60 protein-coding genes, 1 other RNA gene and 1 pseudogene (2 of these 62 only partly in view) are annotated in these 54,831 nt (G+C 63.8%); 24 read left to right on the top strand and 38 right to left on the bottom strand.

Translation table 11 applies throughout. The annotated features are described in order from the left end of the window. A protein-coding gene (locus CK215_RS11415; protein ID WP_067001819.1) for an outer membrane protein crosses the window boundary here: on the bottom strand, positions 1 to 420 show its 5' portion. 396 nt of this gene lie to the left of the window's left edge; only the first 420 of its 816 coding nucleotides appear in the window; the start codon lies at positions 418 to 420; the stop codon falls past the left edge of the window. A 218-nt stretch (positions 421 to 638) separates the two neighbouring features. Then, positions 639 to 1,991 (bottom strand): phosphoglucosamine mutase, encoded by a 1,353-nt coding sequence (gene glmM, locus CK215_RS11410; RefSeq protein WP_067001816.1) that lies wholly within the window; start codon positions 1,989 to 1,991, stop codon positions 639 to 641. A 364-nt stretch (positions 1,992 to 2,355) separates the two neighbouring features. Here glmM and CK215_RS11405 point away from each other — a divergent pair, with 364 nt between their 5' ends. Beyond that, complete coding sequence (locus tag CK215_RS11405) at positions 2,356 to 3,201, top strand: hypothetical protein (RefSeq protein WP_095830987.1); 846 nt, start codon at positions 2,356 to 2,358, stop codon at positions 3,199 to 3,201. Between the two features lie 386 nt (positions 3,202 to 3,587). Here the strand turns inward: CK215_RS11405 and ftsH are convergent, their stop codons facing one another. The 16 genes from ftsH to CK215_RS11325 all read right to left on the bottom strand — a co-directional run bounded on the left by ftsH (position 3,588) and on the right by CK215_RS11325 (position 18,748). Next, entirely contained in the window at positions 3,588 to 5,522 is a 1,935-nt protein-coding gene (ftsH, locus tag CK215_RS11400) for an ATP-dependent zinc metalloprotease FtsH (protein WP_067001810.1), read from the bottom strand. Between the two features lie 106 nt (positions 5,523 to 5,628). Further along, on the bottom strand, positions 5,629 to 7,020 hold the full coding sequence (gene tilS, locus CK215_RS11395) for a tRNA lysidine(34) synthetase TilS (RefSeq protein ID WP_095830986.1): 1,392 nt from the start codon (positions 7,018 to 7,020) through the stop codon (positions 5,629 to 5,631). A 51-nt stretch (positions 7,021 to 7,071) separates the two neighbouring features. Continuing rightward, entirely contained in the window at positions 7,072 to 8,217 is a 1,146-nt protein-coding gene (gene ybgF / locus CK215_RS11390) for a tol-pal system protein YbgF (RefSeq protein WP_095830985.1), read from the bottom strand. Between the two features lie 270 nt (positions 8,218 to 8,487). Further along, a complete protein-coding gene (gene pal, locus CK215_RS11385; RefSeq protein WP_067001802.1) occupies positions 8,488 to 8,994 on the bottom strand; it encodes a peptidoglycan-associated lipoprotein Pal in 507 nt (168 codons plus the stop codon). A 317-nt stretch (positions 8,995 to 9,311) separates the two neighbouring features. Further along, complete coding sequence (gene tolB, locus CK215_RS11380) at positions 9,312 to 10,592, bottom strand: Tol-Pal system beta propeller repeat protein TolB (RefSeq protein ID WP_245418673.1); 1,281 nt, start codon at positions 10,590 to 10,592, stop codon at positions 9,312 to 9,314. A 79-nt stretch (positions 10,593 to 10,671) separates the two neighbouring features. Continuing rightward, on the bottom strand, positions 10,672 to 11,826 hold the full coding sequence (locus CK215_RS11375) for an energy transducer TonB (protein WP_095830983.1): 1,155 nt from the start codon (positions 11,824 to 11,826) through the stop codon (positions 10,672 to 10,674). Positions 11,827 to 11,833: 7 nt separating this feature from the next. Next, positions 11,834 to 12,295, bottom strand: coding sequence for a protein TolR (gene tolR, locus CK215_RS11370; protein WP_095782570.1), 462 nt, complete (start codon positions 12,293 to 12,295; stop codon positions 11,834 to 11,836). A 9-nt stretch (positions 12,296 to 12,304) separates the two neighbouring features. Next, positions 12,305 to 13,015: a protein TolQ gene (tolQ, locus tag CK215_RS11365; RefSeq protein WP_067001789.1), complete on the bottom strand. Its 711-nt coding sequence runs from the start codon at positions 13,013 to 13,015 to the stop codon at positions 12,305 to 12,307. A 394-nt stretch (positions 13,016 to 13,409) separates the two neighbouring features. Beyond that, positions 13,410 to 13,883 (bottom strand): tol-pal system-associated acyl-CoA thioesterase, encoded by a 474-nt coding sequence (gene ybgC / locus CK215_RS11360; RefSeq protein WP_095830982.1) that lies wholly within the window; start codon positions 13,881 to 13,883, stop codon positions 13,410 to 13,412. 145 nt (positions 13,884 to 14,028) lie between these two features. Next, positions 14,029 to 14,931 (bottom strand): metallophosphoesterase, encoded by a 903-nt coding sequence (locus CK215_RS11355; RefSeq protein ID WP_095830981.1) that lies wholly within the window; start codon positions 14,929 to 14,931, stop codon positions 14,029 to 14,031. A 128-nt stretch (positions 14,932 to 15,059) separates the two neighbouring features. Next, positions 15,060 to 16,097, bottom strand: a complete 1,038-nt coding sequence (ruvB, locus tag CK215_RS11350) for a Holliday junction branch migration DNA helicase RuvB (protein ID WP_067002199.1) — start codon at positions 16,095 to 16,097, stop codon at positions 15,060 to 15,062. Between the two features lie 43 nt (positions 16,098 to 16,140). Next, positions 16,141 to 16,761: a Holliday junction branch migration protein RuvA gene (gene ruvA, locus CK215_RS11345; RefSeq protein ID WP_067319464.1), complete on the bottom strand. Its 621-nt coding sequence runs from the start codon at positions 16,759 to 16,761 to the stop codon at positions 16,141 to 16,143. Between the two features lie 10 nt (positions 16,762 to 16,771). After that, entirely contained in the window at positions 16,772 to 17,191 is a 420-nt protein-coding gene (locus tag CK215_RS11340) for a type II toxin-antitoxin system VapC family toxin (RefSeq protein WP_082980671.1), read from the bottom strand. Next, on the bottom strand, positions 17,169 to 17,438 hold the full coding sequence (locus CK215_RS11335) for an AbrB/MazE/SpoVT family DNA-binding domain-containing protein (protein WP_067001773.1): 270 nt from the start codon (positions 17,436 to 17,438) through the stop codon (positions 17,169 to 17,171). Before CK215_RS11335 ends, CK215_RS11340 begins: the two co-directional genes overlap by 23 nt. A 53-nt stretch (positions 17,439 to 17,491) precedes the next feature. Beyond that, complete coding sequence (ruvC, locus tag CK215_RS11330) at positions 17,492 to 18,004, bottom strand: crossover junction endodeoxyribonuclease RuvC (RefSeq protein WP_095778093.1); 513 nt, start codon at positions 18,002 to 18,004, stop codon at positions 17,492 to 17,494. A 213-nt stretch (positions 18,005 to 18,217) separates the two neighbouring features. Continuing rightward, complete coding sequence (locus CK215_RS11325; protein WP_095830980.1) at positions 18,218 to 18,748, bottom strand: DUF1465 family protein; 531 nt, start codon at positions 18,746 to 18,748, stop codon at positions 18,218 to 18,220. Between the two features lie 518 nt (positions 18,749 to 19,266). Between CK215_RS11325 and CK215_RS11320 the strand changes: the two genes are divergently transcribed. After that, the gene (locus CK215_RS11320; RefSeq protein ID WP_095799969.1) at positions 19,267 to 19,818 is read left to right on the top strand and encodes a DUF2269 family protein; all 552 of its coding nucleotides are present in this window, start codon (positions 19,267 to 19,269) and stop codon (positions 19,816 to 19,818) included. A gap of 40 nt (positions 19,819 to 19,858) precedes the next feature. Here the strand turns inward: CK215_RS11320 and CK215_RS11315 are convergent, their stop codons facing one another. Continuing rightward, the gene (locus CK215_RS11315) at positions 19,859 to 20,629 is read right to left on the bottom strand and encodes a sulfite exporter TauE/SafE family protein (protein WP_095830979.1); all 771 of its coding nucleotides are present in this window, start codon (positions 20,627 to 20,629) and stop codon (positions 19,859 to 19,861) included. 190 nt (positions 20,630 to 20,819) lie between these two features. On the opposite strand from CK215_RS11315, the gene CK215_RS11310 reads away from it, so the two are divergent. After that, the gene (locus CK215_RS11310) at positions 20,820 to 21,278 is read left to right on the top strand and encodes a GNAT family N-acetyltransferase (RefSeq protein WP_095782575.1); all 459 of its coding nucleotides are present in this window, start codon (positions 20,820 to 20,822) and stop codon (positions 21,276 to 21,278) included. Positions 21,279 to 21,308: 30 nt separating this feature from the next. Here the strand turns inward: CK215_RS11310 and CK215_RS11305 are convergent, their stop codons facing one another. Then, positions 21,309 to 22,037 carry a class I SAM-dependent methyltransferase gene (locus CK215_RS11305; RefSeq protein WP_095830978.1) on the bottom strand — a complete coding sequence of 243 codons (729 nt, stop codon included), beginning with the start codon at positions 22,035 to 22,037 and terminating at the stop codon, positions 21,309 to 21,311. Positions 22,038 to 22,263: 226 nt separating this feature from the next. On the opposite strand from CK215_RS11305, the gene CK215_RS11300 reads away from it, so the two are divergent. From CK215_RS11300 to CK215_RS11265, 8 genes are all read left to right on the top strand, one after another. Then, a complete protein-coding gene (locus CK215_RS11300; protein ID WP_095830977.1) occupies positions 22,264 to 22,911 on the top strand; it encodes a thiamine phosphate synthase in 648 nt (215 codons plus the stop codon). Positions 22,912 to 23,113: 202 nt separating this feature from the next. Beyond that, positions 23,114 to 24,088, top strand: coding sequence for a tetratricopeptide repeat protein (locus CK215_RS11295; RefSeq protein WP_245418672.1), 975 nt, complete (start codon positions 23,114 to 23,116; stop codon positions 24,086 to 24,088). A gap of 132 nt (positions 24,089 to 24,220) precedes the next feature. After that, positions 24,221 to 24,787 carry an elongation factor P gene (gene efp / locus CK215_RS11290; RefSeq protein ID WP_067001754.1) on the top strand — a complete coding sequence of 189 codons (567 nt, stop codon included), beginning with the start codon at positions 24,221 to 24,223 and terminating at the stop codon, positions 24,785 to 24,787. Positions 24,788 to 24,812: 25 nt separating this feature from the next. Then, the gene (locus tag CK215_RS11285) at positions 24,813 to 25,613 is read left to right on the top strand and encodes an inositol monophosphatase family protein (protein ID WP_067319472.1); all 801 of its coding nucleotides are present in this window, start codon (positions 24,813 to 24,815) and stop codon (positions 25,611 to 25,613) included. 192 nt (positions 25,614 to 25,805) lie between these two features. Next, positions 25,806 to 26,498 carry a hemolysin III family protein gene (locus CK215_RS11280; RefSeq protein WP_170950278.1) on the top strand — a complete coding sequence of 231 codons (693 nt, stop codon included), beginning with the start codon at positions 25,806 to 25,808 and terminating at the stop codon, positions 26,496 to 26,498. 105 nt (positions 26,499 to 26,603) lie between these two features. Further along, positions 26,604 to 27,623: a MotA/TolQ/ExbB proton channel family protein gene (locus tag CK215_RS11275; RefSeq protein ID WP_095830976.1), complete on the top strand. Its 1,020-nt coding sequence runs from the start codon at positions 26,604 to 26,606 to the stop codon at positions 27,621 to 27,623. Position 27,624: 1 nt separating this feature from the next. Next, a complete protein-coding gene (locus CK215_RS11270) occupies positions 27,625 to 28,653 on the top strand; it encodes a peptidoglycan -binding protein (RefSeq protein ID WP_067319478.1) in 1,029 nt (342 codons plus the stop codon). 248 nt (positions 28,654 to 28,901) lie between these two features. Continuing rightward, positions 28,902 to 29,327, top strand: coding sequence for a hypothetical protein (locus CK215_RS11265; protein WP_095830975.1), 426 nt, complete (start codon positions 28,902 to 28,904; stop codon positions 29,325 to 29,327). 88 nt (positions 29,328 to 29,415) lie between these two features. Here CK215_RS11265 and CK215_RS11260 read toward each other — a convergent pair whose 3' ends face one another. Next, the gene (locus CK215_RS11260; RefSeq protein WP_067001740.1) at positions 29,416 to 29,769 is read right to left on the bottom strand and encodes a DUF1304 domain-containing protein; all 354 of its coding nucleotides are present in this window, start codon (positions 29,767 to 29,769) and stop codon (positions 29,416 to 29,418) included. 148 nt (positions 29,770 to 29,917) lie between these two features. On the opposite strand from CK215_RS11260, the gene CK215_RS11255 reads away from it, so the two are divergent. Both CK215_RS11255 and CK215_RS11250 read left to right on the top strand, forming a co-directional pair. Next, positions 29,918 to 31,402 (top strand): carboxypeptidase M32, encoded by a 1,485-nt coding sequence (locus CK215_RS11255; protein WP_095830974.1) that lies wholly within the window; start codon positions 29,918 to 29,920, stop codon positions 31,400 to 31,402. A 115-nt stretch (positions 31,403 to 31,517) separates the two neighbouring features. Then, on the top strand, positions 31,518 to 33,605 hold the full coding sequence (locus tag CK215_RS11250; RefSeq protein ID WP_170950277.1) for a DUF3857 domain-containing transglutaminase family protein: 2,088 nt from the start codon (positions 31,518 to 31,520) through the stop codon (positions 33,603 to 33,605). Positions 33,606 to 33,637: 32 nt separating this feature from the next. Here the strand turns inward: CK215_RS11250 and CK215_RS11245 are convergent, their stop codons facing one another. Next, positions 33,638 to 35,440, bottom strand: a complete 1,803-nt coding sequence (locus tag CK215_RS11245) for an ABC transporter transmembrane domain-containing protein (protein WP_095831120.1) — start codon at positions 35,438 to 35,440, stop codon at positions 33,638 to 33,640. 205 nt (positions 35,441 to 35,645) lie between these two features. Here CK215_RS11245 and rpmE point away from each other — a divergent pair, with 205 nt between their 5' ends. Next, positions 35,646 to 35,867 carry a 50S ribosomal protein L31 gene (gene rpmE, locus CK215_RS11240; protein ID WP_040974396.1) on the top strand — a complete coding sequence of 74 codons (222 nt, stop codon included), beginning with the start codon at positions 35,646 to 35,648 and terminating at the stop codon, positions 35,865 to 35,867. A gap of 91 nt (positions 35,868 to 35,958) precedes the next feature. Here rpmE and CK215_RS11235 read toward each other — a convergent pair whose 3' ends face one another. Beyond that, positions 35,959 to 36,597: a TetR/AcrR family transcriptional regulator gene (locus CK215_RS11235; RefSeq protein ID WP_095830972.1), complete on the bottom strand. Its 639-nt coding sequence runs from the start codon at positions 36,595 to 36,597 to the stop codon at positions 35,959 to 35,961. 111 nt (positions 36,598 to 36,708) lie between these two features. Between CK215_RS11235 and CK215_RS11230 the strand changes: the two genes are divergently transcribed. Beyond that, complete coding sequence (locus CK215_RS11230) at positions 36,709 to 37,542, top strand: NAD(P)H-binding protein (RefSeq protein ID WP_095830971.1); 834 nt, start codon at positions 36,709 to 36,711, stop codon at positions 37,540 to 37,542. A gap of 1 nt (position 37,543) precedes the next feature. Further along, positions 37,544 to 38,019 (top strand): annotated as a pseudogene (locus tag CK215_RS11225) (DUF1772 domain-containing protein). A 29-nt stretch (positions 38,020 to 38,048) separates the two neighbouring features. Here CK215_RS11225 and CK215_RS11220 read toward each other — a convergent pair. The 3 genes from CK215_RS11220 to CK215_RS11210 all read right to left on the bottom strand — a co-directional run bounded on the left by CK215_RS11220 (position 38,049) and on the right by CK215_RS11210 (position 39,690). Beyond that, a complete protein-coding gene (locus CK215_RS11220; RefSeq protein WP_095830970.1) occupies positions 38,049 to 38,360 on the bottom strand; it encodes a SelT/SelW/SelH family protein in 312 nt (103 codons plus the stop codon). Positions 38,361 to 38,393: 33 nt separating this feature from the next. Continuing rightward, entirely contained in the window at positions 38,394 to 39,143 is a 750-nt protein-coding gene (locus tag CK215_RS11215; protein WP_067001721.1) for a YebC/PmpR family DNA-binding transcriptional regulator, read from the bottom strand. 223 nt (positions 39,144 to 39,366) lie between these two features. Next, positions 39,367 to 39,690, bottom strand: coding sequence for a helix-turn-helix domain-containing protein (locus CK215_RS11210; protein ID WP_095827532.1), 324 nt, complete (start codon positions 39,688 to 39,690; stop codon positions 39,367 to 39,369). 51 nt (positions 39,691 to 39,741) lie between these two features. On the opposite strand from CK215_RS11210, the gene CK215_RS11205 reads away from it, so the two are divergent. Beyond that, on the top strand, positions 39,742 to 40,224 hold the full coding sequence (locus CK215_RS11205; protein ID WP_095830969.1) for an SRPBCC domain-containing protein: 483 nt from the start codon (positions 39,742 to 39,744) through the stop codon (positions 40,222 to 40,224). A gap of 26 nt (positions 40,225 to 40,250) precedes the next feature. Beyond that, positions 40,251 to 40,640, top strand: a complete 390-nt coding sequence (locus CK215_RS11200) for a VOC family protein (RefSeq protein ID WP_280953075.1) — start codon at positions 40,251 to 40,253, stop codon at positions 40,638 to 40,640. A gap of 1 nt (position 40,641) precedes the next feature. Here the strand turns inward: CK215_RS11200 and CK215_RS11195 are convergent, their stop codons facing one another. From CK215_RS11195 to ssrS, 5 genes are all read right to left on the bottom strand, one after another. Next, complete coding sequence (locus tag CK215_RS11195) at positions 40,642 to 41,409, bottom strand: TerC family protein (protein WP_067001713.1); 768 nt, start codon at positions 41,407 to 41,409, stop codon at positions 40,642 to 40,644. Positions 41,410 to 41,489: 80 nt separating this feature from the next. After that, positions 41,490 to 42,314 (bottom strand): YmdB family metallophosphoesterase, encoded by an 825-nt coding sequence (locus tag CK215_RS11190; protein WP_067319494.1) that lies wholly within the window; start codon positions 42,312 to 42,314, stop codon positions 41,490 to 41,492. A gap of 190 nt (positions 42,315 to 42,504) precedes the next feature. Next, positions 42,505 to 42,930 (bottom strand): DUF3592 domain-containing protein, encoded by a 426-nt coding sequence (locus tag CK215_RS11185; protein ID WP_095830968.1) that lies wholly within the window; start codon positions 42,928 to 42,930, stop codon positions 42,505 to 42,507. Between the two features lie 93 nt (positions 42,931 to 43,023). Then, positions 43,024 to 43,608, bottom strand: coding sequence for a 5-formyltetrahydrofolate cyclo-ligase (locus CK215_RS11180; protein ID WP_095830967.1), 585 nt, complete (start codon positions 43,606 to 43,608; stop codon positions 43,024 to 43,026). 82 nt (positions 43,609 to 43,690) lie between these two features. Further along, positions 43,691 to 43,846: non-coding RNA, 6S RNA (gene ssrS / locus CK215_RS11175), on the bottom strand. A 150-nt stretch (positions 43,847 to 43,996) separates the two neighbouring features. Here ssrS and CK215_RS11170 point away from each other — a divergent pair. The 6 genes from CK215_RS11170 to msrB all read left to right on the top strand — a co-directional run bounded on the left by CK215_RS11170 (position 43,997) and on the right by msrB (position 47,776). Next, positions 43,997 to 44,836: a MoxR family ATPase gene (locus tag CK215_RS11170; protein ID WP_095782590.1), complete on the top strand. Its 840-nt coding sequence runs from the start codon at positions 43,997 to 43,999 to the stop codon at positions 44,834 to 44,836. Between the two features lie 90 nt (positions 44,837 to 44,926). Beyond that, positions 44,927 to 45,373: a GNAT family N-acetyltransferase gene (locus tag CK215_RS11165; RefSeq protein WP_095831119.1), complete on the top strand. Its 447-nt coding sequence runs from the start codon at positions 44,927 to 44,929 to the stop codon at positions 45,371 to 45,373. Positions 45,374 to 45,455: 82 nt separating this feature from the next. Further along, the gene (locus tag CK215_RS11160; protein WP_082953653.1) at positions 45,456 to 45,620 is read left to right on the top strand and encodes a type II toxin-antitoxin system HicA family toxin; all 165 of its coding nucleotides are present in this window, start codon (positions 45,456 to 45,458) and stop codon (positions 45,618 to 45,620) included. Between the two features lie 11 nt (positions 45,621 to 45,631). Next, positions 45,632 to 46,036 (top strand): type II toxin-antitoxin system HicB family antitoxin, encoded by a 405-nt coding sequence (locus CK215_RS11155; protein WP_067002185.1) that lies wholly within the window; start codon positions 45,632 to 45,634, stop codon positions 46,034 to 46,036. Positions 46,037 to 46,046: 10 nt separating this feature from the next. After that, complete coding sequence (locus tag CK215_RS11150; RefSeq protein ID WP_095830966.1) at positions 46,047 to 47,237, top strand: VWA domain-containing protein; 1,191 nt, start codon at positions 46,047 to 46,049, stop codon at positions 47,235 to 47,237. A 134-nt stretch (positions 47,238 to 47,371) separates the two neighbouring features. Further along, entirely contained in the window at positions 47,372 to 47,776 is a 405-nt protein-coding gene (gene msrB / locus CK215_RS11145) for a peptide-methionine (R)-S-oxide reductase MsrB (RefSeq protein ID WP_095830965.1), read from the top strand. A 52-nt stretch (positions 47,777 to 47,828) separates the two neighbouring features. On the opposite strand, the gene CK215_RS11140 is transcribed toward msrB, so the two are convergent. The 7 genes from CK215_RS11140 to CK215_RS11110 all read right to left on the bottom strand — a co-directional run. After that, on the bottom strand, positions 47,829 to 48,128 hold the full coding sequence (locus CK215_RS11140; protein WP_082980670.1) for a hypothetical protein: 300 nt from the start codon (positions 48,126 to 48,128) through the stop codon (positions 47,829 to 47,831). Positions 48,129 to 48,135: 7 nt separating this feature from the next. Continuing rightward, on the bottom strand, positions 48,136 to 48,576 hold the full coding sequence (locus tag CK215_RS11135) for a hypothetical protein (protein ID WP_067001692.1): 441 nt from the start codon (positions 48,574 to 48,576) through the stop codon (positions 48,136 to 48,138). A 121-nt stretch (positions 48,577 to 48,697) separates the two neighbouring features. Continuing rightward, on the bottom strand, positions 48,698 to 48,958 hold the full coding sequence (locus CK215_RS11130) for a DUF2312 domain-containing protein (RefSeq protein WP_067001689.1): 261 nt from the start codon (positions 48,956 to 48,958) through the stop codon (positions 48,698 to 48,700). A 355-nt stretch (positions 48,959 to 49,313) separates the two neighbouring features. After that, the gene (gene pyc / locus CK215_RS11125; protein ID WP_095830964.1) at positions 49,314 to 52,772 is read right to left on the bottom strand and encodes a pyruvate carboxylase; all 3,459 of its coding nucleotides are present in this window, start codon (positions 52,770 to 52,772) and stop codon (positions 49,314 to 49,316) included. Between the two features lie 262 nt (positions 52,773 to 53,034). Beyond that, complete coding sequence (locus CK215_RS11120) at positions 53,035 to 54,153, bottom strand: branched-chain amino acid ABC transporter substrate-binding protein (protein WP_067001684.1); 1,119 nt, start codon at positions 54,151 to 54,153, stop codon at positions 53,035 to 53,037. 139 nt (positions 54,154 to 54,292) lie between these two features. Further along, the gene (locus CK215_RS11115) at positions 54,293 to 54,640 is read right to left on the bottom strand and encodes a DUF6867 family protein (RefSeq protein WP_067001681.1); all 348 of its coding nucleotides are present in this window, start codon (positions 54,638 to 54,640) and stop codon (positions 54,293 to 54,295) included. 17 nt (positions 54,641 to 54,657) lie between these two features. Further along, on the bottom strand, positions 54,658 to 54,831 hold the 3' portion of the coding sequence (locus CK215_RS11110; RefSeq protein ID WP_067001678.1) for an ABC transporter ATP-binding protein. It continues 555 nt past the right edge of the window; 174 of the gene's 729 nt are visible here — the last part of the coding sequence; its start codon lies off the right edge, out of view — the gene reads right to left on this strand; the stop codon is at positions 54,658 to 54,660.

Here is a 54,831-nt window from a genome sequence, read left to right as displayed (position 1 = left end):
CAACAGCAGCAGCGCGCTCATCCTCGACACCTCGGTGGATGTCGTTACGAGGTCCGAGGTCTGGCCGTTGAAGTCCGACTTGAACCAATAGTCGGCCGTCAGATCGGTTCGGAAGTAATCGTTGATCTTGTAGCCGACGCCGCCGCCGAGCGAGAAGCCGCCCTTCAGCTTGCCGAAATCGAAATCGTTAGTGCCGGGCGGTGGCCCGTATGTAATGTAGTCGATGCCGCGCAAGGTCGACTTGTGGTAGTCGATGTCGCCGCGAATATACCAGCCGCCGACGTCGATCGGCTGAGCCTCGACCACCGGCGGCGGAGCTTCCTCCACCGGCGGTGGTTCCCCCAGGTCGGCGGCGAGGGCCGGTCCGGCCACTCCCGCCAACAGCGCGGCAAACAGTGCCATTCTTGCGGTATCGAACATGCTGTCACCCCTAAGAAGCCTCGGGACGACATCGCCCGAAGATGAACCTCGGCGTGGATAATGAATTGCAAAGGTTAAAAGCCGTTTAACCGTACCGATTAACCACGAATCCCTACAATTTTAGAGGGTATTCCCGTTGTCCGGGGGTGTTGTGCGCGCGCGAAAAAGCCCGCCTGGCGGCGGGCTTGCAGATGCGATCGTCCGCTTTGCGGCGGCGATCAGGCGGCGCTGCGGGTATCCGAGATGATGCCGACGATCTCGTTGACGACGGCCTCGACCAGCTGCGGATCGTCGCCTTCGGCCATGACGCGGATGAGCGGCTCGGTGCCGGACGGTCGGATAACGAGGCGGCCGGCCTTGCCCAGGCGGTTGCGCCCTTCCTCGATGGCTGCCTTGACCGGCGCCTCCTCCAGCGGCTTGCCGCCGGAGATGCGGACGTTCTTCAGAAGCTGAGGCACCGGCTCGAACTTTTTCGACAGCTCGCTGACCGGCCGGTTCTGCCGCTTGATGCAGGCCAGCACCTGCAGCGCCGAAACCAGGCCGTCGCCGGTGGTCGAGAAATCGGACAGCACGATATGGCCGGACTGCTCCCCGCCGACATTGAGGCCGTGCGCGCGCATGTGCTCGACGACATAGCGGTCGCCGACCTTGGTGCGGTGCAGCTGCAGCTTCATGTCGCCAAGGAAACGCTCGAGACCGAGATTGGACATCACCGTCGAGACGACGCCGCCGCCGGCCAGCCGCCCGCTCTGGTGCCAGGACTCGGCGATCAGCGCCATGATCTGGTCGCCGTCGACGATGGCGCCGTTCTCGTCGACGATGACCACACGGTCGGCGTCGCCGTCGAGCGCGATGCCGATATCGGCGCGCACCTCGTGCACCTTCTTCTGCAGGCCGGCCGGATGGGTCGAGCCGCACTCCTTGTTGATGTTGAAGCCGTTCGGCTCGACATTGATGGCGACTACCTCGGCGCCGAGCTCCCACAGCGCCTCCGGCGCCACCTTGTAGGAGGCGCCGTTCGCGCAATCGACGACGATCCGAAGCCCGGAAAGCGACATCGAGCGCGGCAGCGTGCGCTTGGCGAATTCGATATAGCGGTCGTGGACGCCGTCGACGCGCTTGGCGCGCCCCAGCCCGTCGGAATCGGCAAGCGACAACTCGATGTCCTTGTCGAGCATGCCTTCGATGCGCTCCTCGATCTCGTCGGAGAGCTTATAGCCGTCGGGGCCGAACAGCTTGATGCCGTTGTCGTAATAAGGGTTATGCGAGGCCGAGATCATCACCCCGATGTCGGCGCGCAGCGAGCGCACCAGCATGGCGACCGCCGGTGTCGGAATCGGCCCGAGCAGGAACACGTCCATGCCGGCGGCGCACAGGCCTGACACCATCGCGTTCTCGATCATGTAGCCGGAAAGCCGCGTGTCCTTGCCGAGCACGACGCGGTGCCGATGGTTGCCCCGCTGGAAAGAGAGGCCGGCGGCCATACCCACCCGCATGGCCACCTCGGCCGTCATGGGAAACTTGTTGGCGCGTCCGCGAATGCCGTCGGTGCCGAAATACTGCCCTGCCATACCTGCCAAAGTCCCCGTCGGTTTCAGCCGTCCGTATTGCCACAATTGGGCCGCATCCGATCATCACGTTTCGTGATTATATATTACCATTCCTTAGAAAATCATTGTCGCGGACGGGTCAAGTGATTCGGCGGCCTGCCACGACCTCTCGTTGTAACGGGAATATAATAGCCCGAATAGCTTTTCCGCCCGACATGGTTGGAAAAACCTTATTTGCTCGAACCGAGCGCCAGCAATTTAGCACCCTGTCGGCAGGAACACACTTTGTGAGGGCATCCGCGCGGGAAGCATCTGGCGCAGCCCGAAGTTGAGAGCTATTGATTTGGTATAGAGACCATTTGGCGCAGCAAGGGAGAAAAACGCCATGCTTATTCATAGACTTGCAACATTGACGGGCATCGCCGTCGCAACCCTGTTCCTGGCGGCGCCGGCCAACGCCCTGACCATGGCCGAGTGCAGCACCAAGTACAACGCAGCCAAGGACGCCGGAACGCTCAACGGCCAGACCTGGAACCAGTTCCGCAAGGCCCAGTGCGGCAGCGACGCTTCCGCCGCGACCGACACCAAGGCGGCGACCGAGACCAAGTCTGCGACCGAGACCAAGGCTGACACCAAGAAGGCAAAGTCGGCAGCTGCCTCGGACGACACAGCCAAGGGCCTGACCGCAAAGGAATGCAGCACCAAGTATCAGGCCGCGAAGGCGGCCGGCACGCTGAACGGCATGAAGTGGAACGATTTCCGCAAGGCTGAATGCGGCCCCGGCGCCACTGCCGCGGCGGCCGCCAAACCTGCCGCCAGCAAGACTTCCACCGCTGCCGCTGACGGTGGTTCGGCCAAGGGTCTGACCATGGCCGAATGCAGCAGCAAGTACCAGGCTGCCAAGACCGCCAACAAGCTCAACGGCATGAAGTGGAACGACTTCCGCAAGACCGAATGCGGCGCCGGCGACGACGACGACACCGTGCCGGCTCCGACCGAGGCGACTTTCACCAAGGAACCGGCAAAGCCCAGCGTGGCTGCGCCGAAGGGCGTGACCTTCCCGACCGCCATCTCGCCGAAATTCGCCAACGAGACGCCGGCCAAGGCCCGCATGCACACCTGCCTCGAGCAGTACTATGCCAACAAGGACGCCAACACGCTGAACGGCCTGCGGTGGATCCAGAAGGGCGGCGGCTTCTACAGCCTCTGCAACGCCAAGCTGAAGAGCTGATCGCTCAGCGCTTACCTCCAAGACAAAAGCCCGCGCATCGCGAGATGCGCGGGCTTTTTCGTTGGACGCGCTTAAAGAGGCATATCGGCGCCGCAAAAGAACTCCCGCCGGCGAAGCTACCAATCTCCCCCTATATGGACTGAGGACATCGCGAACAGGTGTGCGAAGGCATCGCGAACAGTTTCGTGCGTTTTGCGCCGGAGGTTTGGGGTGCCATGCGAGGCCAGAAGCGTGATGAGCCAGAAGGAAGATTGGCGCTTGCGCCGGACGCCGATCTTGCAGGTGCGGTCCGCGAGCGACTCGCCAATCGTCTGTGACCTCCCAAACAAAAACGCCGCGGTCTGAGCCGCGGCGTCGTTTTTTTATGTTTCGTTTTCGATCGAGCCTTAGCCCTGCGGCTGCGGCTCCATGCCGCCTTCGGGCTCGGGGCCCTTCTTGCGACGGCCGCCGGTGCCGGCTTTCGGCACAGCCGAGCCGCGGCTGGGCGGCGTGTCGTCGCCAAGGTCGCGGGCGGGCTTGTGGCCGGCGATCAGCTGCTTGATCTCCTCGCCGGTCAGGGTCTCGTATTCGAGCAGCCCTTCGGCCAGCGCGATCCAGTCCTTCTTCTTCTTGGTCAGCACGGTCTTGGCGGTGGAATAGGCATCGTCGATCAGCCGGCGCACCTCGGCGTCGATGATCTGCGCGGTCTCTTCCGAGATGTTCTGCTGGCGCGCCACCGAATGGCCGAGGAAGACCTCTTCCTGGTTGTCGCCATAGGCGACATGGCCGAGCTTATCGGAGAAGCCCCAGCGCGTGACCATGGCGCGCGCCAGCTTGGTCGCCTGCTCGATGTCGGAGGAGGCGCCGGAGGTGATGTTCTCCTTGCCGAACTTGAACTCCTCGGCGACGCGGCCGCCCATCATGATCGCCAGCCTCGAGATCATGTATTTGTAGCTCATCGAATAGCGGTCGCCTTCCGGCAGCTGCATGACCATGCCGAGCGCGCGGCCGCGCGGGATGATGGTCGCCTTGTGCAGCGGATCGGCCGTCGGCACGTTGAGCGCCAGGATGGCGTGGCCTGCCTCGTGATAGGCGGTCAGCTCCTTCTCGGCCTGCGTCATCGCCGACGAGCGGCGCTCGGCGCCCATCATGATCTTGTCCTTGGCGTCCTCGAACTCGGCCATGGTGACGAGCCGCTTGTTGCGACGCGCCGCCATCAGCGCGGATTCGTTGACCAGGTTCATCAGGTCGGCGCCGGAGAAGCCGGGCGTGCCGCGCGCGATGACCTTGAGGTCGACATTGGGCGCCAGCGGCACGTTGCGCACATGCACCTTGAGGATCTTCTCGCGGCCGACGATGTCGGGGTTCGGCACCACCACCTGGCGGTCGAAGCGGCCCGGCCTTAGCAGCGCCGGGTCGAGCACGTCGGGCCGGTTGGTGGCGGCGATCAGGATGATGCTTTCGTTCGACTCGAAGCCGTCCATCTCGACCAGCAGCTGGTTCAGCGTCTGCTCGCGCTCGTCATTGCCGCCGCCGAGGCCGGCGCCGCGATGGCGGCCGACGGCGTCGATTTCGTCGATGAAGATGATGCAGGGGGCGTTCTTCTTGGCCTGGTCGAACATGTCGCGCACCCGGCTTGCGCCGACGCCGACGAACATCTCGACGAAATCCGAGCCGGAGATGGTGAAGAACGGCACATTGGCCTCGCCTGCGACGGAGCGGGCGAGCAGCGTCTTGCCGGTTCCGGGAGGGCCGACCAGCAGCACGCCGCGCGGGATCTTGCCGCCGAGCCGCTGGAACTTCTGCGGATCGCGCAGGAACTCGACGATCTCCTCCAGGTCCTCCTTGGCCTCGTCGACGCCGGCGACGTCCTGGAAGGTGACGCGGCCATGCGCCTCGGTGAGCAACTTCGCCTTCGACTTGCCGAAGCCCATGGCGCGGCCGGAGCCGGACTGCATCTGGCGCATGAAGAATATCCACACGCCGAGGATCAGGATCATCGGCAGCCACGAGATCAGATAGCCGAACAGCGAGTTCGAACCGTCGCTTTCAGGCCGCGCGTTGATGGTGACGTTCTTGTCCTGCAGCCTGGAGACCAGCGACGGATCGCCCGGCGAATAGGTCTGGAAGCCGTTGGCGTTGTCCGTGTAGTTGCCCGAGATACGGGCGCCGGCGATCGTCACGCTCTTGACCCGGCCGGAAGAGACATCCTGCAGGAACTGCGAATAGGCAATCTCGCTCGAAGCGCCGCGCGTCTGCGGCGTCTGGAAAAGATTGAACAAGGCGATGAGCAGGACCGCTATGATCGCCCAGAGCGCGAGGTTGCGATAGTTCGGATTCATCTATTGTCCTGTTGGCGTCCGCGCGCGGACCCACGATGGTGATTGGAGGCTTGGGCCTAACATAGGGAGAGCGTCTCCCCTTGCCAAGCAGAACAGCATGCCTCGGTTAAGCTTTCGCCCATGCTCCGCCGCGATCATGGCCGCGAAAAGGCGAGGGCGGCAGCGGCGGCGCGCCGATCAGCGCGGCGACGGCGGCAGCGGGCCGGAGATCGAAGGACGGCAGGAAGCGGGTGAAGGGCGACACCGCAGGAACGATCGCCGTCGCCGGCGGCGCGGCTTCACCGCCAGCCAAATCAAGGCGTTCGCCGCCGCGCCACAGCGCGGGCTCGGCGGCCAGCGCCTTGCGCAGCAAGCTCGCCGGAACGTCGCCTTCCGGGGTAAATCGCTTGGCGGCGCCGGGACCTGCTGGCGCGATCACCAACCCGCTCGGCCTGTCGCTCAATGTGATCCTCCGCCGACCGTCCCATAGGGCCTGCTCAGCAGCCGGAACCGCGGGCAGATTGCGGGCCTCGCGGTGGAGGAAGATGCCGGTGCGGCGCGCGTCGACCACCGTCCGCGACAATGTGGCGCAAAGCGTCCCCGACCGCAGATGCTCGAACAGCGCCCGGCAACGCGCCTCGTCGACAAGGAACGTGACGCCGCCGACCGTGGCGAGCAGGATGCGAAATGCATAGACGGCGGCTTCGCTATCCTCACCACTTGCGAAATCGCGATCGAGGCGGATGAGCCCCGGAGCCGGCTGGCTAGCGAAGGCGCCGATCAGCGCCGCCGCACGCTGGCCGAGCTTCTCGCGCTCGGCGGCTGCCTGTCCGGCCTTCGCGATTGCTTCCTTGAAACGCGCCTCGCCGTCTCTGCCTGCAAGCGAGATGCGGAGGCGCGGCCGCTCGAAGCGCCGGTCGACATTGGTCGGATCCTCGGTCCAGCCGATGCCGCGACGCTCCAGCATCTCGCGCAATGCCGCGCGGCGCGTGGCGAGCAGCGGGCGGGCGATCCAGACCCGCCAATCGTAGAGCGTGGCGGGCGCCATGCCGGCGAGCCCGCGGCCGTCGCGTGGATCCTCGTCGCGGGCCTCCTCTTCACGAACTTGCCGCATCAGCACGGTCTCGGCCTGGTCGTCGGCGGTATGTCCGGTCACCACCGTGCGGATGCCTTCCCCTTCGGCTGCCTCGGCCAGCAGCCGGTAGCGCGCCTCGCGCGCGGCGGCCGGCAAGCCGGTCGATGGCTTGCGGCCGGACCAGACGAGCGTGCGATGCGCGATGCCGTGCTCGGCGCAAAGCCGGGCGACAGCTTGCGCTTCGGCTGCCGAGCTTGGTCTGAGGTCATGATCGATCGTCACCGCAAGCAGCCTTGCCGCGGGCAGGGTACGGTCGAGGTGGTGCTTGAGCAGATGGAGAAGGGCGGTCGAGTCGCTGCCGCCGGACACGGCCGCAACGGCGCCGTGGGAGAAGTCGAAGTCTTGGAAAAGGCGATCCGAAAGGTCAGTCTCGGTATCGAACATCACTGCGCGTCGTCCAAAAGCGGTCCCGATTCTGGGACAACGACACGCAAGCTAGCACGAGGCCAGCGCCTTTTCCTGCTTGATGCGTTCCTTCAGCGTGCCGGAAACATCCGAGTAGCGCTTGCCGATCTCGTTGAAAGTGGCGCAGGCCACGTCGTTCTGCTTGAGGCCGACCAGCGATACGCCGAGCTTGAGCAGCATGTCGGGCGCCTTCTTGGCCTTCGGATAATCCTTGCTGGCGGCCAGGAAAACCTCCGCCGCGTCGCGATATTTCTGCTGGCCAAGCAGGGATTCGCCCAGCCAGTAATGCGCGTCCGCCGCCTTGGCGTCCTTGGGAAAGCGCGAGATATGGTCACGGAAACCCTGCTCGGCGGTGGGATAGTCGCCCGACAGGATGAACTGGTAGGAGTTGCGGTAGAGCTCGTCCGGATTGTTGGTCGAGGGCAGCGAGGCCATGACCGTGCCGCCGGACTTGCTTTTGCCAGGCTTGCCGCCGGTCTCGGCGGCAGGCGCGTTTGCCGTAGCCGCGGGAGCTTCCGTCTGCGAGCCCGCCTGCGGGGCGGGGTCGGCATTGACGACATTGCCGTTCTTGTCGACGGTAATGGTGCCGAAGGTCTTCGGCGGCGCGCCGGTGATCAACTTGCCCGGGTCGCCGGTCTGAGACTCGACGATGACGTCGCCGACGCTCTTGCCGCCGCCGTCCTGCGGAGCCGTGCCGGGCGCAGCTTGCGTCGCCGGAGCCGTTGCGACGTTGGTGTCGGTGCCGCTGTCGCCGGCGCCAGCATCGCCCATATTCGTGTTGCCGCTGCTGCCGTCCTGCGGCGCGGTCTCCGACTTCTTCTGGCCCGTTGGCTTCGCGCCCTGCGAGCCGCCTTCGAGCTGCTGGAAGCGGAACTCGTTGTCCTCCTGCTGCTTGCGCATCTGCTCCTGCATTTGCAGGATCTGGAAATTGAGTTCCTCAAGCTTGCCGTTCATCTGGCGGATCTGATCCTCCAGACCGGTCATGCCGGCGCCGTCCTGCTGGGCGACTTGCGCCTGCTCGGTCTTCTTTTTGTCGCCGAAAATGCCCAACGTCGGCAGATGGAAAGTAAACCCGCTGTCCGAGGATTGCCCGCTGTCCGCCGGTGCGGCGATACCTGCGATGCTTGATACGAGCAGCAGCGCAAGCGTGCCGCTCAGGACCGTTCTGAAATGCATTATGTCTCTCGCCGTGAAATCTGTTGGCCCGATGCGCCTTTCCAAATCGGAGGGGGATAAAGCGCCCTCGCGCTCTTAGCAGGACGCGAGACTTCGGCCAAATTTTGTTTCAAGCTGTCGCATATGAAAAAGGCGGCTCGGAGGCCGCCTTTTCGTTCCGCGATGTTGTATTTTTGCCGCCCACAGCGCCGCGCGTCGTCAGACGCGCCAAGGACGCTGTGGCGCTCATGATCGTTTCCGAAAATCGATATCGATTTCCGGCGCGGCGCGTCAGGACCCGGCGCCCGAGAGCGTGGTGACGGCGCGGCGGTTCTGCGACCAGCACGAGATGTCGTCGCAGACGGCGACCGGGCGTTCCTTGCCGTAGGAGATCGTCTTCAGGCGGTTGGCTGCGACGCCCTTCGAAACCAGGAAGTCGCGGGTGGCAGCGGCGCGGCGGGCGCCCAGCGCCAGATTGTACTCGCGCGTGCCGCGCTCGTCGGCATGGCCTTCGATGACGATGGCATACTGCCTGTACTGGTTGAGCCACTGCGCCTGGCGCGACAGCGTCGTCTGCGCGTCGGCGCGGATCGACGAGGAGTCGGTGTCGAAGAAGATGCGGTCGCCGATGTTGACGGTGAAGTCCTGCGCCGAGCCGGGCGTGGCAGAGCCGGCGCCGTTGAGGCCGAGATCGGCGGCGCTGTTCGGGGTCTTCTTCGAGGCGCAGCCGGTGATGGCCAGAGCCGCCACCAGCGCGATCATCGCCGGATTTCTGGTAAGTGCTGCGATACGGCCCATGCCGCCTCTCCTTCGCATTCGAGTGATTTCGTTGATCACCCAGTAACCACGTTTGGGTTAACCGGCATTCAAGAAACACGGTTAATTTTTCGTTTCGAGCCGCCGTCCTCGGCCGATTTAGCTAGGCTCACAATGCGCGGCGACCGTAGGCGGAAATGCGGCCAAAACATGAAAAAAGGGGGAATTGAGGAACTGAAGAACTGAGGAATTGGAAGAAGAAATTAGGCCAGCTTCTCTCTGAGATTTACAAGCGCCCCGGGTCCTCCATTTTCCTCAGTTCTTCAGTTCCCCGTTCTTGAATTCTTCCGTTCCTCTGCCTACTCCAGCAGCGGCGACCAGGCCGGATCCGAGGCGAAGTTCGAGGTCGGGATCTGCTGCTCGTTGCGGCCGGTAAGATCGACCGTGACCAGCTTCGGCCCGCCGGCGGAGTCGCGGAAGAACATCAGTACGCGACCGTTCGGCGCCCAGGTCGGCCCCTCCTGCTGGAAGCCGGAGGACAGGATGCGCTCGCCCGAACCGTCGGTCTTCATGACGCCGATCTGGAACTCGCCGCCCGACTGCTTGGTGAAGGCGATGAGGTCGCCCCGCGGCGACCACACCGGCGTGGAATAGACGCCGTCGCCGAACGAGATGCGGTGCGGGTTGGAGCCGTCCGCGCCCATGACGTAGATCTGCGAGCGGCCGCTGCCGCCGCCGCGGTCGGAGGTGAAGACGATCTGCGAGCCGTCGGGCGAATAGGAGGGCGAGGTGTCGATGGCGGTCGAGTCGGTGAGCCGCGTAGTCGAACGGCTTCTCAGATCCATGGCGAAGATGTTGGAGTTGCCGTCATCGCGCAGCAGGCTCATGATCACCTTCTGGCCATCGGGCGAAAAGCGCGGCGCGAACGTCATGCCGGGGAAATTGCCGACCAGCTCGCGCTGTCCGGTCTCGATCTGCAGCAGATACACCTTCGGCTGTCCGCTCTCATAGGACATGTAGGTGATTTCCTGCCGGTTCGGCGAGAAGCGCGGCGTGAGCACGATCGAACGGCCGTCCGACAGGTAGCGGACGTTGGCGCCGTCCTGGTCCATGATGGCAAGACGCTTCTTGCGCGCGTTCTTGGCGCCGGATTCGTCGACGAAGACGACGCGCGTATCGAAGTAACCCTTCTCGCCGGTCAGCCGCTCGTAGATCGCATCGGCGATGATATGGGCGACGCGCCTGGTATTGGCGTCATTGGCGAAGAACTGCTCCCCGGCCATCTGCTGGCCGGCAAAGGTGTCCCATAGCCGGTACTGGGCGCGGATGCGGCCGTCGGCTTCCTTGCCGACGCTGCCGGTGACCAGCGCCTGCGCATTGATCACCTTCCAGTCGTCGAACCGCGGCGTGGCGTCCGGGCCGGAGATCTTATCGATGAAAGCGCTCTTGTCGATCGGCGCGAACAGGCCGGAGCGCTTGAGGTCGGCCGTGACGATCTCCGTGATCTGGGCGCCGAGCTCACCATTGGACTGGAAGTCAGTGATGGCGATCGGCAGCGGCTCGACATTGCCCTTGTTGACGTTGAGCTCGACGAGCGCCCAGGCCGGCAAGGTGGCGGCGGTCGTCATGCCCAGCGCCATGGCTGCAATCGTCAGGAGCGGCTTGAGGAAAGATCTCATGTCTTCTCGCTTCTCTTCTTGGATGGTTCGGACGCAAGGCTTATAGGCCAAGCATCTCCCTTGGGTCGAAGGTGACCCGGATGTCGTTCCAAATGTCCTGCTTGCCGGCGGGAACCTGCAGGCCGGCCACGTCGCATTTTTGAACCGCGCGCACGGCGCTTTCGTCGAACTGCCGGTTGCCGCTCGACTGCTCGACCGACGGCCGGCCGTCGAGCTTGCCGTTGGTATCGAGATTGAACCGGACCACGACGACGAAGTTCTCCGAACCTTCCAGTCCAACGGGCAGGGTCCAGCAGCCGCCGAGCTGAGCTTCGAGCGCGCCTTGCTCGGACTTGGACAGCTTCTGGCCCTGATCCTTCTCGCCGCCGAGCGACGACTGCTGCGTCGAACGCTTGGCGCCGCCACCCGACGGCTTCTGCTTGTCCAGAAGTGCTGAAATCTCGTCGGCGTTGAACTGCTTTTCATCCGACTTCGGCTTCGAGGAAGCTTCCTTCACCGGCTTTTCCGCGTCCTTGCGCTCCGGCGCCTTGGCGCTTTCGGCGGGAGCGGGCTGCGGCTTCGGCCGCGCTGCAGGGGCGGGTGCCGAGTCCGGAAGCTTTGCCTCCTCGGTCGGCTGCTCCTTGGCGATCGCCTCGGCGACGGCGTCCGGCTTGACCTCTTCCTTCTGGATGGCGGCGGTCGTGTCCTTCGGCGGCGCTGGCGTCGGCTCCTTGGCGGGTGTCGGCTTCGGCTCCGTCTGCTTGACCGGCTCGGGCTTGACCTCTTCCTTAGGTGTCGGCGTCGGCGCGACTTCGGTCGCCGGGGTCGGCTTCGGCTTTTCCTGCGACTTCGGCACGTCCTCGACCGCCGGCTTCTCGGTCGGCGTCGGCGCCGGGGGCGGCGCGGATGTCTTCTCGACCGGCTTCGGCTTGGCCTCGTCGGTTACCGGCTTGTCGGTGTCGACGCTGTTCTCGCCGACCTTCTGCGCGTCGGGGACGATATCCGGGCGCTTGGTCGGCAGCGGCGCCGGCTTGTCATGCATGACCGCTTTCTTGTCGCCCTGCAGCGTCTGCGCGATCGCTTCCATTGGCACGATGTCGACCGCCACCGACTCCACGTCGGAAGCCGGCATGGCGGGCGGCGAGGACAGCGTGAACAGCCCGAAGGCCAGCGCCACCGCATGCAAGATCACCGATGAGGTGAGGCCGGTCCGCATTTGGCGTCTACTGATCCTGTTCTTGCAGCGAAACCAGGCCGATGTTCTTGTAGCCGGCCGCCGAAATGCGGGCCATGACCTTCATGGCAGTGCCATAATCCGTCGACTTGTCGCCGCGAATGAAGATGCGCTCGTCATAGCCGGTCTTCGAGATTGCCTGCAGCTTCGCTACCAGCTCATCGATCGGGATCTCGGTTTCCTGCAGATAGATCTGGCCGGCGGCGTTGATCGACACCGTGATCGGCTGCGTGTCGACATTCATCGCCTTGGCTTTCGTGTCGGGCAGGTCGATCGGAACGCCGACGGTGAGCAACGGCGCCGCGACCATGAAGATGATCAGCAGCACCAGCATCACGTCGACCATCGGCGTGACGTTGATTTCCGACATCAGGCCATGATGACGACCGCGCCGCCGGTGGCCGCGTCCGCCTCGCCCTATGCCACCTGCGCTAGCAGCAGACATACCCATGATCGTACCTCAGGCCTTCTGCGCGACTTTTTCATCGATTTGGCGCGAGAGTATGGCGGAGAACTCATCCGCAAACCCTTCCATGCGCACGGCGAGCTTGTTCGCATCCGACGACAGCTTGTTGTAGGCGATGACGGCCGGAATGGCCGCGAGCAGGCCGATGGCCGTCGCCAGCAGCGCCTCCGCGATGCCGGGCGCCACGACCGACAGGCTGGTGTTCTTCGAGGCGGCGATCGCCTGGAAGGAGGTCATGATGCCGATGACGGTGCCGAACAAGCCGATGAATGGCGCGGCCGAACCCGTGGTGGCGAGGAAGCCGAGCCGACCCTCCAGCCTTTCCATCTCGCGGGTCAGCGCGAGATCCATCGCCTTGTCGATGCGGGTCTGCAATGCCAGCGCCGATTTGGCGCCCTTCTCGAAGCTCTTCTTCCATTCGCGCATGGCGGCGACGAAGATCGCGCCCATGCCGGTGGTCTTGCGGTCGGCGAGCGTGCGGTAGAGCTCCTCGAGGGACTGTCCCGACCAGAACACCTGCTCGAAGCGGTTGAGCGCCATCCGCATGCGGCTATAGGCGACAAGCTTGTCGATGATGATTGCCCAGGTCCAGATCGAGGCGCAGAGCAAGCCGATCATGACCAATTTGACCACCCAGCCGGCCTGCATGAACAAGGCCCATATCGACAAATGCGCGCCCGGGTCGGCGAGTGCGATGTTTTCCATGACTACGTCCTTAAGATTTTTCCGGGCATCGCTGGCGGCTGGCCCATGGCATCCCTTTGCTCCGATCGCGCGAAGCCTGAAGCTCGCGGGACAAGCCCCGAATGCACCGTTTCGCGGCGTTTTCGGGGCAAATCTTGGTGAAAGGAAGGCACACGAATTGCGCCAATCTTCACCAATTCCTTCATGAACCGTTATGGTTAAGGATGGGTTAGGATATGAAGCGTGGCGCATTGCCGCGCCCACCGGGCCGGCGCCATGCTGGACGCGGCCGATCAGTGCACATCGCGCTGAAGCAGGTCCAGGCGACGCGCTTTAGGTGTTTTGGTGCATGTCGTTGTCCCAGAACGGGCAACTCCTGCGTGACAGGGATTCGGCCGAAGCCGGTTCGCGGTGATCAGTCGCTCGCCCTCGGCATAAAGGCCGCGATCCATTCCTTCGGAAATCTGCGCGGCCGGCCGTTCTCGCCGATGATCGCCGCCTCGACCTTCGCTTCGACCAGCACCTCGCCGCCACGCTTCAACTGCTGCGCCATGAAGATGCGGGCGCCCGAAATGTCCTCGGTGCGCGTGTCGATGGTGAGGATGTCGTCCATGCGGGCCGGCGAACGGAAGTCGATCTCCATGCGCCGCACCACCCAGACGATGCGCTCGCCATGCTTGCCATCGGCAAGCTCGGTGTGATGGACGCCGGCGAGCCTGAGATAGTCCGAGCGCCCACGTTCGAAGAATTCGAGATAGCGCGCATGGTAGACGACGCCGGAGAAATCGGTGTCGGCATAGTAGACGCGGGCCATCAGGCGATGGCCGGATTGCGTCAGCGCCCCCGAGAGCCCGGCGCTGAGCGCTGCGGATTCACCATGATCGTCCATCGCGCTTTCCTTATTCAGGCCCGAACAGGCAGGTGTTTGGCGCGAGAACCGGATGGCACTGTTGGGCGCGATGATCAAGCCTTGATGGCGGGGGTTCTGGCGCTTGGCGCCTGCGCGGTTTTCCGTCCGCGTGAAAATACCGGAGCTACCCGAGGTCGATCTGCAGGATCTCTGGTGGCATGCCGAACCGGACCGGCATGATGCTGAAGCCGAGCCCGCCGGAAACGATCAGGTTACGATCGTTCTCGACGACATGGCCATAGGCGTAGCGGTTGCCGAAGTCGGACGGCACGACCGGCGAATAGCCGAACAGCCGCACCTGCCCACCATGGGTGTGGCCCGAAAGCGTCAGCGAAACTCGCCAAGGCACTTTCGGAAAGATGTCCGGCTCATGCGCGAGCAGGATGATCGGCTCGTCGCCTTGCACCTTGGCAAGCGTCCCGCCGAGGTCGTCCAGGCCCTTGAAGCCGTGGCGGCCCAGGGCTTTGCTCGGCCGGATTGCCAGTTGGTCCGCGAGTCCAGCGATCCAGAAGCCCTGCCCGTCCTTCTCCAGCCGCATCACGTCGTTTTCCAGCACCGGGATGCCGACGCTCTCCAGTGCCTTGCGCGCGGCCGTTGGCCCGGCCATGGCCAGTTGCACCGCATGATCGTGCCACCAGTCGTGATTGCCGAGGATCGAGAGCACGCCGAGCGGCGCCTTCAGCCCTGACAAAGCGGCGGCCCACTCCGGTGCAGACACTTCGGCCGTGACCAGCCGCATTCCATCGACATAGTCGCCAAGCAGCACGATCAGGTCTGGCTGCAGGGCATTCGTCCTTTCGACGAGCGAGGCGATCCGCTCCGACGTCATCCAGGGATGGCAGGCATGAATGTCGGCCAGTGCTGCGACGCGCAGCTTGAGGCCCGCGGGCCAGTGCGGCGGCGTCAGCGAATAGCGTTTCACATGGGCGAGCAGCATCGGCTCAATGCCGACCGCATAGGCACTCAACGACACCATGGACAGGAACGATCCGCCGATGAGGCGCAGAAAGCCACGTCTGGTGATCATCGGTCAGCCCCGCCCCCTGGAAATGCGTCAAGCTGCCTTAGAGGCTGCAATTGTGCCTTCAGCTTGGCGGAGCTGGGGAGATTTCGCGCAGGAAGCCCTTCAAGGCGCGTCCGACGAACAAATGTCCGTTACTCTTCCTGGAACAGGCTGATCTGCTGCTGCGCGAGGTCTTTCGGTGCTTCAAGGCCGAGATGCCGCCAGGCATTGGCGGTCAGCACGCGGCCGCGCGGCGTGCGCTGGATGAAGCCCTGCTGGATCAGATAGGGCTCGATGATGTCCTCGATGGCGTCGCGCGGTTCCGACAGCCCAGCCGCGATCGTCTCGATGCCGACCGGTCCGCCGCCGAAGTTGCGGGCGATCATCGAGAGATACCGGCGGTCGAGCGCGTCGAGGCCGAGCCCGTCGACTTCCAGCCTGGTCAGCGCCTCGTCGGCAATGCGTTTATCGACATGGCCGTTTCCGGCGACGGAGGCGAAGTCTCGCACCCGGCGCAACAGACGTCCGGCAATGCGCGGCGTGCCGCGAGCGCGGCGCGCGATCTCCAGCGCGCCGTCGTCACCGAGCGGCATCGAGAGGATGCGGGCGCCGCGGCGCACGATCTGCTCCAGCTCCTCGACCGTGTAGAAATTGAGCCTGACCGGGATGCCGAAACGGTCGCGCAGAGGATTCGTCAAAAGTCCGAGCCGGGTTGTCGCCGCAACCAGCGTGAAGCGGGCGAGATCGATTTTGACCGAACGCGCCGCCGGCCCCTCGCCGATGATGAGATCAAGCTGGAAATCCTCCATCGCCGGGTAGAGGATTTCTTCCACCGCCGGATTGAGCCGGTGGATTTCGTCGATGAAGAGCACGTCGCGCTCCTCGAGATTGGTGAGCAGCGCCGCAAGGTCGCCGGCCTTGGCGATAACCGGCCCCGACGTAGAGCGGAAATTAACGCCGAGCTCACGCGCCATGATCTGCGCCAGCGTCGTCTTGCCGAGCCCCGGCGGGCCTACGAACAGCACATGGTCGAGCGCCTCGCCGCGGCTCTTGGCGGCATCGACGAAGACCTTGAGATTGGCACGCGCCGCAGCCTGGCCGACGAACTCGTCAAGCGACTGCGGCCGCAAGCTCTGGTCGGCATCCTCGCCGCGCTTGTCGGGGGCAATGAGACGGGGCGAAAGGCTCATGCGGTCTTCCTTGCATACGGCAAGGACCGGGACAAGCGCCACCTCACCGCGCCAGTTCCTTCAGGCCGAAGCGGATCAGCTTCGAGGCGTCCGCCCCTTCGCCGGCCGACTTTAGGGCCGCGGCCACCGCATTGGCGGCGATGTCGCGCGAATAGCCGAGATTGACCAGCGCCGAGACCGCGTCGGTGATGGGTGCTGCCGCCACGCCTTCGCCAAGCTCCTGCTTGAGGCTGATCGTGCCGGTGGCGGCGCCCGCATAGGCCGGCGCCTTGGTGCGCAATTCGGTGACGATGCGCTCGGCCACCTTCTTGCCGACGCCCGGTGCGCGCGACACCATGGCGATGTCGCGCAACGCGATCGCATTGGCGAGGTCGGGCGGCGCCAGCGTCGACAGCACGGCCAGCGCCACCTTGGCGCCGACGCCCTGCACATTGTTCATCAAAAGGCGGAACCACTCGCGCTCGAGCGGGGTCTGAAAGCCGTATAGCCGGATCATGTCCTCGCGCACATAGGTCTCGATGAACAGCACCACCGCCTCGCCGGGGGACGGCAGCGATGCCAATGTGCGAGCCGAGCAATGGGCGACATAGCCGACGCCGTGCACGTCCACGATGCAGGAATCCTCGTCGATCTCATCCAGCGTGCCCTTCAGCTTGCCGATCATGTCCTGGCCTTCATGGATGCGTTTCCGGAGAGACGATTTCGAGGTCGGGGAAATAGCTGCGATAGCGAGGAGCGTCGCGCGTCAATAGGCGGTGACCAGCAACGGCCGCATGAGCGCCAATGAAAAAATCCGGCAAGGTCCGCTCTCGAACACCGCCGGCCCGCCGATAACGGGAATGTGCCACCCCAGCCAAGAATGCGGCTTCCCAGGGCAAAAACTCGCGATCCATTTCAAGCCTCTCGGCTGCTTTCCTCAGCATTGCTTCGGAAGCAACCAGGGGAGCAAGCTCGGACCAGACGATGCTGTTGATGACCAACGCGCCATCGCGTCGGCAGGAGATAATCGCGGACGAAGACCATTCCGTCAGCGGCCCAGCCGGACCCCAGACGTCAATGAGCACGTTTGTGTCAATCAACGTCGAGATTTTCACGTGGTCCCCTCAACCACTCCATGTACTCGTCCGTCGTCATGCCGCCCAAATCCAGCGTCCCCTCCATCTTGCCGAGGACCTCTTTGAATTTGCGGGCAGCTTCCTCCTTCGAAATGTTTTCGTTGACGGCGACAAGCCGGGCGCCCTCGTCCGTAGCCACGAACTGGACCTCCGAACCCGGGCCTATGCCCAGGTGGTCCCTTATTTGTTTGGGGATCGTGACTTGCCCTTTGGTGGTCACACGCATGGTAATACTCCGAAGGTATTACTTACTGCGCAAATGAGAACAAGTCAAGAACACTACCCGGCCAGCGCCGCCATTCGGTAGGCGACGCTTTGACGGTGATGCGCATGACATACGGCGATGGCCAGGGCATCGGCGGCATCGTCGGTCTCGAACACGGCTTTCGGCATCAGCACTTTCACCATCATATGGATCTGCTTCTTCTCGCCGTGGCCGACGCCGATCACCGCCTTCTTGACCGCGTTGGGCGCGTATTCCGCGACCGCCAGCCCGGCGCGCGCCGGCACCAGCATGGCGATGCCGCGCGCCTGGCCGAGCTTCAGCGTCGCTGTGGCATCCTTGTTGACGAAGGTCTGCTCGATCGCCGCCTCATGCGGCATGGCCTGGTGCAGCACTTCGGCGAGCCCATCATGCAATTGGCAGAGCCTCGTTGCGAGCGGCGCCTTGTCGTCGGAACGCACGGTGCCGGAGGCGACGAAGCGCAGCGAATTGCCGAGGCTCTCGACGATGCCCCAGCCGGTGCGCCTCAGGCCCGGATCGATGCCGATGATGCGAATCGCTTCCCCCATGCGCCAAGTCTAACCGCGGCGCAGGGCGATACCAGCGAATTGTGAACAAACCAGAAACGGCCTGTGCCGGGATGGGCTGCTTCAGAATTCGGTCCGATGAGTCCGTATGGCGGCGTTTTCAAGAACCGGTGCGGAACTGACTTTAGTACACGAGCACCGGAAGCGCAGAAAACGGCGCCAGATAGCGATCAGAGCGAATTGTGGGGCAGCCTGTTAGCCGCGGGCGAAGGCCGTGTTCAGCAGGCTGATCTGATCGGAGACCGGGTTGGCACGGCGGCCGGCGGCCGGCGTGTCGTTCATGGCGCCGCCGTAGATCTCCTCGTCCATGCGCTTCACCAGCGCCTGCAGGCGCAGCGACCGGCTCACCAGTTCCAGGAAGTCCTTTGGCAATTCGCTCCAGCCCAGCGCCTCGTCATGCGCGGAGGCGGTATCGAGCCGCACCTTGGATTTTTCCGAGGCGACCTGGTCGCGGGTCATCTCGCCGGAATTGGCCGCGCGCTGCAAAAGCAGCCAGGAGGCGACCTGCATCAGCCTCGTGGTAAGACGCATCGATTCGGCCGCATAGAGCGTCGCCGCCGTGCGCGACAGCTTCTTGGCTTCGAGCCTGCCCTTGCCGTCAAGATATTCGGCCGCCTGTTCGACCAGGCCCATGCCCTCCTGGTAAAGCGGCTTGAAGGATTGGGAGAAAACCCGGCGCTCCGCGAGCTTTATGGTTTTCGCGCTGCCCTTCGAAGGCTCGTTCATCGATACGCCCCTGCACTGCCGCAAGCCGATTCGGCATCCTTGCCGATACGGCCTGCACCCTTAAACGAATGAGGCTTGAAAATGCGCTTCGATGCCCATGAAGGCAAGCGCATGTTTAACAAACGGTTAACGCCGAGGCGCGCTGCCCGCCGGCGGCCAACGGGCAAAAAAAGAGCCGCGGATAAGGCGGCTCTCAGGAGTTTAACAGGGAGGCGTCAAACAAAGTGGCTCCAACCACTCGGTAAGAATCCAGACAAACTGGATGGTCCTAGTAAACGCCTGTAAAGCTTAATGAAGCCTTAACGCCGCGCGGAATTTTCAAGCGAACGGACTTTTCCTGTGCCGGAACGGGACGGCCCGGCTCCCTCCCGCCATCCAGCCCTGGATGCATATGGTGGCGCCGAAACATCGGCCCCGCCGCCGCGACATCGTTTCGAAACACGCTCTGCGCTAAACGCCCGCTCCTCTGGGCTGGCGCAGTCGACGCCGTCACCGATCAAGAAATGCAGGAGCACACCATGGACTGGTATTCGATCGTCAAATTCCTTCACGTCGTCTCGGCCATCCTCTGGGTCGGCGGCGGCTTCGTCCTGTTCCTGCTCGGCGTGCTCGCCGAGCGCGCCGGCAACATCCAGGACAAGCTGCAAGCGATGCGGGCGAGCGGCGAGCTCGGCGGCCGCTTCTTCGCGCCGATGTCGATGCTCACCCTGATTTTCGGCCTGATCATGTGCGGCTTCTGGGTCGGCTTTTCCGACCTGTGGATCATCATCGGCCTTGTCGGCTACGCCACGACCTTCTCGATCGGCATGCTCGTTTTCAAGCCGACCGGCGAGCGGATGGGCGCCATGGTCGCCAAGGAAGGCGTGACGCCGGCGGTTCTCGCCATCGGCCAGCGCATGATGCGCTGGGCGCGTTTCGACTACGCGGTGATGCTGGTGATCATCGCCGACATGGTGCTGAAGCCTACGCTTCACGACATCGGCATTCTCGCCGGCATGGTGCTGGTGATCGCATCCGGCGCAGCGCTTGCGCTTGGCGGCGGCCGCCAGCTGGTGCCGAGCGCCGCTTGATCCTTCTGTAGCGGGCGGCGCCGGTGCGCCGCCCTGCCCATCACATCAGGCCCGCAATACCGTCCCAGAGCAGCTTGAGCGCCACCACCGCCACCGTCGCGTATGTGAACGGATAAAACACCTCCGGCCGCATGCGGCGCACCAGCCAGGCGCCGGCGATGGTGGAAAGCGGCGCCAGCGGCATCAGCGCAAACGATGCGGTGAGATTGGCGCTGTCGAACTGGCCAAGCGCGAAATAGGGAATAAGCTTCATCGCGTTGGTAGCGGCGAAGAAGATCGCCGCCGTCCCTGACAGCACCTTCGGGTCGAGCCGGATCGGCAGCGCGTAGACCTGGAAGGGCGGGCCGCCGACATGGGCGACGAAGCTGGTGAAGCCCGCAACGATGCCCCAGAACGCCGCAGCGATGCGGTTCGGCTCCACCTCGTGGTCGGCGCCGTGGCGGAACTGCAGATAGATCCAGCGCAGGACGAAGACCAGCGCGACCGCGCCGACGATCAGCCGCACCATTTCCTCCGTCACCAGGGCCGCCGTCAGCCAGCCGAGGCCGATGCCGATGATGGCGCCGGGCATCATGTCGACCAGCATCTTGCGGTCATAGACGCCCCACCACGTCCACACCGAAACGATGTCCATCAGGCAAAGGATCGGCAGCAGGATGGCCGCCGCCTGCACCGGCGGGATGGCCAGCGCCATCAGCGGCACGCCGACGAAGCCGACGGCGCCGCCGAAGCCGCCCTTCGACAGGCCGACGAGGATGACCGCCGGAATGGCGGCGGCATAGAACCAGGGATCGCTGAGCAGGCCTGACATGGGAGAACGGCGACAAGAAACGGCTGGAGGATGGCGGGAGACTTGCAATAGACCAGAAAGCGAAAGACCGCGATAGCCGAAGCGCCCCGCCAGCCGGTCGGCGCGATCAACTGTCCGTAATCCGGCCTGCCGAGTTTGCGGCTGGCGGCGGGCCATGCATAAGGTCACCCGCCCAGCATGAGGTTTGACGATGAGCGAAGTCCTGATCCGCCGCGCGGACAAAGCCGATCTTGCGGCGATCGTCGCGATGCTTGCAGATGACGCGCTTGGCCGCGCCCGCGAGAATGCAAGCGTGCCTTTGGCGCAAGCCTATCAGGACGCCTTCGCGGCCATAGACGGCAACCCGAACCATTTCCTGGCGGTGATGGCGGACGGCGCCGAAGTCATCGGCACCTTGCAGATCAGTTTTATCCCAGGCCTGTCGTTGCAGGGCGCCTGGCGCGGCCAGATCGAGGCGGTGCGCGTCGCGGCGAGCCGGCGCGGAGACGGGCTGGGGCAGCGCCTGCTGGAATGGGCGATCGAAAGATGCCGGGAGCGCGGCTGCAGGGTGGTGCAGCTGACGACCAACAAGAGCCGGCTCGACGCGCACCGCTTCTACGAACGGCTCGGCTTCAAGGCGAGCCACATCGGCTACAAGCTGGATATTTGACGCACCCGCGCCGGCGATGCCGCCGACCTCTCATCGTCGCGCCTGAACCAGAAGAAACATCGGCCGCTCGACCTCTTTGGCCAGTTCAGGCCTGGCAGCGATCTGCGCTTCAGTTGGACAGAATTCCTCCACGCGGCCGATGGTGAACCCGGCCTGGATCAGATTGTTGAGCGTGGTGCCGAGTGTGCGGTGGTGCTTCACCACGCCCTTGGTGAACCAGTCGGTCGAGCGCGGTCCTTCCACCAGATACCGATCGACGGGCCAGACGTTCCTTCCTGAGGCATCCACGGACCAGCCCGGATTGCTTGGAGCCATGAAGATCGGATGCTCCGTCGAGAAGACGAAGAACCCGCCGGGAACCAGGGCTTGGTAAACCGTCGCGAACAGCCGCGCGGCATCGCTGACATAATGCAGGGCAAGCGAGCTATAGGCGAGGTCGAAGCGCGCCTTCGGCAGGCTGAGCTCGTCGAGGTCGACCCGCTCATAGGTCATGGCGTCGTCGGAGCCGGCGGCGCGTGCTCGGGCGAGCATCCTTTCCGACAGGTCGAGGCCCAGAACCTGCTTGGCTCCGTGCGCTCGGGCCCAGCGGCAGAACCAGCCGAAGCCGCAACCGAGATCGACGATGCTTAGACCACCCACCTTCGGCAGCATGGCGCGCAGAACCGGCCACTCGGGCGCGCCGTCCAACCCTTCCACCGAACGATGCAGACGGCTGTAGCCCTCGAAGAAATCGGCCTTGTCGTAGATATTTTGCGCCATGCTCTTCCCGTGCTTTCGCTTGCTAACCTAGCGGTCGTTTCGTTAGCGTCCATCAGGAGCTTCAACAGGCCGTCTGTCAGTCCTTGAAGATTGGCGCAAGCCGCTGCTGCCGCGACGCTTTTCAGCGGCGATCTTCGCCCGCCTCCTGTTCAAGCCGGACGCTTTGCTCTATGCCGCAATGCCACCATGTTCGCCCGGCATAGGCGAAAACCGGGATCGAAGACCGATGAATGAAGCAACCCCGCCCAATCGCTGCCGAATCGTGCTGATCGCGCCGCCGCTTGTGACTCCCGAGCACATCTGCACCGCCTTCGACGGCGGCGACGTCGCCTCGCTGATCCTGCCCGAAAACGGCATGGATGACGCCGCCTTCCAGGCCTTCGCCGAGAAGATCGTGCCGATCGCGCAGGCCGCCGGCGTCGCCGTCATCATCGCCGGCGACAGCCGCATCGCCGGCCGCGTCCATGCCGACGGCATCCATGTCGAGGCAAACCGCCAGGAACTGGCCGAGACGATCGAGCGCTTGGCCGACAGGATGATGGTCGGGGCGGGCGGCGCCAAGACCCGCGACGAGGCGCTGGAGCTCGGCGAGGAGCGGCCCGACTACATGTTCTTCGGCCGCTTCGGCTATGACAACAAGCCCGAGCCGCACCACCGCAATCTCGCTCTCGGTGAATGGTGGGCGCAGATGATCCAGATTCCTTGCATCGTAATGGCCGGCTCCGAGCTTGCGTCGGTGGAAACGGTAGCGGCCACCGGCGCCGAGTTCGTGGCGCTCTCCAGCGCCGTCTTCGCCGACGGACTCGATCCGCGCGCGGCGGTCGCCGCGGCCAACGCACTGCTCGACCAAACCGCGCCGCGCTTCGAGGACTGACGTGCGCTGGTCCCGGCTTTCCTTCGCGGCGTTGGCCGCGGCCTTGACGATCCAGGCGCCCGCCGCCGTGGCCGCCGAGACCCCGCCGGTGCCGCAGCCCAGACCGGACACGACCACACCCGACACGAGCGCGCCGGATACAAGCGCCCCTGCTACCGGCGCCCCGAATACAAGCATTCCGAATATAAGCGCCCCGAATGCAATCGCCCCAAGTACTGGCGCCCCGAATAGTGGCGCTCCGAATGCTGGCGCGGCCCATGCCGACAAGCCGATCGAAACACCGCTGCCGCAGCCGGCAACGCTTCAACCGCCATCAGCCGATACCATCAATCCCGATCGCTTCGGCGCCAAGCTCCCGGACGCTGCCTACGGCGCCTTCCAGCGCGGCCTCTACAAGACCGCCTACAACCTTGCCATGGTGCGGGCCAAGAACGGCGACCCCGCGGCGCAGACATTGGTCGCCGAGATCCTGTCGCGTGGGCTGGGCGTGCCGCTCAACGCGGCAGAGGCCGCGAAATGGTATGGGCTCGCCGCCGAGCAGGGCGTGCCGGAAGCACAGTTCCAATATGCGCTGATGCTGCTCGACGGACGCTATGTGAAGAAGGACGTCAAGGAAGCCTATGCGCTGATGCAGGCCGCCGCCGAGGCGGGCAACCGCTTGGCCCAGTTCAACTTCGCCCAATTGCTCGTCCAGCAGGATCCGGGCGATGCCGGCATAGCCAAGGCGGCTGTGTATTATGAGCGCGCCGCCAGTACCGGCCTTGCCGACGCCGAGTATGCGATGGCGCAAATCTACGCCAACGGCGTAGGCGGCAAACCGCGCGACGACGCCAAGGCACGCACCCTGCTGGCGCAGGCCGCCCGGCAGAACTACGACACCGCGCAACTTGATCTCGCCGCATGGATGATCGAGGGGCGCGGCGGCGATCGCGACCTGAAATCGGGCTTTGCCTGGATGAGGCGCGCGGCCGAAGGCGGCAATGTCGCCGCCCAGAACCGCCTCGCCAAACTCTATATGGGCGGCATCGGGACCGACCCCGATCTGATCCTGGCCGGAGCCTGGTATATCGTCGCCCGCCGCGCCGGTTTGATCGACCCGCAGATGGACGATTTCCTGCAGGGCCTCGACGACGGTCAGACCAAGCAGGCGCTGCAGAAGGCGAACCGGCTGCCCTGAAAAGACGGCTCACGGCATCGGCCATCTCCATGAGCGTTCGCGACGCCCTCCCTTGCCACTCAATGCGATTTGTGGTCTTGGAGGCGCCAAAGCGCGCTCCGCGCCAAAAATCTCATTCCGGATCAGTTCAACATGGCCAAGATCAGTGGCAGCGAAATCCGTCCCGGCTATGTCATCGAGCATGACGGCGGCCTCTGGGTCGCGGTCAAGACCAACACCGTGAAGCCCGGCAAGGGCGGCGCCTACAACCAGGTCGAGCTGAAGAACCTGATCAACGGCACCAAGCTCAACGAGCGCTTCCGCTCGGCCGAGACCGTCGAGCAGATCCGGCTGGAGATGAAGGATTTCTCCTTCCTTTACGAGCAGGGCGACGCGCTGGTTTTCATGGACACCGAAAGCTACGAGCAGCTCGAACTGAACAAGGATTTCGTCGGCGAGCGCGCCGCCTTCCTGCAGGACGGCATGATGGTCACGGTCCAGCTCTACGAGGAGCGGCCGATCGGCATCTCGCTGCCCGACCAGGTGACGCTGACCATCACTGAGGCCGACCCCGTGGTGAAGGGCCAGACGGCGGCGTCCTCTTACAAGCCTGCAGTGCTGGAAAACGGTGTCCGCGTCCTGGTGCCGCCCTTCATCTCGGCCGGCGAGCGCATCATCGTCGACACCAACGAGATCACTTACGTGCGTCGCGCAGAATAAAACGGCCAACACAGGAAGAAGAAGAATGGCGCGTTCCGCTCTCCTCAATGTCATGGTCCAGGCCGCGATGAAGGCCGGCCGGTCGCTGTCGCGCGATTTCGGCGAGGTGCAGAACCTGCAGGTCTCGATGAAGGGGCCTGGCGACTATGTCAGCCAGGCCGACCGCAAGGCCGAAGAGATCGTCTTTACCGAACTGTCGAAGGCGCGGCCGGGCTACGCCTTCCTGATGGAGGAGCGCGGCGCCGTCGACGGCGAGGACGGCCAGCATCGCTGGATCGTCGACCCGCTCGACGGCACCACCAACTTCCTCCACGGCATCCCGCTCTTCGCGGTCTCGATCGCGCTCGAGCGCCAGGGCCAGATCGTCGCCGGTGTCGTCTACAATCCGGCCATGGACGAGCTCTATACCACCGAGCGCGGCGGCGGCGCCTTCATGAACGACCGCCGGCTGCGCGTCGCCGGACGCGCCAAGCTCACCGATGCCGTGATCGGCTGCGGGGTGCCGCATCTTGGGCGCGGCCAGCACGGCAATTTCCTGATCGAGTTGCGCAATGTCATGGCCGAGGTCTCCGGCGTCCGCCGCCTTGGCTCAGCCTCGCTCGATCTCGCCTATGTCGCGGCCGGCCGCATGGACGGGTTTTGGGAAACCGGCCTTTCGGCCTGGGACATCGCCGCCGGCGCCCTGCTCATCCGTGAAGCGGGCGGCTTCGTTTCGGATATGGATGGCGGGCAGGACATGCTGGAGGCCGGCTCCATCGTCGCCGGCAACGAGCTTATCCAACGCGCCCTCTTGAAGACGGTAAAGAAGCCGCTGGCTGCGCGCTGAAGCGCCCCTATCGCATCACCCCGAAATCGGAATTGATTCGCTGACCTCCGGTTCGGAACGGATAAGCGCAAATCAAAGGGCTGCAGCCTCCTTTGCGCGTCGAAAGGACGCGCGGCGCGCTCGTCGCAAAACCGCAACCGAAGCTTGAAATACTGATCCGCGACTGCCCAGATTATGGTTGCAGGATCATTCATGAACGACGCTCGCGCAAATACAACGATCGAAATCCCCTTTGTCGGCCGCTGGCACTATTCGCGCGCCGAGATGATCGCCGATGGCATCGTCCATGCTGTGGGCATCGTGCTGGCGATCGCCGCCGGCTCTGCCTTCCTGGCTTTAGCCGCCTTCCATTCCGGCCCGGGTGAGTATGTCGCCGCCGTCTTCTACGTTGTGTCGCTGCTCACCGTGCTGTCGGTATCGCTGGCCTATAATTTGTGGCCGATATCGTGGCCGGCGAAGTGGATCCTGCGCCGCTTCGACCATGCCGCGATCTATCTGCTGATCGCCGCCACCTACACGCCTTTCCTGGCCCAGCTCCAAACGTCCGCGCTTGCCGTGCCGATGATCGTTATCGTGTGGAGCGCGGCGGCACTGGGCATCGCCATCAAGATGTTCCTGCCTGGACGCTACGACCGGCTGGCGATCCTCTTCTATCTCGCCATCGGCTGGAGCGGCGTCGTGCTCGCCGGACCGCTGGTCGCGACTCTGCCGCCAGCCTCCGTCATGCTGCTGGTCGCGGGCGGCATTGTCTATTCATTGGGCGTCATCTTCTTTGCCTGGAAAGGCCTGCGTTTCCACAATGCCGTCTGGCATGGCTTCGTCGTCACCGGCGCCGGGCTGCACCTGGCCGCCATGGTCGACTGTCTGGTCATCAGCCGTTTTTGAAACGACCCGCGCGGGGCGATATTGTCAAGCACCATTCAATTTGGTCACAATTCCGTTTAGAGTCGCGGCAATTCTGCGGCGGGTGGCATCGGAAACGGGGCACGGATGGCTTTTCTCAGATCCTTCGGCAGGCGCTCGGATGTCCTGGTCTACGATCCGCACAAGCTGTCGAGCCCGCAGGTCTTCCTGCTCACGATGGTGATCTTCCTGGTCATCGTCGCCTTCATCGCCGCCATCCTCACCCGCCAGATCTCCACCGCCTTCTCCAGCAACCCCGGCCTCAACGGGCTGATCATCGGCGTGCTCGCCGTCGGCATCCTGCTCGCCTTCGCCCAGGTCGGCCGGCTGTTCAGAGAGGTGCGCTGGGTCAACTCCTTCCGCGCCGGCTCCGAGACCACCGAGCCGGTGCTCCTGGCGCCGATGAAGGCGATGATCGGCCGCTCGTCGACGATCGCCTTCTCGACCTCTTCGATGCGCACCATGCTCGATTCCATCGCCACGCGCCTCGATGAAAGCCGCGACACCTCGCGCTATCTTGTCGGACTGCTGGTGTTTCTTGGCCTGCTCGGCACCTTCTGGGGCCTGCTCAACACCATCGCCTCCATCCGCGAGACGATCGAGGCGCTCGACCCCGGCAGCGGCGATGCCGCCGCCGTGCTTGACGCGCTGAAGCAGGGCCTGTCGGCGCCGCTCGCCGGCATGGGCACAGCCTTCTCGTCCTCGCTGTTCGGCCTCTCCGGCTCGCTGGTGCTCGGCTTCCTCGACCTGCAGGCCGGCCGCGCCCAGACCCGCTTCTACACCGAGCTCGAGAACTGGCTGTCCTCGGTCACCGATCTCTCGTCCGATATCGTCGTGTCGGAATCGGCGCGCGCCGAGCCGTCGGAGGAGATCCGCCTGCTGTCGGAACGGCTGCACAGCCTGCAGGAGAACGGCGGCGGCTCCAACCCGCGCGTCGCCACCGCCATGGCCAACCTGGCGGACGGCATTTCCGGGCTGGTCAAGAACATGCGCTCGGAACAGCAGATCATGCGCGACTGGGTCGAGGCGCAGTCGGACGAACAGAAGGCGATGCGCAACACGCTGGAAAAGATCGCTGACGCCCTGAAGAAGACCGGAGTGCACTGACGTGGCGCTGGCAAGGAGGCGCGCCGATCGCCGCATCGACTACTGGCCCGGCTTCGTCGACGCGCTGTCGACGCTTCTGCTCGCCATCATGTTCCTGCTGACGGTCTTCGTGCTGGCGCAATTCCTGCTCAGCCGCGAAATCTCCGGCAAGGACACCGTGCTCAGCCGCCTCAACTCGCAGATCAACGAGCTGACGCAGTTGCTGGCGCTGGAGCGCTCGAACAGCCAGGACAAGGAAGACACGCTCGCCAATCTGCAGGCCTCGCTGTCGGCGGCGGAGGCGGAAAAGAGCCGTCTTCAGCAATTGCTGGAGCAGGGTGCCGGCGCCGGCGACGCTGCCAACAAGCGGGCGGACGCGCTGTCCGGCGAACTCAGCAACCAGCGCCAGATCAGCCAGCAAGCGCTGAGCCAGGTCGAGATCCTCAACCAGCAGATCGCGGCACTGCGCAAGCAGATCGCGGCGCTCGAGGACGCGCTCAACGTGTCCGAGCAGCGCGACCGCGAGTCCAACACCAAGATTGCCGATCTCGGCCGCCGCCTGAACGTGGCGCTGGCGCAGCGTGTCCAGGAGCTCAACCGCTACCGTTCCGACTTCTTCGGCCGGCTGCGCGAGATCCTCGCCGACCGCGAGAACATTCGCATCGTCGGCGACCGCTTCGTCTTCCAGTCGGAGGTGCTGTTCCCGACCGGCTCCGACGAGATCAACGATGCCGGCAAGGTCGAGATGAAGAAGCTCGCCGATGCCGTCATCGAGCTGCAGAGGGAAATCCCGCCCGAGATCAGCTGGGTGCTGCGCGTCGACGGCCACACCGACAACAAGCCCTTGTCCGGCACCGGCCGCTATCGCGACAATTGGGAGCTGTCGACCGCCCGTGCGACCTCGGTGGTGAAGTTCCTGATCGAGAACGGCGTGCCGGCGAACCGGCTGGTAGCCGCCGGCTTCGGCGAATTCCAGCCGCTCGATCCGGCCGACACGGATGAGGCGCGCAGCAAGAATCGCCGAATTGAACTGAAGCTCACCGAACGTTGATCCGGCATCACGCGAACTCACGCGAATTTGTTCGCAGGCTCAACTCTAGCGCGCAGAAGCTCGCCGGCAAGGCCTGAAAACATTATCTTTTTTTAATTACACTCGGCGACTTGGCGGCCCTAATTTGCTGCGCAGGGCCGGGAACCGCCGGCGATGCCTCCCATCGCGACGCGACGGAACCGGACGGCCCACTAGCTCGGAAGCAGAGCGGGATGGCCGCTCCTTCCCCAGCAGGAGGACGCGCCGTCATGCGCGCTTTAACATCTCTCAAGACTGCAACTCTCGCCGCGGTTCTGATCGCCGCCCCGCTCGCCGGCGCCTACGCCGCCGGACATCACAAGGGCGCTCTCGACGCAACCGATCCAACCGACTTCACCGGACCGCGGGTGACCAGCCTGATCGAGCAGGTCCAGGGTGTGGATCAGGGCATCGCCGACGCGCGGCAAGCAAACGACATCTCGGCCTCGGAAGCGCAGCAACTGCTTATGCGCGCCGCGCACATCAGCCAGGTGGCCGAGCACGTAGCCGCTTCGGATCACGGCAGGATTCCGGCTGCGCAATATCACGACCTGCTGCGCCGTCTCGACAATGTCGACCAAAAGCTGAGAACCGATACCGGCAGCGGCTTCCTGATGGGCGACGGCGCCGACGGCGGTCACTATCCGAACGGCTGAGCGGTTTCGGTCCGCGACTGCCGTTCCGAGACCAGGAAGGGACGATCTGGCGCCCGAGGGACCTGGCCCGAGGGCGTCCTTTTTTCAGTCACCGGCCGAGCCAAAGCGCGATAATGGCAAGCACCGCAGGCAGCGTCTGGACGAACAGGATCTTGCGGCCGACGGTCGCCCCGCCATAGAGGCCGGCGACGGCAACGCAAAGCAGGAAGAACATCTTGATCTGGAACCCGCCGGTGCCGAGATAGAGCCCCCAGATCAGGCCTGTTGCAAGAAAGCCGTTATAGAGCCCCTGGTTGGCGGCGAGCACTTTCGAGGCGCTGGCGAAGTCCGGCTTGAGGTTGAACGCCTTGTGGCCGCGCGGCGTGTCCCACAGCACCATCTCCAGATAGACGATGTAGCAGTGGATCAGCGCCACCAGCCCGGTCAGGATATTGCCGATCATTGTCCCCTCCGCTCGTTGGCCCCAACCTTTGATCACGCAGCGCTGTTGCAAGGCAAGATGGGCTGATCCGGAACGGGCGGATCAGGGTTGCCAAGCTGCGCGCCTTGGTATCTTTTCGCGCCAACCCCTTTGCAGCCGGAAACCCTCCATGTCCTTCCAAAAACTCGATCTACTCGGCCATAGGCTCGAAGCGCTGGAACATGCGCTGGCCATTCTCGGCGCCGATGAGGCGACCCACATGGCGGTTGGCGGCGGCGAGAAGCGCGCCGAGGCGATGTCGGCCCTGGCCGGCATGCTGCACGCCCAGGCTACCGCGCCGGAGATCGGCGACTGGATCGCCGCCGCCGAAGCCGAACCGCTGAACGACGAGCAGCAGGCTGCGGTAAGGGAACTGCGCCGGCAATATACCAACCTCACCTGCCTGCCGGTCGAATTTGTCGAGCGCCAGACGACGGCGCGCATGCGCTCCGAGCAGCTCTGGCGTGACCTGCGCGCCAAGAATGACTGGGCGGGCTTCCTGCCGGCACTGGAAGGCGTCGTGACGCTGGTGCGGGAAGAAGCGGCGCTGCGCGCCGAGGCGCTCGGCCTCGCCCCCTATGACGCGCTGATGGAGCAGTATGATCCCGGCAACCGCGCCGCCGACATCACGCCGGTGTTTGTCGAGCTGAAGGCTTTCCTCAAGGATTTCCTGCCGCATGCGCTGGCGATGCAGGATGCGCGGCTGGCGAAGCACGCGCTCAAGCCGCTCTCCGGCAGCTACGCCGTCGAGAAGCAGCGCGAGCTTGGTCTTGCCATGATGGCGGCGGTCGGCTTCGACCTCACGCATGGCTCGCTTGCGGTGTCGCACCATCCCTTCTGCGGCGGCGTGCCGACCGATGTGCGCATCACCACCCGCTACAAGACTTCCGATTTCCTGTCGGCGCTGATGGGAGTGCTGCACGAGACCGGCCACGCGCTTTACGAACAGAACCTGCCGAAAGCCTGGTCGCACTGGCCGCTCGGCAAGGCGCGCGGCATGGCCGTGCATGAGAGCCAGAGCCTGTTCGTGGAGAAGCAGATCGGCCGCAACCCCGCCTTCTGGCGCTGGGCGCTGCCGGTTGTCGAGAAGCATCTCGGCGAAGCCTGGTCGATCGACGACATCCTGCCGCATGTCCATCATGTGGAACGCGGCTTTATCCGCGTCGACGCCGACGAGGTCACCTATCCGCTGCATGTCATCCTGCGTTACGAGCTCGAGCAAGAGCTCGTCTCAGGACGGCTGGAGGCGGCCGACCTGCCCGAGGCCTGGGATGCCAAGATGCGCGACTATCTCGGCCTGTCGACCATCGACAACCCGGCCGACGGGCCGATGCAGGACGTGCACTGGCCGGGCGCCGCCTTCGGCTATTTCCCGTCCTACACCTTGGGGGCCATGATGGCGGCACAGCAGTGGGCCGCCTTGACCAGGGAGCATCCGTCAGCCGACGGCGATCTCGCCGAGGGCGACCTCAGCGCCATCAATGAGTGGCGACGCGACAAGATCTGGTCGCAGGGCTCGCGCTGGTCGACGCCGGACCTGCTCGAGCGCGCCACCGGCGAGAAGCTCAACGCCGCCTATTTCACGGAACATTTGCGCAAGCGCTACGGCGACTGAGGCGGCCTCGCTGGCCCACCAGATCGAGCTGCGCAAAAGATGCAGTGCCGGCCTTTACTTTGGCGGGAAAGACTCTGACAAAGAGTGTTCCTTGCTTCAGTGGGCTTGAACATTGGTGGGTGGCAGTTTTCGTGAGGTCGGGTCGTTCCGTTGCCTCGGTCTGTTTTTGGCCGTACTGGCCGGTCCGATCCTTCCGGCGGATGCTGATGAGGTCGTCCGCAAAGGGCCGGAGGCGGCCTGGATCAGGTCGGTCGATGTCCCGGCGGCCGATCCGGCGCGGGCCGACCAGATCAAGAATGGCATTTCCTGGCTGCTCGCGGACGAGCAGATCATCCATCGCGACTACGGCTATGACGAGTATTCGCGCACGGTCTACAGAATAGTCGACCGTCCCGGCCTTGAGCGGGGCGCCAGCATCGATCTGCAGTTCGATCCGTCCAAGCACAAGGTCACGTTCAACCATCTGCGCATCATGCGCGACGGCGTCGTGCTGGATCGGCTCGATGACGTTAAGTTCGACATTTTCCGGCAGGAGAAGGAGGCCGAAAAGGGCGTCTATGACGGCTGGCTAACCGCTCATGTCAACATTGACGACGTGCGTGTCGGCGACATTGTCGACTATGGCGAGACCTATGAGATCACACCGCACGTCGGCAAGGGCCTGTTCTTCTACAGCTTCTCCACCGAGTGGGAAGACCCGGTGGGGCTGATCCGCACCAGCATCACCTGGCCGGCCTCGCAGCCGCTCGCGATCAAGCCGCGAGGCACCGATATCAAGCCCACCATCTCCGCGTCGGGAACGGACTCCGTCTATCTCTGGGAGATTGCCAATCCGAAGCCTGTCAAGGTGGAGGAGAACGTGCCGACGGAATTCCCGGCCTGGGGATCGATCGACATCTCGTCCACCGCCAGTTGGCAAAGCGTGATCGACGCCGTTCAGCCTTACTACAAGCCGGCCATCGCCTTCCCGCCGGCCTTTGCCGCCAAGCTCGACGAGATCGCTGCGAGGCACCCTTTGCCAGAGGATCGGATGATCCAGGCGATGCGCCTCGTCCAGGATGAGATCCGCTATGTCAGTCTCTCGATGGGCTCCGGGTCGTATATTCCGCGCGATCCGGCGACCGTCGTCCAGAGCGGCTTTGGCGACTGCAAGGACAAGGCGCTGCTGCTTACGTCGGCGCTCGCGCGGCTGGGCGTTTCTGCCCAGGTCGCGCTGGCCGATCTCGACCACGGGCGGGCGCTGGACCAGCACATGCCGGCGTTGCGCAACTTCGACCATGCCATCGTCAAGGCGACGATCGGGACCAAGGCGTACTGGCTCGACGCCACCAATTACCTGCAGGGCGGCTACGCAAGCAATTTCCCGCAGCCGGACTACGGCTTCGCCCTGCCAGTCTTTGGCAGTGGCGAGTTGGAGAAGATGCCCAGTCCGGAGCCTAAAAGCCCAACCATCAAGGTTGCCGAAGAGTTTTTCTTTCCCGACAAACCTGGTGGCCAGCTGACGCTGTCAGTGCTGTCGACCCATGAGGGCGCCGACGCCGACTACATGCGCAGCAAGCTCGCCAGCCGGTCGGTCAGCGAACTGTCCGACGCCTATCTGCAATATTACAGCAAGCGCTACCCCGGCATCGAAAGCGCCGCAAAGCTGGAAATCTTCGACAATCGTGACGGCGACATCATCAATATACGGGAGAGCTATCGGCTGCCGGCTCAAGCGCTGGCCGCCAACGATCTCGCCAAGAACTTCTCGATCAAAGCGGCCGACCTCGGCACCGACCTGCCGACCCCGACCACGGTGGATCGCGCCGGACCCGTCTCGCTTGGGTCGCCCGTTTACCGCAGGCACAGCGTGACGGTGCGCAATCTGAAGGCGAGGTTTTCCGGCGGACAGATGAAGAGTGTCGTCACGCCTTACCTTTCGCTGACGTCGTCCTGGAGCAATACGCCGACCACTTTCGAGGTGCAGTGGGATTTCCGGACGCTGGCTACGCAGGTTCCGGCCAAGGCGATCAGCGATTATCTGAAGTCGGTCAAGGACGTCGGCGACAATCTCGACTGGACATACGACTTCACCTACCAGGATGTGCCTGCGGATCCCCCAGGCAGTGATCCTGACAGGTCGCAACAACAGGTGATCACCGGGGTGCTGCTGGTCTCGATCTTCATAGGCGTGCCGCTTTTGATGGCCCTCCGTCGCAGATAGCCGCACGGCGGTTCCTGCCGAGAAGGCGCGCTCTACTCCGCCGCGCCCTTGAAGGCGCTCGCTCCGGTCTCGAACTGCAGCTTGGCGAGCCGCGCATAGGTGCCGCCCTTGGCGACAAGGCTCTGATGCGTGCCTTCCTCGACGATGCGCCCGCCTTCCATGACCAGGATGCGGTCGGCCTTGAGTACCGTCGCCAGCCGGTGGGCGATCACGATGGTGGTGCGGCCGCGCATCAGCCGCTCCAGCGCCGTCTGCACCAGCGTTTCGCTTTCGGCGTCGAGCGCCGAGGTCGCCTCGTCGAGCAGCAGGATCGGTGCGTCGCGCAGAATGGCGCGGGCGATCGCCACGCGCTGGCGCTGGCCGCCCGAAAGCGTCACACCGCGCTCGCCGACCTGGCTGTCATAGCCCTTTTCAAGCTTGCCGATGAATTCGTCGGCAAGCGCCGCCTTTGCCGCCGCCTCGATCTCGGCATCGCTGGCGCCCGGCCGGCCGAAGCCAATATTGTCGGCAGCACTGGCCGCGAAGATGGTGACGTCCTGCGCCACGATGGCGATGCGCTGGCGGATTGCGGCCGGATCGGCCTGGCGCAGATCGACGCCGTCGATGACGACACGGCCGCTCTCCGGATCGTAGAAGCGCAGGATAAGCGAGAAGACGGTGCTTTTTCCCGCGCCCGAAGGACCGACGATCGCCACCGTCTCGCCGGGCTTCACCTGGAAGCTCAGCCCATGCACGGCGGCCCGGTCCGGCCGCGCGGGATAGGAAAAGGAGACATCGTCAAAGCTGATCGCGCCCTTGGCCTTGGCCGGCAGCGGCTGCGGATCGGCGGGCGCCTGAATGGCGGGCTTCTCGGCCAGGATCTCGGTCAGACGCTCGGCGGCGCCCGCCGCCTGCGACAGCTCGCTCCACACTTCCGACAGCGCGCCGAGTGCGCCGGCGGCGAACACCGAATAGAGCAGGAACTGGCCGAGCGTGCCGGCCGACATCGTGCCGGCAAGCACGTCGCGCGAGCCGAACCAGAGCACCGCCACCACCGATGAAAAGATCATGAAGATGGCGAAGAAGGTGAGAAAGGAGCGGGCGAAGACCGACGTGCGCGCCGCCTCGAAGGCGGCCTCGACGGCGGCCGAGAAGCGCCCCGTCACCAGCTTCTCGTTGGTGAAGGCCTGCAGCGTGCGCACGGCGCCGATCTGCTCGCTGGCATAGGCAGTGGCTTCCGCCAGCGTGTCCTGCGCCAGCCGCGACTTGCGCCGCACCGAACGGCCGAAGGCGACGAGCGGCAGCACGATCAGCGGGATGGCGGCCAGTACCAGGCCGGAGAGTTTCGGGCTGGTGAAGACCATCATCGCCACGGCGCCGACGCCGAGGATGAGATTGCGCAGCGCGACCGATGCCGTGGCGCCGACCGCCGACTTCACCTGCGTGGTATCCGCGGCAAGCCGCGACACGATCTCGCCCGACTGCGAGCGATCGAAAAAGGCCGGCGAGAGCGTCGTGACATGGGAGAAGACATCGCGGCGGATGTCGGCGACGACCCGCTCGCCGAGCGTGATGACGAAGTAGTAGCGGCTGGCGGACGCCGCCGCCAGCACGGCCGCCATCAGCACCAGCGCGGCGAAATACTCGGCAATGAAGGTAGTGCCCGCCGCCTGGAAGCCGTGATCGATCATGCGCCGCACGGCCATCGGCAGGGCCAGCGTCGTCCCTGCTGCAACGATCAGCGATATGATCGCGCCGACCGCCAGTTTGCGGTACCGCATGACGTACGGAAAAAGGTTCCTGAGCGGCCGGACCGAGCGCCTGCGCTCGTCACCACTGACACCAATATCCGCCATGAGCGTTTCCTCTGGCCGCGTGTTCGTCATGCGCTTCAATATGCGCCTGCCGCGGCCTTGTGATTCAATTCCGGCTGATGTATAGGCTCGCCGACCGTTTTAGAAGCCGTGGCTTTTCATTAGCTGCGGCTTCGAGTTTTAAAAAGGGGCGCATCGACGCAGGCCATCGGCCCGTCACCAGCGCCGGCAAGCCAGGAACACGACAATGAAGGCCGATATCCATCCCGACTACCACACCATCAAGGTCGTCATGACCGACGGCACCGAATACCTGACCCGCTCGACCTGGGGCAAGGAAGGCGACACGATGAACCTCGACATCGACCCGACCACGCACCCGGCCTGGACCGGCGGCCAGCAGACCCTGCTCGACCGCGGCGGCCGCCTGTCGAAGTTCAAGAAGCGTTTCGAAGGTTTCGGCCTCTAAGCCTTTCTAAACGTGTCGCAGATCAAAACCCGCCTCCGAGGCGGGTTTTTTGTTGGCCACAGACGCTGCGGGAAACCCGACCAGGTTGTACCTACCCTTCCACCAGCTCCCGCAGCGCCATGCGCTTATAGGCCGCGACCAGCCTGTCGCCCTCCTCCCGGTCGACGGAGATCGCCAGCCGCATGACCGCCTCGCCCATCTGCCAGACTAGCAACGCCGCCGTCTCCATCGCCACGGTATCTGCGCCGGGACGCAACCGCTTCAGCGCCGCGACGAGGAATCGGGCATTGGCCCGGCTGTCGGCCAGTTCGAGTTCGCGCAAGGCCTTGTCGGCCTGCGTGCCCGACCAGATGTCGCGCATCACCGGTTCGGCCAGGAACATCCCGTAATAGATGTCGACCAGCTCCGAAAACGCCTGCTTCAGCCCTTCGGCGTCGCTGACGTCCTTCAACGCCGCCGAAATGCAGGCCTGGCTTTCGGCGGTGTAGCGCTCGGCCAGCGCCCAGACGATCGCCCGCTTGTCGGGAAAGAACTGGTAGAGCGAGCCGATCGACACCCCTGCTCTTTCCGCCACCTCGCCCATGCGCATGGCATCGCTGCCTTGCTCGGCGATCAGCGCCGAGGCAGCGGCAAGCATCCGCTCGACCCGCTCGCGGCTGCGCTGCTGCGTCGGCGCTCGCCGGGGCATTGCGATTTCCTTGTCGAGCTTCGCGGCTACCCTGCCTTGCATGAGCTTCCTCCGAAAGATCCTCGAGAAACTGGCTTGACTCACAAAATACGAGCGGTTATCACGTTTTGCAAACATGAGGATTACTCATATTAAGAAAACGAGGAGATCGAGATGACCGACACGTCACGGAAACCGATTTTGATCCTGGGCGGCACCGGCAAGACCGGCCGGCGGCTGGCCGAACGGCTGACCGCCCGCAGTATCCCGGTGCGGATCGGCTCCCGCGCAGGCACGCCTCCCTTCGACTGGTCGGACAAGAAAACCTGGGGCGCGGCCCTCGACGGCGTCGGCGCCGTCTACATCAGCTACTATCCTGACATCGCGGTGCCGGGCGCCGCCGAAACTGTCGAGGCGTTGGCCAAACTTGCCGTCGAGCGCGGCATCAAGCGGCTGGTGCTGCTCTCCGGTCGCGGCGAGACGGAGGCTCAGCGCGCCGAGGAAATGGTCAAGGTCTCCGGTGCCGATTGGACGATCCTGCGCTGCTCATGGTTCTCGCAGAATTTCAGCGAAGGCTTCCTCATCGAATCCATACTCGAAGGCGAAGTCGCCCTGCCGGTCGGCGCTGTCGGCGAACCCTTCGTCGATGTCGACGATATCGCCGATGTCGCCGAAGCCGTGCTGACGGAGCCGGGCCATGCCGGCCAGCTTTACGAACTCACCGGCCCGCGTCTGCTGAGCTTTGCTCAGGCCGTCGCCGAAATCGGCAAAGCCACTGGCCGCGACATCCGCTATCGGCGGATCTCGCATGCCCAATTCACCGAAACGGTGGCTGCGCACAACCTGCCGCCGGAATTCGCCTGGCTGCTCAACGAGCTCTTCACCGAGGTGCTCGACGGCCGCAACGAATCGCTGACCGACGGCGTGCAGCGCGCGCTCGGCCGCCGGCCGAAAGACTTCTTCGCCTATGCAATCGAAACCGCAGCCAGCGGCGTCTGGAGTAACTGAGATGATGAAAATTCTTCCCGCCCTCGCCTTCATTGCCGCGATCGGCTCTGGCGTGGTCGGCGGCGCTTCTTCGCCTTTTCCAATTTCGTCATGGCAGCACTTGCCAGGCTGCCCGTCCCAGCCGGCATCGCAGCGATGAATTCGATCAACATCACCGTAATTACGCCCGCCTTCATGACGGCGCTTTTCGGCACCGGCCTCATCTGCCTGGTGCTGATTGCCGCCGTCATCATGGGCTGGAGCCAATCGGGCTCGTACTGGCTGCTTGCCGGCGCCGTAATCTATCTCGTCGGCAACCCGATCGTGACCATGGTGTTCAACGTACCGCTCAACGACGCCCTGGCCGCCGTCGACCCGGCCAGCAGCAACGGCGCCGCCGTGTGGGCGAACCATCTGCGCCAATGGGCGATGTGGAACCACGTCCGCACCATCACCGCGATCGTGGCGATGGCCTGCTTCATCCTGGCGCTGATTTGAAGAGAGCGGCCAGCGGATAAAACACCACCTCAGGCGGGGTCCGTCTTCTTGTGCGTCTTGCGGTCGGCGTGTCCCAGATCGCGCTCCGGGTCGATGACATCCCGGACCAGTTGCTTGAGCTTCGCCGCGTCCGGAAAACCGCCGTCGCGCTTGCGCTCCCAGATAAGCTGGTCGTTGCAGGAGATCGTGAAGATGCCGCCGGTGCCTGGCACCAGCGTCACCTCGCCGAGATCGGTGCCGAAGGTCGAGAGCAGCTCCTGTGCCATCCAGCCGGCTCTGAGCAGCCACTGGCATTGCGTGCAGTAGGTGATGCGGACGGCGGGCAGCGGCTTCTCGCTCATGTCGGATCGAGTTCCGCTCATACGGTCAGCCGATCAGGCCGCGCTGAGCTTGGCCATGGTTTCGTCGTCGACCTCGAAATTGGCGTAGACGCTCTGCACGTCGTCGTCGTCCTCAAGAGTGGCGACCAGCTTCATCAGCGACTGCGCCCGTTCTTCATCGACCGGCACGTTGTTCTGCGGCTGCCAGATCGGCTTCACCGACTCCGCTTCGCCGAGCGCGGCTTCGAGCGACTTCGATACCTCGCCGAGATTTTCGAAGCTGCAATAGACGGTGTGGCCTTCCTCGTCCGACTCGACGTCGTCAGCACCGGCCTCGATCGCGGCTTCCATCACCTTGTCCGCGCTGCCGGCCGAAGCCGGGTAATAGATCTCGCCGACGCGGTTCCACATGAACGACACCGAGCCGGTTTCGCCGAGCGCCCCGCCGGCCTTGGTGAAGGCGGCGCGCACATTGGACGCCGAGCGGTTGCGGTTGTCGGTCAGCACCTCGACGATCAGCGCCACGCCGCCGGGGCCATAGCCCTCATAGCGCACGGCCTCGTAGTTCTCGGCATCGCCGGCGGAGGCCTTGTTGATGGCGCGCTGGATGTTGTCCTTCGGCATCGACACCGCCTTGGCGTTCTGCACCGCAAGGCGCAGCCGCGGGTTCATCGCCGGGTCCGGCGTGCCGGTCTTGGCGGCGACGGTGATTTCGCGTGCCAGCTTGGAAAACATTTTCGACCGCACCGCATCCTGGCGGCCTTTCCGGTGCATGATGTTCTTGAACTGCGAATGGCCAGCCATGGCACCCCTGTCGTGTTCGGCTAGAGCATTTCTCGGCCGGGCGCGATCACCCGGCATCGGCAAATGCTCGAATTCAAAATTTCAGAACGCTGCAAGCGTGCCTGCGAAGGCCCGCGGCGCTCTCTGTCGGAATGGCCGGCTTATAGATAAATCGGCTCAATTCGTCCAGCCGGACCGTCGACCCTGACGGCGGACAGACCGAGATTGCCCTTGCAGCGCGGCATCATCCCTCCAGATCCGACTTCAGCCGGTCGAGGATGCTGATCGCATGGCCCGCATATTGGCCGATCCAGCGGTCGTGGATCTGCCTGATCGGCAGCGCGTTGAGATGGTTCCAGCGCTCGCGCCCCTCGCGCCTAGCCACGACCAGATCGGCCTCTTCCAGCACCTTCAGATGCATCATGACCGTGCAGCGATCCATGTCCGGGAAAGCCTCGCAGAGCGCCCCGGTGGTCTGCGGCTGATCCTTGAGCCGGTCGAGCAACTCGCGCCGGCGCGAGTGCGCCAAGGCCTTGAAAACACGATCGTCCGAGGTTTGGCTTGACATGTTATGTTTCTATAACATATTGTTTCACGAGGCAAGGAAGGAGCTGTGGATATGTCTCTTGGATTCAGGATTTCCGGACGCATCGGCAAGCCGGTCGCCGAAGTCTTCGACGCCGTGGTCAACCCGACGAAGCTCAGCGGCTATTTCACCATCATTGGCGGCGCCTCCGCTCCGCTGGTCGCCGGCACCACCGTCACCTGGTGGAAGACGGTGCCGGTCGAGGTCGACGAGGTGATCAAGGATAGGCGCATCGTGCTGCGCTGGGACGCGGCCGACACTGACGGCAAGCCGGCCTACAAGACACGCATCGAGATGAATTTCGAGCCGTTGGACGACGGCGGCACCTTCGTCACCATCGCCGAGGCCGGCTGGCACGAAGGCGAGGTCGGACTGAAGAAATCCTACCTCAATTGCGAGGGCTGGTCGCAGATGCTCGCCTGCATGAAGGCGTATCTCGAATACGGCATCAATTTGCGCGACGGCTATTATCGCGCCGAGATGAAAGGCGAGCCGGCCAACGAGACCAATATTTGACTCCCTTTGAGCGAGGAGGCCCGGCCGTGAAGGTAACGCCGTTCCTGATGTTCGAAGGTCAGGCCGAGGAGGCCATGACCCTCTATTGCGACACCGTTCCAGAAAGCCGCGTTGTCGACGTCACACGCTATGGCGCCGGTGAGGACGGACCCGAAGGCACGCTCAAGCTGGCCCGCGTCGTGATCGGCGGCACGGAGGTCATGGTCTTCAACAGCCCCGTGCATCACGCCTTCTCCTTCACGCCGTCGTTCTCGCTCTTCGTCGACTGTTCCTCCGAGGAGGAGCTCGATCGCATTGTCGGGGTGCTGGCCAAGGACGGCGCGTTTCTGATGCCGACCGACGATTACGGCTTCAGCCGCCGTTTCGCTTGGCTCAACGACCGCTTCGGCGTTTCCTGGCAGATCAACCTGCCCTAGCTTAATGCCCGCCGCCGGACCGCTGCTTCTTTCGACGTCGCGCCAGCATGTTGAGGCCCTCGACCAGCGCGGAAAAACCCATGGCGGCGTAGATGTAGCCCTTGGGCACGTGATAGCCCATGCCGTCGGCAATCAGCGTCATGCCGATCATCAGCAGGAAGCCGAGCGCCAGCATCACGATTGTGGGGTTCTTGGCGATAAAGTTGGCGAGCGGCGTCGCCGCCAGCATCATCACGCTCACCGCCACGATGACAGCGATGTACATGATGGCGATCTCGTCGGTCATCCCGACGGCGGTGATGATGGAATCGATCGAGAAGACGAGGTCAAGCAGCAGGATTTGGAAGATCGCGCCGGCCAGGCTCATCTGCAGTGTGCCGCCCATCATCGAGTCCTGATGATCCTGCGGATCGACCGTGTGGTGGATTTCCTTGGTCGCCTTCCAGACAAGGAACAGGCCGCCGGCGATCAGGATCAGGTCGCGCCAGGAAAAGCCATGCCCGAACGCCGTGAACACCGGTGTCGTCAATTGCACGATGATCGAGATCGTGGCGAGCAGCACCAGCCGCATGCCCAGTGCCGCCGAGATGCCGAGTTTGCGGGCGCGGGCGCGCTGCGCTTCCGGCAGCTTGTTGGTCAGGATCGAGATGAAGATCAGGTTGTCGATGCCGAGCACCACCTCCAGCACCACCAGCGTCAGCAGCGCGATCCAGGCTGTGGGATCGGAGACAAAGGCAAAGTGCGGCGCCAGGAACTCGACAAGCTGCATGGAGGTCGTCCCCTCTACGATCTAGAGCAGTTTTCGCGGGTTTCGTCGCCAGTTAGGTACGACCGGTGCTCATATCAATATCATGACCAGAAGGACGGCGCGGTTTCCTCGAGTCTCGGCCCGCGGCGAAACGGCGCGATCTTCTCGGCGAGCCCGGTGCGGTCGGAAATTTCCACGCCGACGCCGCACAGCGTCGCCGGTCCATTCGCGGCCTCGAAACGACCTTTCGGCACTTTCGACAGGAAGCGGTTGAGCGGCTCTTCCTTGTCCATGCCAAGCGAGGAATCATAGTCGCCGCACATGCCGGCGTCCGAAATATAGGCGGTGCCGCCGTTGAGTATCTGATGATCGGCGGTCGGCTGGTGCGTGTGGGTGCCGACCACAAGGCTGGCACGGCCGTCGACGAAATGCGCGAAGCACATCTTTTCCGAAGTCGCCTCGGCATGGAAATCAATCACTACCGCGTCGGCCTGTTCGCCAAGCGGACAGGCGGCAAGCTCGCGCTCGCCGGCCTGGAACGGATCGTCGAGCTCGGGATGCATGAAGACGCGCCCCATGATGTTGGCGACCAGCACCCGCGCGCCGTTCCTGGCGATATAGACGCCGGAACCACGCCCCGGCGTGCCCTTGGGAAAATTGGAGGGGCGCAGGAAGCGCTCCTCGCGCGGCGCGAAGACCAGCGCGTCGCGCTGGTCCCAGACATGGTTGCCGGTGGTGACGACATCCGCGCCCGCCGCGAGCGTCTCGCGAAAAATCTCCTCGGTGATGCCGAAGCCGCCGGCGGCGTTCTCGCCATTGACGATGACGAAGTCGAGCTTGAAGTCGGATATCAAGCCCGGCAGCTGTTCCCACACCGCCGTGCGCCCAGTTTTTCCAACCATGTCGCCGAGGAAGAGAAGTCTCATACGATCCCGCGTCGAAAGTCCGCCAAGCAAAAGCTGCATGACTTTCCGCAAAAGATCATGCGTTTCTCAACCGCTTTTCTACAATTGCGGCGTGAACCGGCGCAACCCGCTCCCGGTGAGTATTTCCGGGATGATCACATGATGGTCTTATACGGCACCACCGCCTCGTCCTAGCAGCCGAAGGCGACGTCTAACGCACGCTCCGTCCGCGCAGCCAGAAAAACCAAACGTAGAAGACGGTGAAGCCGCCGGTACCTGCAAGGATCAACAGCATGCCGCGCCAGCCCTTCATTCCGGCGGTATCGAGGGTCGATGGATCGCCAGGGTCGTAGTAGAATTTCACCTTGTCGCCGATCGACGCCTCGTGGAGACCGACAAGGTTTCCCTTTCCGGACCAGGTCATCGGCACGTCGTCAACCACATAGGCGAGGGCGACATTGATGCGCTCTATGGCGAGGCCATTTTTGTGCATTTCAGTGAAAGGACTGACATCCGTCACGGTAGCGACCGTCTGCCCCCAGGCGGCTTGGTGGTACAGGGTGGTTCCGGTGATATGCAATCCCATCGCAAACAGTGCTGCCGCGATCAGAGCAAACGGCATCAGGATGAATCGCATGAAGACAAATCCCCTTGCTAACCTCAACTTGGATTGGATAGCAGGAATACTGTTGGATAGGTATTGGAATCGCGCGAAGCGGATCGGAATATTCTAAGAGGCGGTAAACCGGCGTAACCCGCTCTCGGTGAGTATTTCCGGGATGATCACGTCATGGTTCTCATCCGGCACTTGCGCCACCTCCTGGCAGTCGAACGCAATGCCGATCAGCCGCGGCGGCAGCCCTTTGTCGGCCAGCCTGGCGATCGCCCGGTCGTAATAGCCGGCGCCGTAGCCGATCCGGTGGCCGCGCGCGTCGAACGCCGCGAGCGGAACAAACATGAGCGAGGGGTCGAGCTCTTCGGCCTCCTCGTGCGGTCCGACCGTGCCGAAACCCATCTCGACCATTGGCGCGCCGCGCACCAGCTCGCGGAAGACGATGATTGTCTTGTCGAGGATCGCCGGCAGGCAAAGCCTGGCGCCTTTCTCGCGCAGCGCGAACATCAGCGGCCGCACATCGACCTCGGAGCGCATCGGCCAGAAGCCGGAGACGATCTGGCCCGGTTCGACAGCGATCTGGTCACGCGCCGTCTCAGCCATTTCGAGCGCGATCTCGACCCGCCAGAATTCGTCCAGCGCATCCCGCCGCGCCAGAGCTTCCTTGCGAAGCTGTTTTTTCAGGTCTTTTGATGAGGTCATGCGCAGACCTTAGAAAAGGTCGTATCCGGACGAAGTTGCAGGAGCGACGCCTTCTACCGCATCAAATTCAAAAACGGGAGAGTGGCGATCCACACAACCGGTGGAGAGGTCGATCCCGGGTGCCTACAAAGTAGGTGGGCGCCGTGTGAGAAAACCCACGGGTCTTCCCAGGGACAGCTCCCTAAGGATCGATAAGGCCCCGGGGATAAGTTTCTCCTGCCGGGAAGCGCAGACCGCCAAAACCAATATAGGCCCATGGTTGACCGAGCGCCAGAAGGACACCGCTCCAAGCGGCCGCAAATCTGCGTCATGAGCCTTGCGGCGTTGCCATGCCTTGCACAGCCTGGCCAGCGTCCTTAGGGTCGCGGCCCAACGATCAGGAGAAGAAATGCGTTTCGAAGGCACCGCGGCTTACGTCGCCGATAAGGATTTGATGGTGGCGGTCAACGCCGCGATCGCTCTGGAGCGACCGTTGCTGGTCAAGGGCGAGCCGGGCACCGGCAAGACCGAACTCGCCCGTCAAGTGGCGGCGGCGCTCGGCCTCGATCTCATCGAATGGAATGTCAAATCGACCACCAAGGCGCAACAGGGCCTCTACGAGTATGACGCCGTCTCGCGGCTGCGCGACAGCCAGCTCGGCGACGACCGGTTCAGCGACATCAAGAACTACATCAAACGCGGCAAGCTGTGGGACGCCTTCGCGGCACCGAAAAAGGTCGTTCTCCTGATCGACGAGATCGACAAGGCCGACATCGAATTCCCCAACGATCTTCTGCAGGAACTCGACCGGATGGAGTTCTTCGTCTACGAGACCGGCGAGACCATCCGCGCCGAATTTCGGCCGATCGTCATCATCACCTCCAACAACGAGAAGGAGCTGCCGGACGCCTTTCTGCGCCGCTGCTTTTTCCACTACATCCGCTTCCCCGATATCGAGACGCTGCACCGGATCGTCGACGTGCATTATCCCGGCATCAAGCAGAATCTCGTGCGGGCCGCGCTTACCCAGTTCTACGAGATCCGCGACGTGCCCGGGCTGAAGAAGAAACCATCTACCTCCGAAGCGCTCGACTGGATCCGACTGCTGGTCGCCGACGACATCGCGCCGGAGGATCTGCGCGCCGATCCGAAGAATATGTTGCCGAAGCTGCATGGGGCGCTGCTCAAGAACGAGCAGGACGTGCACCTCTTCGAACGCTTGGCCTTCATGGCCAGGCGCCAGCAATAGGCTTGGCAGCAATAGCGCTTTGTCCGTCTGTGGACCGTTGCCGACAGGCGGCGGTTGCCGCAGCTTCCGACCAAAACGTTGGAGGAAAACATGTCCGAGATCACCGTCCGCCCGCTTGCCCAGTCCGACCGCTCCGACTGGCGCCGGCTATGGACCGCCTACCTCACCTTCTACGAGACCAAGCTGCCGGACGAGGTCTACGACGTCACCTGGAAGCGCCTGTTCACGCCTGGCGAGTTCGAGCCGAAAGGCTTTATCGCCACGCTTGAGGGCAAGGCCGTCGGCGTGACCCACTATCTCTACCACCGCTCCTGCTGGTCCGAGGTCAACACCTGCTATCTGCAGGATCTGTTCGCCGACCCCGAAGTGCGCGGCAAGGGCATCGGCGCGGCGTTGATCAAAGCGGTGCAGGACGAGGCCGGCAAGATCGGCGTGAAGAACGTCTACTGGATGACGCACGAGACCAACGCCACCGCGCGCCGGCTGTACGACCATGTGGCGCGGCGCACGGGCTTCATCGAGTACGATCTGTTGTGAAACGGTTGAAACCGGTCCAGCTGCGCAATATATTGCGCATTGGAAAGCCGCCGTGCCGCTGATTGAGACTAACACGCGCTAGATCATAGCGCGGCTTTTGCGCGACGGCTGGTCGAGCGTCGGAGGCGGCAAGCACGACAAATACGAGCACCCGGGAAAACCGGATGTGACCATCATCGTGCCGCGGCACCGCGAGCAATCTCCGGGCGTTGCACGCTCGATCGCCAAGCTCGCCGGATGGATTTGAGGCCTGATCGCATGACGCATTACATCGGAGTTCTGGACGGCGCAGATAATGTCTGGGGAATCCGGGTCCCCGACCTCCCGGGCTGCCATGGCGGCGGCGCCAGCCCCGAGGAGGCGATTGCCGATGCAACATCGGCGATACGCGAATGGGCCGAAACTCGGTTGGCAAAGCACGTCTCGTTACCCGAAGCACGAACGGTGGCGGACTTGTTACGATCAGGTGAGATCGATAGCGCCGCAGGCGAGTCTGCCGTCATGATCCCGCTGCTGATCGACTCCGGTCGGTCAGTCCGGGCAAACCTGTCATTGGACGCGGGTCTACTTGCGGCGATCGATACTGAAGCCAGCCGCCGGGGCCTGACGCGCTCTGCCTTCATTGCGAGTGCCGCGCGTGAAAAGATCGAGGGGCAGAGATAGCCGTCTGGCGATGTTCATCCCCTTCTTCCTTGAACTGAAAGCCGCGCGGGTTCCCGTTTCGCTCCGGGAGTATCTGACGCTGCTGGAAGGCCTGGAAGCTGGGCTGGTCGACTACGACGTCGAGGGTTTTTACTACCTCGCGCGCTCGGCCCTGGTGAAGGACGAGCGCCACATCGACCGTTTCGATCAGGTGTTCGCGCATGTCTTCAAGGGCGTCGAAGCGCTCGCCGGCCCGGACGCTGTCGACGTCGCCAACATTCCCGAGGAATGGCTGCGCCGGCTCGCCGAAAAGCACCTGAGCGACGAGGAGAAGAAGCTGGTCGAGGCGCTGGGCGGCTTCGACAAGCTGATGGAGACGCTGAAGCAGCGCCTGGAGGAGCAGAAGGGCCGGCACCAGGGCGGCTCGAAATGGATCGGCACCGGCGGCACCTCGCCCTTCGGCGCCTATGGCTACAATCCGGAAGGCGTGCGCATCGGCCAGCACGAAAGCCGCCACCGTCGCGCAGTGAAAGTCTGGGACAAGCGCGAGTTCAAGAACTTCGACGACGCGATCGAGCTCGGCACCCGCAACATCAAGGTGGCGCTGAAGCGGCTGCGGCGCTGGGTGCGCGAGGGCGCCGAGGAAGAGTTCGACCTGCCCGGCACCATCCACGCCACCGCCGAGCACGGCTATCTGGACGTGAGAACCCGGCCGGAGCGGCGCAACGCGGTGAAGCTCCTGATGTTCTTCGACGTCGGCGGCTCGATGGATGGTCACGTCAAAACCGTCGAGGAGCTGTTCTCCGCCGCGCGCGCCGAATTCCGCCAGCTCGAGTATTACTACTTCCACAACTGTCTTTACGAGCGCGTCTGGAAGGACAATCGCCGCCGCCTGGCCGAGACGATCCCCACCTTCGACCTCATCCACAAATATGGGCCGGACTATAAGGTGATCGTGGTCGGCGACGCCTCGATGAGCCCTTACGAAATTGCGCATCCCGGCGGCTCGGTCGAGCACTGGAACCCGGAGGCCGGCGGCGTCTGGCTCGGTCGGCTGCTGCAGCAGTGGCCGAACGCGGTCTGGTTGAACCCTGAGGCTGAGAAGAACTGGCGCTACACCCATTCCATCGCGATGATCAGCGACATCTTCGGCGGCCGCATGTTCCCGCTGACGCTTGCCGGGCTCGAAGCGGCAACGAAGCAGCTATCGAGGAAGCATTGAGTGTGACAGTAATTCGCGGACCAGCGGCGATTGCGATGTCAGTCCCAGCGCTGGTCAGTGGTGTAACAAACACCTATCTTCGTGCGAACATGACATGCCAACCAACAACGAGCCGCCAAGGCCGAGGAGATTTCATGGACACCCACGCCTATCCCGTCACCCGCACCGATGCCGAGTGGCGCGCCCGGCTGACGCCGGAGCAGTATGCCGTCATGCGCAACCACGGCACCGAGCGTCCCGGCAGTTGCGCCCTGCTCTACGAGAAGCGCGCCGGCACTTTCTTCTGCGTCGGCTGCGACCAGCCGCTGTTCGAATCCAAGCTGAAGTTCGAGAGCGGAACCGGCTGGCCGAGCTTCAACAATCCGGTCCCGGGCTCGATCGAGACCACCGTCGACCGCAGCTACGGCATGGTCCGCACCGAGTGCCACTGCTCGCGTTGCGGCAGCCATCTCGGCCATGTCTTCGAGGACGGTCCGCCGCCGACCGGCCTGCGCTATTGCATCAACGGCGTGTCGCTGCGCTTCGAGCCGGCGGCCTGACAGCCAGTTCGTGGTAGCTTTGTAAGGGCGGCTTCGGCCGCCCTTTTTCGATTCAGACGACGACCGTCGCGATCAGCCAGAGCGCCGAGCCCAGCATCATCAACTGCGCCTTGAACCCGCCGGCCGTTTCCGCCGTCCGCCAGACGGCAAGGGCGAGAAAGATGTTGTAGGGGGCGGGAAGGAAATGCACCGTGAGCACCAGCCAGAGCGGCAGCTTCAGCCCAAGCAGGACAAGCGCCAGCCCGGACGAAGCGATGTTGATCGCCGTGCCGGCGAGCAGCATGTCGCGCCAGAACAGCCGGTCGAGCGGCACAATGCCTTGCCAGCGCGAGCGGAAGAAGCCGGCAACCATCTGTGCTCTACTCCTGCCTCAGCACTTGGGTGACGGCTTGCTCGAAGCGCGAGCATTCCGTCGCCAGCCAGTCGGCCATGGCCGGCCAATTGTCCTCGGCAAAGCAGTTGACCCGCCACTGCGAATTTATGCCGAGATTCTGCGCGCTCTGCTCCGGCCTGAGCTTCAGCCGCGCCTCGATCGCCGGTTGGAATGGCATCAGCCGCGTCCAGACCTCCGTCGCGCCGAGCTTCTCGTTGCGGCCGAAGAAGACGCCGACCACGTTCTCGCTTGGCGCGACATACATGGACAGCACCAGGGCGAACTCCGGCATTCCGCGCTGCCAGAACCATGGCCCGCGTCGCGCCAGCCGCGCCCTTTCTTCCGGGTGCCGTTCGGCGAACAGCGCCCAGAACCCGCGATGCCGGAACTCCGAAGCGCGATGGCCGCCGAAGTCGAACTCACTCATGGCCGTCCCTAGAGTCAATTCCAGGAAAGTGTAGCGGTTTCCGTCCGGAATTGCGCAAAAGCAAATGGTTGGAGCAGTTCAGCGATTCCAGCAAAACGCTGAACTGCTCTAGCCGCGAGGCTTAGACCATGCCGAGCGCGGCCTTGTACAGATCGAGGATCGACTCCTCCTCCTGGCGCTCGGCCTGATCCTTCTTGCGCAGCCGGACGATGGTGCGGATCGCCTTGGTGTCGAAGCCGGTGCCCTTGGCCTCGCCATAGACGTCCTTGATGTCGTCGGAAATCGTCTTCTTTTCTTCCTCGAGCCGCTCGATGCGCTCGATGATGGCGCGCAGCTGGCCGGCGGCTACAGTCTGGCTGGTCTCGGTGATCTCGTCGGCCATTTTTTCTCTCCGCGTTTTTTTGCGCCACGGCGATTCCCGCCCGGCAAAATTGGAGCGGGTTCGATGCCCGAGCAGGCGCGGCGGGTCAAGACATTATCGATGCGGCATGAAGGGTTGGAGCACCCCAGGCTGTGCTGAGATTCTGGTCAGGCCGAGCCGGAGTCGAAGACGGGCGCGAAGCGGGCGAGAACGGTTGTTCCGAGAACCGGAGCCGAGCGTGCTTGGAGTACGTGGGCACGGGCCTAAGCTGGCCGTAGCCTTAACTGCGACGTGCCTGGTGAGTGCTTCGGCGGCGAAGGCCGGAACCCCAGGAAGCCGGCGTTTGCAGGCCGGCCTCACCTGAAGATCAGCACATTCAGCCAAAGGCGATGAGCAAATCCTTCGCATCGATCTGGTCGCCGGCCTTGACCAGCACCTCTGCCACCACGCCGTCGCGCTCGGCGTGCAACGCGGTCTCCATCTTCATCGCCTCGATCGAGAGCAGCACGTCGCCCGCCTTGACCGCCTGGCCTGGCATCACGGCAAGAGCCGACACCACGCCCGGCATCGGCGCCCCGACATGCGCCTCGTTGCCCGGCTCGGCCTTGCGCCGCGCCTTGGCGGCCGAAGCGCCATGCGCGCGGTCCGGCACCTTCACGCGACGCGGCTGGCCGTTGAGCTCGAAGAAGACGGTGACCATGCCTTTTTCGTCGACGTCACCGAACGCCTGGCAGCGTATCACCAGGGTCTTGCCCTTCTCGATGTCGACGAAGATCTCGTCTTCCGACTTCATGCCGTAGAAATAGGTCGGCGTCGGCAGCACGCTGACCGGGCCATAGGTCTCCTGAGCGGCGGCGAAGTCGGTGAAGACTTTCGGATACATCAGCCAGGAGGCGAATTCGAACTCGGTGAGCTTGCGCTCGAGCTTCTCCTCGATCTCCTTGCGGCTGGCCTTGAGGTTCGCCGGCTTGAGCAGCGAGCCCGGCCGGACGGTGATCGGCTTTTCGCCCTTCAGCGCCTTCTTCTGCAGCGCTTGCGGCCAACCGCCCGGCGACTGGCCGAGATCGCCGCGCAGCATCGAGACGACCGAATCCGGGAAGGCGATGTCCTTCGCCGGGTTCTCGACATCGGCGACTGTGAGGTCCTGGCTCACCATCATCAGCGCCATGTCGCCGACCACTTTCGACGACGGCGTCACCTTGACGATGTCGCCGAACATCAGATTGACGTCGTGATAGGCCTGCGCCACCTCGTGCCAGCGCGTTTCGAGCCCAAGCGAGCGCGCCTGTTCCTTGAGATTGGTGAACTGGCCGCCCGGCATCTCGTGCAGATAGACTTCCGAGGCCGGTCCCTTGAGGTCGCTTTCAAAGGCGGCGTATTGGTTGCGAACCGCTTCCCAGTAGAACGAGATGTGGCGGATCCACTGCGGGTCGAGGCCGGGGTCGCGCTCGGTGCCCTTGAGCGCCTCGACGATCGAGCCGAGGCAAGGCTGCGAGGTGTTGCCGGAGAACGAATCCATCGCCGCGTCGATGGCGTCGACGCCGGTCTCGACCGCCGCCAGCACCGTCGCCGCCGACAGGCCGGAGGTATCATGCGTGTGGAAATGGATCGGCAGGTCGGTCTCTTCGCGCAGCGCCTTGAACAGCACGCGCGCCGCCGAGGGCTTCAACAGGCCCGCCATGTCCTTGACGGCGATGATATGCGCGCCGGCCGCTTCCAGTTCCTTCGCCAGCCCGACATAATATTTCAGGTCGTATTTGGCGCGCGCCGGATCGAGTATGTCGCCGGTGTAGCACATCGCCGCTTCGATCAGCTTGCCCTCGGCACCCACCGCGTCCATCGCGACCCGCATGTTCTCGACCCAGTTCAAGCAGTCGAAGACGCGGAACAGGTCGACGCCGCCGGCGGCTGCCTGTTTGACGAAATGCTGCACGACATTGTCGGGATAGTTGGTGTAGCCGACGCCGTTGGCGCCGCGCAGAAGCATCTGCAGCAGAAGATTGGGGGCTGCCTCGCGCACTCTGCTCAGACGCTCCCACGGATCCTCGGTGAGGAAGCGCATGGCGACGTCGAAAGTGGCGCCGCCCCAGCATTCCAGTGAGAGCAGTTGCGGCAGCGCCCGCGCATAGGTGCCGGCGATGCCGGCGATGTCGTAGGTGCGCATGCGGGTGGCGAGCAGCGACTGGTGTCCGTCGCGCATCGTCGTGTCGGTAACGAGCACCTGGGCTTGCTCGCGCATCCATGCCGCGAACTTCTGAGGCCCAAGCGCGTCGAGCCGCTGCTTGCTGCCGTCCGGCACCTTGCCGTTGAGATAGGGCACCACAGGCGCCGCCGCATCCGCCTTCGGCATTGGCCGTCCGCGCGTCTCGGGGTGGCCGTTGACACTGACGTCGGCGAGATAGTTGAGCAGCTTGGTGGCGCGGTCCTGCCGCTTGACCTGCTCGAACAGCTCCGGCGTCGTGTCGATGAACTTGGTGGTGTAGGAATTGTCGGCGAAGCTCGGGTGGTTGATGATCGCTTCGAGGAAGGTGAGATTGGTGGCGACGCCGCGGATGCGGAACTCGCGCAATGCCCGGTTCATGCGCGCGATCGTCTCGGCCGGCGTCGGCGCCCAGGCCGTCACCTTTTCGAGCAGCGGATCGTAGAACCGGGTTATGACCGCGCCCGAATAGGCGGTGCCGCCGTCGAGGCGGATGCCGAAGCCGGTGGCGCCGCGATATGCGGTGATGCGCCCGTAATCGGGGATGAAATTGTGTTCCGGGTCCTCGGTGGTGATGCGGCACTGCAGGGCGTGGCCGTTGAGCTTGATGTCCTTCTGCGCCGGCACGCCGGATTCCGGCGTGCCGATGGCGAAGCCGTCGAGGATGTGGATTTGCGCCTTTACGATATCGATGCCGGTCACCATCTCGGTGACCGTATGCTCGACCTGGATGCGCGGGTTGACCTCGATGAAATAGAACTTGCCGGTGTCGGCGTCCTGCAGGAACTCGACGGTGCCGGCGCCGATATAGCTGGTCTCGCGCGCGATCTTCAGCGCGTAGCCGCAGAGTTCCTCGCGCAGTTTCTCGCTGAGGTAGGGAGCCGGCGCACGTTCGACGACCTTCTGGTTGCGGCGCTGGATCGAACAGTCGCGCTCGAACAGATGCACGGCATTGCGCTGCGTGTCGCCCAGCACCTGCACCTCGACATGGCGGGCGCGCTCGATCAGCTTTTCGAGATAGACCTCGTCCTTGCCGAAGGCGGCCTTCGCCTCGCGCTTGCCTTCCATGACTTCGCGCGCGAGGTCGGCTTCAGCGCGGATGGCGCGCATGCCGCGGCCGCCGCCACCCCACGAGGCCTTGAGCATCACCGGATAGCCTATTTCCGCGGCGAGCTTTTTCACCTCGTCCATATCGTCGGGCAGCGGATCGGTGGCGGGCACGACCGGCACGCCGACCTCGATCGCCAGGTTGCGCGCCGCCACCTTGTTGCCGAGCCGGCGCATCGTCTCGGGCTTCGGCCCGATGAAGGTGATGCCAGCGGCAGCGCAGGCCTCGGCGAATTCGGGGCTTTCCGACAACAGGCCGTAGCCGGGGTGGATCGCATCGGCACCCGAGAGGCGCGCGACGCGGATCACCTCGTCGATCGACAGATAGCTTTCGATCGGACCCATGTCCTTGGTGAGATGCGGACCGCGCCCGACCTGGTAGCTTTCGTCGGCCTTGAAGCGGTGCAGCGAATATTTGTCCTCTTCCGCCCAGATCGCCACGGTTTTGAGGCCTAGTTCGTTGGCCGCGCGAAAGACGCGGATGGCGATTTCGGACCGGTTGGCGACGAGGATCTTCGTGATTGCCAAGGACTGGGCTCCAGTAGCGGAAGGTGAGGTGAACCGGCGCAATGATTAGCTTGAAAATGCTGCAGCGCAAACAAAATAGCGCGACACTTCAATCGATTTAAATCGTTTGTTTGCGCCAAACCTTCGCAATGGCCTCGAGCGCGTGGACGACAAACGCCGTCGGACTTGGCGGGGACAGGATGGCATGCTGGATGCCCGGCCAACAAAAAATGCCCGGCGCTCAGCGCCGGGCATCTCGGAAAGTCGGCTCTTCTTTGCCGGCTTATTGCTCGAAGTAGGAGTACTTGCCGTCTTCGCCCTTCTTCCAGGTGTACATGACGTAGTCCGGGCGGGTGATGTCGCCCTTGGAGTCATACCCAATGTCGCCGATGGCGGTCTTCCAGGGGCCGCCCGACTTGATCGTCTCGGCGACTTTCTGCGCATCGTCGGCGGAGCCGGTCTTCGTGATGGCCGCAGCGATGATCTGGATCGCGGCGTAGGAGTAGAGCGTGTAGGCCTCCGGTTCGAAACCGGCAGCGCGGAACTTCTCCACGAGCTCCTTGGCGTTCGGGTTCTTGCGCGGATCCGGCGCGAACGTCATCAGCGTGCCTTGGACGGCGTCGCCGGCGATCGAGGCGAGCTCGTTCGACACGATGCCGTCGCCCGACATGAACTGGGCCTTGAGGCCCTGGTCGGCGAGCTGGCGGATGATGAGGCCGGCTTCCGTATGCAGGCCGCCATAGTAGACGACGGAGATACCGGCTTCCTTCATCTTGGCGATGAGCGCCGAGAAGTCCTTGTCGCCGACATTGATTCCTTCATACATGGCTTCGTTGACGCCATTGGCGTTGAGCGCCTTCTTGGTTTCGTCGGCAAGGCCCTGGCCATAAGGGGTCTTGTCATGGATGAGCGCGATCTTGGCGTCCTTGAAGTTCTTGGCGACATAGTCGCCGGCAACCTTGCCCTGCTGGTCGTCGCGTCCGCAGGTGCGGAACGTATTCCACATGCCGCGTTCGGTGAACTTGGGATTGGTCGCGGCGGGCGTGATTTCGAGGATGCCATTCTCGGCATAGACTTCCGACGCAGGAATTGAGACGCCTGAATTGAAGTGGCCATCGACGAACTTGATGCCGTCGGCGACAAACTTGTTGGCGACCGAGATGCCCTGCTTCGGATCCGACACGTCGTCACCCACGCTCAGCTTAAGCTGCTGGCCGAGGACTCCGCCGGCCGCGTTGATGTCGGCGACCGCCTGTTCGGCGCCCTTCTGCAGCTGCGCGCCGAAGGCCGCGTTCGGACCGGTGATCGGACCGGCGACGCCGATCAGAATGTCAGCCCACGCGCTGCCGCTGAACGCGATGAACGCGGTCAGCGCCACGGCGGACAAGAGTGATTTTTTCATTGAAACGCTCCCATTTACGGAGTGGGCGTGGATGATACTTTCATGCGATGCCCACCCTTATCGCAGAAAGCATAGAATGCCGATTTTCAGGCACTTGTCACGCCAAATTCATTCCCCGGAACGGCGTTGATCATGAACGTCAACCCTTTGGTTTCCAGCTCAATAAGGAGGCTCTTTCGTAGAGCCAATTATACTGCGTGACCATCTGGTTCGTGCGCGTGTATTGATAACCAAGGAAGCCCAGTATCATCAGCACGATGGTGTCGACGATATAGTAATGCAGCGAAAACATCGTGCCGTCGAACAGCGCGTGGTGGATGAACCTTATGCCGATCCCGAGTCCGAGCATATAGAGGAACAGCTGAAAGAAGCTGCGCCAGGTCTGCGCGCTCGCCTTGCCGGTCATCCACGCCGCCCATCCGCCGAGCAGGCAGGTGACGAACAGGAACTGCCAGATCGAGGCTTCCTCGTAGAGAATGCCCTGCATGATGAAGTCTCCTGAACTCAGTGGTGGCCGCCTTCGAGATAGGCGGCGCGCACTTCCGGATTGGCGAGCAGCTCCTTGCCGGTGCCGCTCATCGTCACATTGCCGTTGACCATGACGTAGCCGCGATTGGCGAGCTTCAGCGCGCCGAAAGCGTTCTGCTCGACCAGGAACACGGTCAGCCCCTGGGTCCG

Source organism: Mesorhizobium sp. WSM3864 (assembly GCF_002294955.1).
Lineage (GTDB): Bacteria > Pseudomonadota > Alphaproteobacteria > Rhizobiales > Rhizobiaceae > Mesorhizobium.
Note: the sequence above shows the minus strand (reverse complement) of the source record. Positions and strands in the feature narration are given on the sequence as shown.

Bases quoted from the DNA above. Each gene is read 5' to 3' on its own strand.
- CK215_RS11320 (WP_095799969.1), top strand. From the start codon at position 19,267: ATGGACTGGTATTCGATCGTCAAATTCCTTCACGTCGTCTCGGCCATC.
- CK215_RS11310 (WP_095782575.1), top strand. From the start codon at position 20,820: ATGAGCGAAGTCCTGATCCGCCGCGCGGACAAAGCCGATCTTGCGGCG.
- ybgF (WP_095830985.1), bottom strand. From the start codon at position 8,217: ATGCATTTCAGAACGGTCCTGAGCGGCACGCTTGCGCTGCTGCTCGTA.
- tolQ (WP_067001789.1), bottom strand. From the start codon at position 13,015: ATGGAAAACATCGCACTCGCCGACCCGGGCGCGCATTTGTCGATATGG.
- CK215_RS11375 (WP_095830983.1), bottom strand. From the start codon at position 11,826: ATGCGGACCGGCCTCACCTCATCGGTGATCTTGCATGCGGTGGCGCTG.
- CK215_RS11215 (WP_067001721.1), bottom strand. From the start codon at position 39,143: ATGGCTGGCCATTCGCAGTTCAAGAACATCATGCACCGGAAAGGCCGC.
- CK215_RS11315 (WP_095830979.1), bottom strand. From the start codon at position 20,629: ATGTCAGGCCTGCTCAGCGATCCCTGGTTCTATGCCGCCGCCATTCCG.
- CK215_RS11120 (WP_067001684.1), bottom strand. From the start codon at position 54,153: ATGAAAAAATCACTCTTGTCCGCCGTGGCGCTGACCGCGTTCATCGCG.
- CK215_RS11190 (WP_067319494.1), bottom strand. From the start codon at position 42,314: ATGAGACTTCTCTTCCTCGGCGACATGGTTGGAAAAACTGGGCGCACG.
- CK215_RS11305 (WP_095830978.1), bottom strand. From the start codon at position 22,037: ATGGCGCAAAATATCTACGACAAGGCCGATTTCTTCGAGGGCTACAGC.
- CK215_RS11185 (WP_095830968.1), bottom strand. From the start codon at position 42,930: ATGCGATTCATCCTGATGCCGTTTGCTCTGATCGCGGCAGCACTGTTT.
- CK215_RS11265 (WP_095830975.1), top strand. From the start codon at position 28,902: ATGCGCGCTTTAACATCTCTCAAGACTGCAACTCTCGCCGCGGTTCTG.
- tolR (WP_095782570.1), bottom strand. From the start codon at position 12,295: ATGGGTATGTCTGCTGCTAGCGCAGGTGGCATAGGGCGAGGCGGACGC.
- rpmE (WP_040974396.1), top strand. From the start codon at position 35,646: ATGAAGGCCGATATCCATCCCGACTACCACACCATCAAGGTCGTCATG.
- tolB (WP_245418673.1), bottom strand. From the start codon at position 10,592: ATGGCGCTGGGCATGACGACCGCCGCCACCTTGCCGGCCTGGGCGCTC.
- CK215_RS11155 (WP_067002185.1), top strand. From the start codon at position 45,632: ATGACGCATTACATCGGAGTTCTGGACGGCGCAGATAATGTCTGGGGA.
- CK215_RS11285 (WP_067319472.1), top strand. From the start codon at position 24,813: ATGGCGCGTTCCGCTCTCCTCAATGTCATGGTCCAGGCCGCGATGAAG.
- CK215_RS11165 (WP_095831119.1), top strand. From the start codon at position 44,927: ATGTCCGAGATCACCGTCCGCCCGCTTGCCCAGTCCGACCGCTCCGAC.
- CK215_RS11230 (WP_095830971.1), top strand. From the start codon at position 36,709: ATGACCGACACGTCACGGAAACCGATTTTGATCCTGGGCGGCACCGGC.
- CK215_RS11130 (WP_067001689.1), bottom strand. From the start codon at position 48,958: ATGGCCGACGAGATCACCGAGACCAGCCAGACTGTAGCCGCCGGCCAG.
- msrB (WP_095830965.1), top strand. From the start codon at position 47,372: ATGGACACCCACGCCTATCCCGTCACCCGCACCGATGCCGAGTGGCGC.
- tilS (WP_095830986.1), bottom strand. From the start codon at position 7,020: ATGTTCGATACCGAGACTGACCTTTCGGATCGCCTTTTCCAAGACTTC.
- CK215_RS11205 (WP_095830969.1), top strand. From the start codon at position 39,742: ATGTCTCTTGGATTCAGGATTTCCGGACGCATCGGCAAGCCGGTCGCC.
- CK215_RS11275 (WP_095830976.1), top strand. From the start codon at position 26,604: ATGGCTTTTCTCAGATCCTTCGGCAGGCGCTCGGATGTCCTGGTCTAC.
- pal (WP_067001802.1), bottom strand. From the start codon at position 8,994: ATGGGCCGTATCGCAGCACTTACCAGAAATCCGGCGATGATCGCGCTG.
- CK215_RS11300 (WP_095830977.1), top strand. From the start codon at position 22,264: ATGAATGAAGCAACCCCGCCCAATCGCTGCCGAATCGTGCTGATCGCG.
- CK215_RS11355 (WP_095830981.1), bottom strand. From the start codon at position 14,931: ATGATCACCAGACGTGGCTTTCTGCGCCTCATCGGCGGATCGTTCCTG.
- CK215_RS11280 (WP_170950278.1), top strand. From the start codon at position 25,806: ATGAACGACGCTCGCGCAAATACAACGATCGAAATCCCCTTTGTCGGC.
- ybgC (WP_095830982.1), bottom strand. From the start codon at position 13,883: ATGGACGATCATGGTGAATCCGCAGCGCTCAGCGCCGGGCTCTCGGGG.
- CK215_RS11220 (WP_095830970.1), bottom strand. From the start codon at position 38,360: ATGAGCGAGAAGCCGCTGCCCGCCGTCCGCATCACCTACTGCACGCAA.
- glmM (WP_067001816.1), bottom strand. From the start codon at position 1,991: ATGGCAGGGCAGTATTTCGGCACCGACGGCATTCGCGGACGCGCCAAC.
- CK215_RS11235 (WP_095830972.1), bottom strand. From the start codon at position 36,597: ATGCAAGGCAGGGTAGCCGCGAAGCTCGACAAGGAAATCGCAATGCCC.
- ruvA (WP_067319464.1), bottom strand. From the start codon at position 16,761: ATGATCGGCAAGCTGAAGGGCACGCTGGATGAGATCGACGAGGATTCC.
- CK215_RS11135 (WP_067001692.1), bottom strand. From the start codon at position 48,576: ATGAGTGAGTTCGACTTCGGCGGCCATCGCGCTTCGGAGTTCCGGCAT.
- CK215_RS11195 (WP_067001713.1), bottom strand. From the start codon at position 41,409: ATGCAGCTTGTCGAGTTCCTGGCGCCGCACTTTGCCTTTGTCTCCGAT.
- CK215_RS11260 (WP_067001740.1), bottom strand. From the start codon at position 29,769: ATGATCGGCAATATCCTGACCGGGCTGGTGGCGCTGATCCACTGCTAC.
- CK215_RS11115 (WP_067001681.1), bottom strand. From the start codon at position 54,640: ATGCAGGGCATTCTCTACGAGGAAGCCTCGATCTGGCAGTTCCTGTTC.
- ftsH (WP_067001810.1), bottom strand. From the start codon at position 5,522: ATGAATCCGAACTATCGCAACCTCGCGCTCTGGGCGATCATAGCGGTC.
- CK215_RS11325 (WP_095830980.1), bottom strand. From the start codon at position 18,748: ATGAACGAGCCTTCGAAGGGCAGCGCGAAAACCATAAAGCTCGCGGAG.
- CK215_RS11150 (WP_095830966.1), top strand. From the start codon at position 46,047: ATGTTCATCCCCTTCTTCCTTGAACTGAAAGCCGCGCGGGTTCCCGTT.
- CK215_RS11140 (WP_082980670.1), bottom strand. From the start codon at position 48,128: ATGGTTGCCGGCTTCTTCCGCTCGCGCTGGCAAGGCATTGTGCCGCTC.
- ruvC (WP_095778093.1), bottom strand. From the start codon at position 18,004: ATGGGGGAAGCGATTCGCATCATCGGCATCGATCCGGGCCTGAGGCGC.
- CK215_RS11255 (WP_095830974.1), top strand. From the start codon at position 29,918: ATGTCCTTCCAAAAACTCGATCTACTCGGCCATAGGCTCGAAGCGCTG.
- CK215_RS11170 (WP_095782590.1), top strand. From the start codon at position 43,997: ATGCGTTTCGAAGGCACCGCGGCTTACGTCGCCGATAAGGATTTGATG.
- efp (WP_067001754.1), top strand. From the start codon at position 24,221: ATGGCCAAGATCAGTGGCAGCGAAATCCGTCCCGGCTATGTCATCGAG.
- CK215_RS11335 (WP_067001773.1), bottom strand. From the start codon at position 17,438: ATGCGTGTGACCACCAAAGGGCAAGTCACGATCCCCAAACAAATAAGG.
- CK215_RS11180 (WP_095830967.1), bottom strand. From the start codon at position 43,608: ATGACCTCATCAAAAGACCTGAAAAAACAGCTTCGCAAGGAAGCTCTG.
- CK215_RS11210 (WP_095827532.1), bottom strand. From the start codon at position 39,690: ATGTCAAGCCAAACCTCGGACGATCGTGTTTTCAAGGCCTTGGCGCAC.
- ruvB (WP_067002199.1), bottom strand. From the start codon at position 16,097: ATGAGCCTTTCGCCCCGTCTCATTGCCCCCGACAAGCGCGGCGAGGAT.
- CK215_RS11405 (WP_095830987.1), top strand. From the start codon at position 2,356: ATGCTTATTCATAGACTTGCAACATTGACGGGCATCGCCGTCGCAACC.
- CK215_RS11245 (WP_095831120.1), bottom strand. From the start codon at position 35,440: ATGGCGGATATTGGTGTCAGTGGTGACGAGCGCAGGCGCTCGGTCCGG.